Annotated in this window: 49 protein-coding genes (2 of these 49 only partly in view); 29 read left to right on the plus strand and 20 right to left on the minus strand. The window is 60.8% G+C overall.

Annotated elements, in window-relative coordinates:
- The 13 genes from thrS to AB5Y59_RS14155 all read left to right on the plus strand — a co-directional run.
- Positions 1-1,918: the 3' portion of a threonine--tRNA ligase gene (gene thrS, locus AB5Y59_RS14095; protein WP_151027421.1), read on the plus strand. 11 nt of this gene lie to the left of the window's left edge; 1,918 of the gene's 1,929 nt are visible here — the last part of the coding sequence; its start codon lies beyond the left edge, outside the window; its stop codon occupies positions 1,916-1,918.
- A 21-nt stretch (positions 1,919-1,939) separates the two neighbouring features.
- Entirely contained in the window at positions 1,940-2,470 is a 531-nt protein-coding gene (gene infC / locus AB5Y59_RS14100; RefSeq protein WP_185219337.1) for a translation initiation factor IF-3, read from the plus strand.
- Positions 2,471-2,556: 86 nt separating this feature from the next.
- Positions 2,557-2,754, plus strand: a complete 198-nt coding sequence (gene rpmI / locus AB5Y59_RS14105) for a 50S ribosomal protein L35 (RefSeq protein ID WP_005300673.1) — start codon at positions 2,557-2,559, stop codon at positions 2,752-2,754.
- Between the two features lie 15 nt (positions 2,755-2,769).
- Entirely contained in the window at positions 2,770-3,126 is a 357-nt protein-coding gene (gene rplT, locus AB5Y59_RS14110; protein ID WP_010674800.1) for a 50S ribosomal protein L20, read from the plus strand.
- 306 nt (positions 3,127-3,432) lie between these two features.
- Entirely contained in the window at positions 3,433-4,416 is a 984-nt protein-coding gene (pheS, locus tag AB5Y59_RS14115; protein ID WP_041215128.1) for a phenylalanine--tRNA ligase subunit alpha, read from the plus strand.
- Between the two features lie 12 nt (positions 4,417-4,428).
- A complete protein-coding gene (gene pheT, locus AB5Y59_RS14120) occupies positions 4,429-6,816 on the plus strand; it encodes a phenylalanine--tRNA ligase subunit beta (protein WP_368212192.1) in 2,388 nt (795 codons plus the stop codon).
- 3 nt (positions 6,817-6,819) lie between these two features.
- Entirely contained in the window at positions 6,820-7,116 is a 297-nt protein-coding gene (gene ihfA, locus AB5Y59_RS14125; protein ID WP_005300715.1) for an integration host factor subunit alpha, read from the plus strand.
- A gap of 54 nt (positions 7,117-7,170) precedes the next feature.
- Positions 7,171-11,094, plus strand: a complete 3,924-nt coding sequence (locus AB5Y59_RS14130; RefSeq protein WP_368212221.1) for a transporter substrate-binding domain-containing protein — start codon at positions 7,171-7,173, stop codon at positions 11,092-11,094.
- A gap of 1 nt (position 11,095) precedes the next feature.
- On the plus strand, positions 11,096-12,346 hold the full coding sequence (locus AB5Y59_RS14135) for a response regulator (protein WP_045524896.1): 1,251 nt from the start codon (positions 11,096-11,098) through the stop codon (positions 12,344-12,346).
- Positions 12,347-12,961: a GNAT family N-acetyltransferase gene (locus AB5Y59_RS14140; RefSeq protein WP_045524895.1), complete on the plus strand. Its 615-nt coding sequence runs from the start codon at positions 12,347-12,349 to the stop codon at positions 12,959-12,961. It abuts the gene before it with no gap.
- Positions 12,962-13,033: 72 nt separating this feature from the next.
- Positions 13,034-13,807, plus strand: a complete 774-nt coding sequence (cobB, locus tag AB5Y59_RS14145) for a Sir2 family NAD+-dependent deacetylase (protein ID WP_010674794.1) — start codon at positions 13,034-13,036, stop codon at positions 13,805-13,807.
- A 106-nt stretch (positions 13,808-13,913) separates the two neighbouring features.
- Positions 13,914-14,372 (plus strand): hypothetical protein, encoded by a 459-nt coding sequence (locus AB5Y59_RS14150; protein ID WP_010674793.1) that lies wholly within the window; start codon positions 13,914-13,916, stop codon positions 14,370-14,372.
- On the plus strand, positions 14,369-16,018 hold the full coding sequence (locus tag AB5Y59_RS14155) for a diguanylate cyclase (protein WP_368212194.1): 1,650 nt from the start codon (positions 14,369-14,371) through the stop codon (positions 16,016-16,018). The genes AB5Y59_RS14150 and AB5Y59_RS14155 overlap by 4 nt, the downstream gene beginning before the upstream one ends.
- An 89-nt stretch (positions 16,019-16,107) precedes the next feature.
- Here the strand turns inward: AB5Y59_RS14155 and AB5Y59_RS14160 are convergent, their stop codons facing one another.
- The 7 genes from AB5Y59_RS14160 to AB5Y59_RS14190 all read right to left on the minus strand — a co-directional run bounded on the left by AB5Y59_RS14160 (position 16,108) and on the right by AB5Y59_RS14190 (position 22,883).
- Positions 16,108-17,133, minus strand: coding sequence for a substrate-binding domain-containing protein (locus tag AB5Y59_RS14160; RefSeq protein ID WP_041211440.1), 1,026 nt, complete (start codon positions 17,131-17,133; stop codon positions 16,108-16,110).
- Positions 17,133-18,065 (minus strand): ribokinase, encoded by a 933-nt coding sequence (gene rbsK, locus AB5Y59_RS14165; RefSeq protein ID WP_201888755.1) that lies wholly within the window; start codon positions 18,063-18,065, stop codon positions 17,133-17,135. Before rbsK ends, AB5Y59_RS14160 begins: the two co-directional genes overlap by 1 nt.
- A gap of 98 nt (positions 18,066-18,163) precedes the next feature.
- Entirely contained in the window at positions 18,164-19,039 is an 876-nt protein-coding gene (rbsB, locus tag AB5Y59_RS14170; protein ID WP_010674790.1) for a ribose ABC transporter substrate-binding protein RbsB, read from the minus strand.
- Positions 19,040-19,069: 30 nt separating this feature from the next.
- Positions 19,070-20,038: a ribose ABC transporter permease gene (rbsC, locus tag AB5Y59_RS14175; RefSeq protein WP_039040774.1), complete on the minus strand. Its 969-nt coding sequence runs from the start codon at positions 20,036-20,038 to the stop codon at positions 19,070-19,072.
- Complete coding sequence (gene rbsA / locus AB5Y59_RS14180; protein ID WP_368212196.1) at positions 20,035-21,564, minus strand: ribose ABC transporter ATP-binding protein RbsA; 1,530 nt, start codon at positions 21,562-21,564, stop codon at positions 20,035-20,037. The genes rbsC and rbsA overlap by 4 nt, the downstream gene beginning before the upstream one ends.
- Before the next feature lie 36 nt (positions 21,565-21,600).
- Positions 21,601-22,020, minus strand: coding sequence for a D-ribose pyranase (gene rbsD / locus AB5Y59_RS14185; protein WP_139736350.1), 420 nt, complete (start codon positions 22,018-22,020; stop codon positions 21,601-21,603).
- A gap of 245 nt (positions 22,021-22,265) precedes the next feature.
- Complete coding sequence (locus AB5Y59_RS14190; protein WP_103260144.1) at positions 22,266-22,883, minus strand: glutathione S-transferase family protein; 618 nt, start codon at positions 22,881-22,883, stop codon at positions 22,266-22,268.
- A 257-nt stretch (positions 22,884-23,140) separates the two neighbouring features.
- Between AB5Y59_RS14190 and AB5Y59_RS14195 the strand changes: the two genes are divergently transcribed.
- Together AB5Y59_RS14195 and AB5Y59_RS14200 are read left to right on the plus strand one after the other, a co-directional pair.
- A complete protein-coding gene (locus AB5Y59_RS14195) occupies positions 23,141-23,896 on the plus strand; it encodes a hypothetical protein (protein WP_042017089.1) in 756 nt (251 codons plus the stop codon).
- A 60-nt stretch (positions 23,897-23,956) separates the two neighbouring features.
- The gene (locus tag AB5Y59_RS14200; protein ID WP_139736349.1) at positions 23,957-24,619 is read left to right on the plus strand and encodes a DUF2987 domain-containing protein; all 663 of its coding nucleotides are present in this window, start codon (positions 23,957-23,959) and stop codon (positions 24,617-24,619) included.
- 71 nt (positions 24,620-24,690) lie between these two features.
- Here the strand turns inward: AB5Y59_RS14200 and ttcA are convergent, their stop codons facing one another.
- From ttcA to ccoN, 11 genes are all read right to left on the minus strand, one after another.
- Positions 24,691-25,599 (minus strand): tRNA 2-thiocytidine(32) synthetase TtcA, encoded by a 909-nt coding sequence (gene ttcA / locus AB5Y59_RS14205; RefSeq protein WP_010674783.1) that lies wholly within the window; start codon positions 25,597-25,599, stop codon positions 24,691-24,693.
- 67 nt (positions 25,600-25,666) lie between these two features.
- Positions 25,667-26,614, minus strand: coding sequence for a universal stress protein UspE (gene uspE / locus AB5Y59_RS14210; RefSeq protein ID WP_039040780.1), 948 nt, complete (start codon positions 26,612-26,614; stop codon positions 25,667-25,669).
- A gap of 136 nt (positions 26,615-26,750) precedes the next feature.
- Complete coding sequence (locus AB5Y59_RS14215; RefSeq protein WP_041215139.1) at positions 26,751-27,506, minus strand: FNR family transcription factor; 756 nt, start codon at positions 27,504-27,506, stop codon at positions 26,751-26,753.
- A gap of 68 nt (positions 27,507-27,574) precedes the next feature.
- On the minus strand, positions 27,575-28,261 hold the full coding sequence (locus tag AB5Y59_RS14220; protein ID WP_139736347.1) for a sulfite exporter TauE/SafE family protein: 687 nt from the start codon (positions 28,259-28,261) through the stop codon (positions 27,575-27,577).
- Entirely contained in the window at positions 28,245-28,451 is a 207-nt protein-coding gene (ccoS, locus tag AB5Y59_RS14225) for a cbb3-type cytochrome oxidase assembly protein CcoS (RefSeq protein ID WP_045524885.1), read from the minus strand. Before ccoS ends, AB5Y59_RS14220 begins: the two co-directional genes overlap by 17 nt.
- Before the next feature lie 82 nt (positions 28,452-28,533).
- The gene (locus AB5Y59_RS14230; RefSeq protein WP_139736346.1) at positions 28,534-30,930 is read right to left on the minus strand and encodes a heavy metal translocating P-type ATPase; all 2,397 of its coding nucleotides are present in this window, start codon (positions 30,928-30,930) and stop codon (positions 28,534-28,536) included.
- An 88-nt stretch (positions 30,931-31,018) separates the two neighbouring features.
- Positions 31,019-31,507, minus strand: a complete 489-nt coding sequence (locus AB5Y59_RS14235; RefSeq protein WP_045524884.1) for a FixH family protein — start codon at positions 31,505-31,507, stop codon at positions 31,019-31,021.
- 113 nt (positions 31,508-31,620) lie between these two features.
- Positions 31,621-32,610 (minus strand): cytochrome-c oxidase, cbb3-type subunit III, encoded by a 990-nt coding sequence (gene ccoP, locus AB5Y59_RS14240; RefSeq protein ID WP_010674776.1) that lies wholly within the window; start codon positions 32,608-32,610, stop codon positions 31,621-31,623.
- Positions 32,610-32,789 (minus strand): CcoQ/FixQ family Cbb3-type cytochrome c oxidase assembly chaperone, encoded by a 180-nt coding sequence (locus AB5Y59_RS14245; protein ID WP_010674775.1) that lies wholly within the window; start codon positions 32,787-32,789, stop codon positions 32,610-32,612. Before AB5Y59_RS14245 ends, ccoP begins: the two co-directional genes overlap by 1 nt.
- 11 nt (positions 32,790-32,800) lie before the next feature.
- Entirely contained in the window at positions 32,801-33,415 is a 615-nt protein-coding gene (gene ccoO, locus AB5Y59_RS14250; RefSeq protein WP_010674774.1) for a cytochrome-c oxidase, cbb3-type subunit II, read from the minus strand.
- Positions 33,416-33,433: 18 nt separating this feature from the next.
- Positions 33,434-34,858, minus strand: coding sequence for a cytochrome-c oxidase, cbb3-type subunit I (ccoN, locus tag AB5Y59_RS14255; RefSeq protein ID WP_010674773.1), 1,425 nt, complete (start codon positions 34,856-34,858; stop codon positions 33,434-33,436).
- Positions 34,859-35,137: 279 nt separating this feature from the next.
- On the opposite strand from ccoN, the gene AB5Y59_RS14260 reads away from it, so the two are divergent.
- The 14 genes from AB5Y59_RS14260 (at position 35,138) to rmf (ending at position 55,477) form a co-directional block, all read left to right on the plus strand.
- Complete coding sequence (locus AB5Y59_RS14260; protein WP_124243803.1) at positions 35,138-35,596, plus strand: hypothetical protein; 459 nt, start codon at positions 35,138-35,140, stop codon at positions 35,594-35,596.
- A gap of 108 nt (positions 35,597-35,704) precedes the next feature.
- The gene (locus AB5Y59_RS14265) at positions 35,705-36,163 is read left to right on the plus strand and encodes a GAF domain-containing protein (RefSeq protein WP_139736345.1); all 459 of its coding nucleotides are present in this window, start codon (positions 35,705-35,707) and stop codon (positions 36,161-36,163) included.
- Between the two features lie 101 nt (positions 36,164-36,264).
- Positions 36,265-36,909, plus strand: coding sequence for an RNA chaperone ProQ (gene proQ, locus AB5Y59_RS14270; RefSeq protein WP_010674770.1), 645 nt, complete (start codon positions 36,265-36,267; stop codon positions 36,907-36,909).
- A gap of 8 nt (positions 36,910-36,917) precedes the next feature.
- On the plus strand, positions 36,918-38,933 hold the full coding sequence (gene prc / locus AB5Y59_RS14275; RefSeq protein WP_045524882.1) for a carboxy terminal-processing peptidase: 2,016 nt from the start codon (positions 36,918-36,920) through the stop codon (positions 38,931-38,933).
- Positions 38,934-39,062: 129 nt separating this feature from the next.
- The gene (gene pepN / locus AB5Y59_RS14280) at positions 39,063-41,687 is read left to right on the plus strand and encodes an aminopeptidase N (protein ID WP_368212199.1); all 2,625 of its coding nucleotides are present in this window, start codon (positions 39,063-39,065) and stop codon (positions 41,685-41,687) included.
- A gap of 67 nt (positions 41,688-41,754) precedes the next feature.
- On the plus strand, positions 41,755-41,976 hold the full coding sequence (locus tag AB5Y59_RS14285) for a DUF2835 family protein (RefSeq protein WP_010674767.1): 222 nt from the start codon (positions 41,755-41,757) through the stop codon (positions 41,974-41,976).
- Between the two features lie 274 nt (positions 41,977-42,250).
- The gene (locus AB5Y59_RS14290) at positions 42,251-47,113 is read left to right on the plus strand and encodes an NAD-glutamate dehydrogenase (RefSeq protein ID WP_368212200.1); all 4,863 of its coding nucleotides are present in this window, start codon (positions 42,251-42,253) and stop codon (positions 47,111-47,113) included.
- A gap of 47 nt (positions 47,114-47,160) precedes the next feature.
- Positions 47,161-48,171, plus strand: coding sequence for a quinone-dependent dihydroorotate dehydrogenase (gene pyrD, locus AB5Y59_RS14295; RefSeq protein ID WP_221365469.1), 1,011 nt, complete (start codon positions 47,161-47,163; stop codon positions 48,169-48,171).
- 85 nt (positions 48,172-48,256) lie between these two features.
- A complete protein-coding gene (locus AB5Y59_RS14300) occupies positions 48,257-48,793 on the plus strand; it encodes a cell division protein ZapC (protein ID WP_041215146.1) in 537 nt (178 codons plus the stop codon).
- A 307-nt stretch (positions 48,794-49,100) separates the two neighbouring features.
- Positions 49,101-51,272: a bifunctional 23S rRNA (guanine(2069)-N(7))-methyltransferase RlmK/23S rRNA (guanine(2445)-N(2))-methyltransferase RlmL gene (gene rlmKL, locus AB5Y59_RS14305; protein WP_191967217.1), complete on the plus strand. Its 2,172-nt coding sequence runs from the start codon at positions 49,101-49,103 to the stop codon at positions 51,270-51,272.
- A complete protein-coding gene (locus tag AB5Y59_RS14310) occupies positions 51,272-51,499 on the plus strand; it encodes a glutaredoxin family protein (protein ID WP_151027402.1) in 228 nt (75 codons plus the stop codon). Before rlmKL ends, AB5Y59_RS14310 begins: the two co-directional genes overlap by 1 nt.
- Before the next feature lie 72 nt (positions 51,500-51,571).
- Complete coding sequence (locus AB5Y59_RS14315; protein WP_041215149.1) at positions 51,572-53,482, plus strand: ABC transporter ATP-binding protein; 1,911 nt, start codon at positions 51,572-51,574, stop codon at positions 53,480-53,482.
- An 8-nt stretch (positions 53,483-53,490) separates the two neighbouring features.
- Entirely contained in the window at positions 53,491-55,140 is a 1,650-nt protein-coding gene (locus AB5Y59_RS14320) for a DUF3466 family protein (protein ID WP_045524876.1), read from the plus strand.
- A gap of 160 nt (positions 55,141-55,300) precedes the next feature.
- Positions 55,301-55,477, plus strand: coding sequence for a ribosome modulation factor (rmf, locus tag AB5Y59_RS14325; RefSeq protein ID WP_010674759.1), 177 nt, complete (start codon positions 55,301-55,303; stop codon positions 55,475-55,477).
- Positions 55,478-55,557: 80 nt separating this feature from the next.
- Here the strand turns inward: rmf and fabA are convergent, their stop codons facing one another.
- Together fabA and AB5Y59_RS14335 are read right to left on the minus strand one after the other, a co-directional pair.
- On the minus strand, positions 55,558-56,118 hold the full coding sequence (gene fabA, locus AB5Y59_RS14330; RefSeq protein ID WP_010674758.1) for a 3-hydroxyacyl-[acyl-carrier-protein] dehydratase FabA: 561 nt from the start codon (positions 56,116-56,118) through the stop codon (positions 55,558-55,560).
- Between the two features lie 78 nt (positions 56,119-56,196).
- Positions 56,197-57,671, minus strand: partial view of a Lon protease family protein gene (locus AB5Y59_RS14335; RefSeq protein WP_045524875.1) — the 3' portion only. The gene runs 505 nt beyond the window's last position; only the last 1,475 of its 1,980 coding nucleotides appear in the window; its start codon lies beyond the right edge, outside the window; it ends in the stop codon at positions 56,197-56,199.

Below are 57,671 nucleotides of genomic sequence, written 5' to 3' on the forward strand. Positions count from 1 at the left end.
TACTCTGCCTGACGGCAGCCAACGTCAATTTGCCCACGCCGTTTCCGTCATGGATGTGGCCGCGGACATCGGTCCCGGTCTCGCCAAGGCGTGCATTGCCGGTCGGGTAAACGGTGAACTGGTGGATGCCTGCGAGCTGATCGAAGCCGATTCCTCCCTGGCCATTATCACCGCCAAAGACGAAGAAGGTCTGGACATTCTGCGCCACTCCTGTGCTCACCTGCTGGGTCATGCCATCAAGCAACTCTGGCCCCAGACCAAGATGGCCATCGGTCCCGTCATCGACAACGGTTTCTACTATGACATCGATCTCGACCGCACCCTGACCGACGAAGATCTGGCTGCCCTGGAAGAGCGCATGCTGGCGCTGGCCGCCAAGGATTACGACGTCATCAAGAAGAAGGTCTCCTGGCAGGAAGCGCGCGACGTGTTCGAAGCCCGTGGCGAGACCTACAAGGTCGAGATCCTGGATCAGAACATTGCCCGTGATGACCAGCCCGGTCTGTATCATCACGAAGAGTACATCGACATGTGTCGCGGCCCGCACGTGCCCAACATGCGTCATTGCCACCACTTCAAGTTGCAGAAGATGTCCGGCGCCTACTGGCGCGGCGACTCCAACAACAAGATGCTGCAGCGCATCTACGGCACCGCCTGGGCCGACAAGAAGCAGCTCAAGGCCTATTTGCAGCGTCTGGAAGAGGCCGCCAAGCGCGACCACCGCAAGATAGGCAAGCAGCTCGACCTGTACCACATGCAGGAAGAAGCTCCGGGCATGGTGTTCTGGCACAACGATGGTTGGACCATTTTCCGCGAGTTGGAAACCTTCATCCGTGGCAAGCTCAAAGAGTACGACTATCAGGAAGTGAAAGGCCCCTTCATGATGGATCGCGTGCTGTGGGAGCGTTCAGGTCACTGGGAGAAATACGCCCAGGCCATGTTCACCACCCAGTCCGAAAACCGCGAGTACGCCATCAAGCCGATGAACTGCCCGGGTCACGTGCAGATTTTCAACCAGGGTCTGAAATCCTACCGCGATCTGCCGTTGCGCATGGCCGAGTTCGGCTCCTGCCACCGCAACGAGCCGTCAGGCTCCCTGCACGGCCTGATGCGGGTACGGGGTTTCACCCAGGATGACGCCCACATCTTCTGTACCGAAGAGCAGATCATGGAAGAGGTGTCTGCGTGCATCCGCATGGTCTATGACGTCTACGGCACCTTCGGTTTCGAAAACATCGTGGTCAAGCTCTCGACCCGTCCGGAGCAGCGTATCGGCTCTGATGAAGCCTGGGATCGTGCCGAGGCCGCGCTGGCCGAGGCGTTGGAACTCAACGGCCTGAAGTACGACCTGCAACCGGGCGAGGGGGCTTTCTACGGTCCCAAGATCGAGTTCACCCTGCACGATTGCCTTGATCGTGCCTGGCAGTGTGGTACCGTGCAGCTCGACTTTGCCCTGCCGGGCCGTCTTGGCGCCACCTATGTGGGCGAAGACAACGAGCGCCACATCCCCGTGATGATCCACCGCGCCATTCTGGGCTCGCTGGAGCGCTTCATCGGGATCCTGACGGAAGAGTACGCCGGTCTGTTCCCGACCTGGCTGGCTCCGACCCAGGCCGTGGTCATGAATATCACGGATAACCAGGCCGATTATGCTGTGAAAGTTGCCAAGGCATTGAATGATGCGGGCCTTCGCGCAAAAGCGGACTTGAGAAATGAGAAGATTGGCTTTAAAATCCGCGAGCATACTTTGAAGCGAGTACCCTTCATGCTGGTCTGCGGCGACAAAGAAGTAGAAGCCGGCAAGATTGCAGTGCGTACTCGTAAAGGGGCTGACCTGGGCTCTTATCCTGTTGAAGAGCTGATTGCTCTGTTGACCCAGGAAGTTCAGACCCGCGGACAAAAGAAAGTGGAGGAATAAGCTATAAAAGGCGGAAAAAAACTGGGCAAGCAACCGCAAGCCCGCGCTCACCGGATCAATGAAGAGATCCGTCTGAAAGAAGTTCGTCTGACTGGTCTGGATGGTGAAGCCATTGGCATCACCTCCATTCAGGATGCGCTGAACTTGGCCCTTGAGGCAGGAGTGGATCTGGTCGAGATCAGTCCGAACGCTGAGCCGCCCGTTTGCCGGATCATGGATTACGGCAAATTCCTCTACGAAAAGAGCAAGACCACCAAAGAACAGAAGAAAAAGCAGAAAGTCGTCCAGGTCAAGGAAATCAAATTCCGTCCTGGCACAGACGAAGGCGACTATCAGGTAAAACTACGCAACCTGGTTCGCTTTCTGGAAGACGGGGACAAGGCAAAGGTCACTCTGCGCTTCCGTGGTCGTGAAATGGCCCACCAGGATCTTGGTATCAAGGTTCTCGAGCGCGTCAAGAACGATCTGGAAGAGCTGGCCGTAGTCGAATCGTTCCCGAAAGTCGAAGGCCGTCAAGCTGTGATGGTCCTCGCACCCAAGAAGAAATCTTAAGGCCCACAAGAAATTGACTCATGGGGCTGGCCCCATGAGTCGGTTCGCCTTGCGATTTTGTTGTCACTCACAATGCGGAGTATGAAATGCCGAAGATGAAAACCAACCGGGGCGCCGCAAAGCGCTTCAAGAAGACTGGCTCAGGTCGCTTCAAGTGCAAGCACAACCACCTGCGTCACATCCTGACCAAGAAGAGCAGCAAGCGTAAGCGTCAGCTGGGACCGAAGTTCTTTGTTTCCGCTGCCGACCACAAACGTGTTGTCGCTTGTCTGCCGTACGCATAAGGGGGGATGTGAAAAATGCCAAGAGTTAAACGTGGTGTGACTGCTCGCGCTCGTCACAAGAAAGTAATGAAAGCCGCCAAGGGTTACTACGGCGCCCGTTCCCGTGTCTACCGCGTAGCGGTACAAGCGGTAACCAAAGCTGGTCAGTATGCCTACCGTGACCGTCGCCAGAAGAAGCGTCAGTTCCGTCAACTGTGGATTGCGCGTATCAACGCTGCAGCCCGTCAGAACGGCCTGTCCTACAGCCGTCTGATCGACGGTCTGAAGAAGGCTTCCATCGAGATCGATCGCAAGATCCTGTCCGATATCGCCGTTCACGACAAGCTGGCTTTCACCGCCCTGGTTGAAAAAGCTAAAGCAGCTCTGGTCTAATCCAGCTCTGTTATAAAAATAAAGGAGGCTCAGGCCTCCTTTTTTGTTGCTCATTTTTGAGCGTGGGCAGGCAGCATGCCGCGGTCATAAATGCTTTATCCTTCCATATGCCAACAAACTAGAACAAACAACGCTTGTCTCAATCCTGTTGCATCTGGCTTGTGGCTTTATCCATATAACAAAATGATTTGCAGGGAGAAAAGCCCGTCATAACTATGGTCAGCCAAGGGGCTTTTTTTGTATTATTCCCCTCTTGACCTTATTTAGCCTAAAGGCTCCTGTTCCGGGAGTGGTGACGAGGAAGACATGCAACAGCTTGAAGAAGTAGTCGGCCAGGCCAAGGCCGAAATTGAGGGCGTAAGCGACATCGCCGCCCTTGACGAAATCCGGGTCAAATATCTGGGTAAAAAGGGCTTTTTTACCGAGCAGATGAAGGGCCTGGGCGCCCTGTCCGCTGAAGAGCGTCCCGCCGCGGGCGCCGTGATCAACCAGGCCAAACAGCAGGTTCAGGATGCCCTGAACGCGCGTCGTGAAGCCCTCGAGGTCGCCGTGCTGAACCAGAAGCTGGCCGCCGAGACCATCGACGTCAGCCTGCCGGGCCGCCGCATCGAGAATGGCGGTCTGCACCCGGTGACCCGTACCATCGAGCGCATCGAGCGCCTGTTTGGCGAGATGGGCTTCAAGGTTGCCCGTGGTCCCGAGATTGAAGATGGCTTCCACAACTTCGATGCCCTGAATATCCCGGCTCACCACCCGGCGCGTACCGATCACGACACCTTCTACTTCAATCCTGATCTGATGCTGCGTACTCATACCTCCGGTGTGCAGATCCGCACCATGGAACATCAGCAGCCGCCGATCCGCATCATCGCGCCGGGCCGCGTCTATCGTAACGACTACGACATGACCCACACCCCGATGTTCCACCAGGTCGAAGGCCTGCTGGTTGACGAGCATGCCAGCTTTACCGAGCTGAAAGGCATCCTGCACGACTTCCTGCGCAACTACTTCGAGGAAGACTTGACGATTCGCTTCCGTCCTTCCTATTTCCCGTTCACCGAGCCGAGCGCCGAAGTGGACGTGATGGGCAAGAACGGCAAGTGGCTGGAAGTGCTGGGCTGCGGCATGGTGCACCCGAACGTGCTGCGTTCGGTCGGCATCGATCCGGAAAAATACTCCGGCTTTGCCTTCGGCATGGGCGTTGAGCGCCTGACCATGCTGCGTTACGGGGTCAATGACCTGCGTGCCTTCTTCGAAAACGACCTGCGCTTCCTCAAGCAGTTCAAGTAAGGGCGAGAGAACATGAAATTCAGTAAATCCTGGGTGATGGAGTGGGTCCGCACCGAGTTGAGTGACAATGTACTGGCCGAGCAGATCACCATGGCCGGTCTGGAAGTGGACGCCGTGGAAGCGGTGGCCGGCCAGTTCAACAATGTGGTGGTGGGTGAAGTGGTCGAGTGCGCCCAGCACCCGGACGCCGACAAGCTGCGGGTGACCAAGGTCAATGTGGGCGAGGCCGAGCTGCTGGACATCGTCTGCGGTGCGCCGAACTGCCGCGCCGGCCTCAAAGTGTGCGTGGCCAAGGTCGGGGCGACCCTGCCGGGTGATTTCACCATCAAGAAAGCCAAGCTGCGCGGCCAGCCGTCCCACGGCATGCTCTGCTCCTTCAGCGAGCTGGGCATCGACGTCGAGGCTGATGGCATCATCGAGCTGCCGCTGGATGCCCCCATCGGGACCGATATCCGTGAATACCTCGCGCTTAACGACGTCAGCATCGATGTGGATCTGACCCCAAACCGTGCCGACTGCCTAGGCATCGCGGGTCTGGCCCGTGAAATCGGCGTGCTCAACAGCGTGGACGTGGTCGAGCCGACCTGGGCGCCGGCTGTTGCCACTATCGATGCTACCTTCCCGATCCGGGTTGAAGCGCCGGCAGATTGCCCCCGTTATCTGGGCCGTGTCATCAAGGGGCTGAACCTGCACGCCCAGAGCCCGCTCTGGATGCAGGAGAAGCTGCGCCGTGGCGGTATTCGTTCCATCGACGCCATCGTTGACATCACCAACTACCTGCTGCTGGAATACGGTCAGCCGATGCACGCCTTCGATCTGGCGACGCTTGAAGGGGAACTGGTGGTGCGCCGCGCCAAGGCCGACGAGCCCATGACCCTGCTTGATGGCAACGAGGTGAAGCTCAAAGATACTACTCTGGTGATTGCCGATGCCAAAGGCCCTGCCTGCATGGCCGGCATCTTCGGCGGCGATCGCACCGGTGTCTCCGAGACCACCACCGACATCCTGCTGGAGTGCGCCTTCTTCGCGCCGCTCTCCATCACCGGCCGTGCCCGTGCCTACGGTCTGCATACCGATTCTTCCCACCGCTTCGAGCGCGGGGTGGATCCCGAGCTGCAGGCCAAGGTGATGGATCGTGCCACCCGTCTGCTGCTGGACATCTGCGGCGGTGAAGCGGGTCCGGTCATCGAAGTCAAATCCGATGCCCATCTGCCCAAGGCTGCCCCCATCAAGCTGCGCCGCACCAAGCTCGACAAGGTGATCGGCATCAGCGTGGCGGATGCGCAGGTGGTCGAAATTCTGACTCGTCTGGGCATGCAGGTAACCGTGGATACTGACGGCTGGACCGCGCTGGCTCCCTCCTGGCGTTTCGACATTGCCATCGAGGAAGACCTCATCGAGGAAGTGGCCCGCATCTACGGCTACAACAACATACCGAATCTCAAACCCGCCGCATCCCTCGCGATGGTGGAGCAGGCTGAAGGGCAGGTGACCCTGAAGCGGGTGCGCGACCTGCTGGTTGACCGCGGTTTCCAGGAAGCGATCACCTACAGCTTCGTGGATCCCAAGACCCAGCAGACCCTGTTCCCGCAGAGCGATGCCATCGTGTTGCCGAACCCGATCTCGGTCGAGATGTCCGCCATGCGCGTCTCTCTGTTCCCGGGTCTGGTGCAGGCGGTGGTCTACAACCAGAACCGTCAGCAGCCGCGCGTGCGCCTGTTCGAGCAGGGCCTGCGTTTCATCAAGGACGAGAATGCCGAGAACGGCATCCGTCAGGAGCCCATGCTGGCCGGCATCATCACCGGCAACCAGGGGGACGAGCACTGGGATGTCAAGGCCCGTCCCGTCGACTTCTTCGATCTGAAGGGTGACCTGGAAGCGGTACTGGATCTGACTGCAGAAGGGGCTACCTTCACCTTCGAGCGCACCGAGCACAGTGCCCTGCATCCGGGCCAGAGCGCAGCCATTCTGCGCAATGGCGTCGTGATCGGCCACATCGGCGTGATCCACCCGAGCCTCGAGAAGAAGCTGGGGCTCAAGAGCCGCGCTGTCATGTTCGAGCTGGAGCTGGACAAACTGACGCCGGCCAAGGTGCCGGTTGCTGCCGAAGTATCCAAGTTCCCGGCCAACCGTCGCGATATCGCCGTGGTGGTTGACAGACAGATCCTGGCAGGCGACGTTCTGGCAGTAATTAAAAAAGTTGGCGGAAATCAGTTAGTTGGAATAAACTTGTTCGACGTATACCAGGGCGCTGGTATGGCAGAGGACAAGAAGAGCCTGGCCATCAGCCTGGTGTTGCAAGACACCCAGCGCACCCTGGAGGAGAAAGAGATCGCCGAGACCGTGGACAATGTCGTGCGGGCCCTCGGTGAAGAGTTGAATGCATCCTTGAGGGATTGATCTATGGCGCTTACCAAAGCCGACATTGCAGAGCACCTGTTCACCCAGCTTGGGATGAGCAAGCGTGAAGCCAAAGATATGGTGGAAGCCTTCTTTGAGGAGATCAGACAGGCGCTCGAGCGTGGCGAACAGGTCAAGATTTCCGGCTTCGGTAACTTCGATCTTCGCGAGAAGAACCAGCGTCCCGGACGCAACCCCAAGACGGGGGAGGATATTCCCATCAGTGCCCGTCGCGTGGTGACCTTCCGGCCCGGCCAGAAGCTCAAGGCCAGGGTAGAAAATGTTGAACCCAACGAGTGACAAAAAGCCAGGCAATCGCCTGGCTTTTCCATTCCGATGATAAAAATCCTTCTGCTGTCCGGCGCGCTGCTGACCTTGCCACTGCGTGCCGCCATACTCCCGCTGTCACCGGATGCCCAGGCTTATGCCGATTCGCTCACCGGACTGACCTTCTGTTACCCGGCCCTGCAACGTCCTCCCTATCTGGAGGCGGAGGGGGGCTTGCTCATCGATCGCATGACGCGGTTGGCAGAGCTGTTGCCGGTACCGGTACATGTCGAGAAGCGGCCGAGCTGGGCAGCCATGACGCAGGATCTGCTGAACGGGCGCTGCGATCTCATTCCTCACGTCGGGCCTGCCCGGTCGAACTCGAGCGATACCGTCTTGAGCCGGGCCATGATGGAAGCGGAGTCCGCCATCCTCTATCGGGGTGAGCTCGATCAGGCGCAGTTTCTGGTGTCACCCATCTGGCAGGCCCAGGAGACCCTGAAGCGTCTCTATCCTGGTTCATCCCAGCAACTGCTGACCGATGCCGAGAACTGGTATGGTGCCCTGGTGGCCGGCAAGGGCAGCGCCTATCTCGGCGATTATCTGCAACTGCGCTACCTGATGCGGGAATTCCCGGATGAAGGGCTGCGCCTTCGCCGTCTTCGCAGCGATGATCTGGTCATCAGTTACCGGCTGATGATGCGCAACCAGCCCGAGTTGCTGGAGCTGGTGGATACGGCCATCCGCTATTTGCCGCCGGGCAGTCTCTACCGGGATCTGGGCAAGTATCTGCCTCAGGGTGAGCAGGATGTGAATCCTCTGCATTTTACCGACAAGGAGCAGGCCTGGCTGGTCGGCAAGGCCCACACCATCAAGATGGTGGCGGATCCCGGCTTCATGCCATACAGCGGTGTCAACCAGCAGGGAGAGCTCATTGGCTGGAGTGCGGATGTCTTGCGGGAAGTGAGTCGGCAGACAGGGCTGCGCTTCGAGCTGGTGCCCGCCGCCAGCCGGGAGGAGGCGTTGGCATTGCTGCGCAGTGGCGATGCCGCCATGATGGTCGGGCTGATGGAGTCCGCCGCCCTGAACAAGGAGTTCGACTTCACCCGGATGGTGGCGACCAGCCGCTATGCTCTGGTCAGTCGCAGCAAGAGGGGGCCTGCCTCCCTCGCGGACGTCAGTGGCAAGGTGGTGGTCCCGAGAATGCTCTATGATCCCGGCCTGCTTGCCCGGTTCGGCCAGCATGAGTGGGAGGTGACCGACAACCTGCTGCAGGGATTGGCGGCGGTGCGGCATGGGGATGCCCAGGCCATGCTAGCGGAGTTGTACCAGCTCCAATATCCCATTCGAAACAACCAGTTGAGCGAGCTGACCATCACCGAATTGCCGGAGCGTTTCGGCCTCGGTTTTGCCATCCGGCCGGAACAGACCAGCCTGGCAGGGGTGCTGGATCAGAGCCTGATGACCCTCAATGATCGGCAGGTAGACGAGCTGGTGCAACGCTGGCGCCGCCTGGTGGTCAACCAGCAGGAAGGGGTCAGCTACGGTTTCTGGCTTGGCTCCGTGTTGCTGGCACTGCTGATCAGCATGGCGGTGATCTGGTCAGTCTGGCGATCCCGCCAGCAACTGGCCCAGGAGGCCCGCGAGCGTCACAAGGTAGAGCAGGCGCTGGCGCTGGAAAGCAAGTTCAGGGAGTCTCTCTTCCAGGCGCTCCCCGTTCCCGTGTTCTTGCGCAATGACAAGGGGGAGGTGATCAAGCGCAACAAGCGGGCCAAGCGCATGGAGGCGCGCTACGCCGCCGATCTGGTGCTGCCCGCGCCCCAGTTGCAGGGCGCCGAAGGGGAGCTGGCGCTGCACGAGCAGGTCTACTCCTATGCCCAGATCCCTTTGCGACTGGGGCCCCAGGCACCGGCAGGGGATCTTATCGCCCTCTCTGACATCAGCGCTCTACGCGAACGTACCCGCCTGCTGCGTCAGGCGGAGCGGCGCCTGCGCGCCCTCACCAATACGGTGCCCGGTGTGGTGTTGCAATTCACCCTGCTGGGGGGAGCCATCACCCGGGTGGAGTTTGTGAGCCGGGGCAGTCACGAGCTGCTGGGGCTGGCGAGCCAGCAGATCCGGGTCAATCCCAACGAGACCCTGACTCGCATCTCCCACCAGGACAGGCGCGAGATGCGAGCCCCCATGCTGGCCATGCTGCAAGCCGGACGACCTTTCTCCCATCTGCTGCGCTATCAGCACCCCGCCAAGGGAACCCGCTGGCTGCAATTTTCCGGCAGGGGGCGCCGTCAGGGGGAGGGGTGGCGGATCTACGGGGTGGTGCAGGATGTGACGGCCAGGGTGGAGCAGGAGCACTCCCTGCAGCTTTCCCACGAGCAGGCCCAGCAGGCCGTGCTTGCCAAGGGGCGCTTCCTGGCCGCCGTGAGCCACGAGATCCGCACCCCCATGAACGCCATGCTCGGCCTGCTGGAGTGGCTCGAACAGACCGAACTCAATGCAGAGCAGGCCTCGGTTCTGGCCCATGTCAGACAGGCGGGCAATGAACTGCTCGGACTGCTCAATGACGTGCTTGACTTCAGCCGCAACGAGACGCGCCAGTTGCGCCTCTCCGTGCAGCCCACGGATCTGGTGGAGCTGTGCGAGCACGTGGCGGCGGTGCACTGGTCCAAGGCGCGATCCCGCCATCTGCAACTGCGCCTGGCGCTCGACCCGGCGCTGCCCGCCTTGATGGAACTCGATCCCCACCGGGTGCAACAGGTGTTGCACAACCTGCTCTCCAACGCCATCAAGTTCAGCGAGCGGGGAGAGGTGGTACTCTGGGCCAGGCGGCAAGGGGAGTGGATTTTGTGCGGGGTGGATGACGAGGGCCCCGGGATCAGTGCCGAGCTGTTGCCCCGGTTGTTCCAGCCCTTCGAGCAAGGGGAGGAGCCTGGCCAGCCCAGAGCCCAGGGGACCGGGCTTGGGCTGGCCATCTGTCGCCAGCTGATGGAACAGATGGGGGGCGAGATCCGGGTCGAACCTCTGGCTCGCGGGGGCAGCCGTTTCCTCTGTTCCTTGCCCCTCAGACATGCGCAGGAGAAGACGCCCTGGCAACCGCGCGTCAAGACGGTCTCCCTGCAACTGTTGCCCGGGGAGCTCGAATATATGCGGGCCTGGCTCGCAGCGTTTGGCGTGGCCGAGGATCCGGCGGCACCTTGCCTTGGGGCCATGCAGGACGATGGGGGCTTGCGCGCCTGGTACTGGCAGGGGGAACCCTGGATCCCGGGCTCCGTGGTCAGCCTGCTGCAACCCAGACTCGTCCGTGGCGCCGAGGAGATCACAGACCTGCCGGGGGCAGGCAGGCGGGTGTTGCTGGTGGAAGATCACGAAGTGAACAGAATGCTGATCAGCATGCAGCTGGGGCAGCTGGGTGCCCGGGTATTGAGTGCGGCCAATGGCCGTCTGGCACTGGACATCCTGCAATCGGAGTCGGTGGATCTGGTGCTGACGGACCTGCAGATGCCGGTGATGGACGGCGCCGAGCTCTGCAGGCAATTGCACGCCGATGAACGCTGGCAGCATCTACCCGTCTACGTGATCACCGCGGATCTCAGCGAGCAGGCGGCGCAGCGACTGGCGGAATGCGGCTGTCAGGGCTATCTGGACAAACCCGTCTTGCTCAGGGATCTGGCCGTACTGCTTCGTACCGTCTTTGGCCCCCATGACGGGGGGAAGGCACCGCAGCCAACGGCAGCCCTTTCCCTGCCAGTCTCCCTCAGCCCGGCCCTCGTTGACATCTATCTGGCATCGGTTCACCAGGATCTGGCCGACATTGAGCGGTGTGTCACACAAGGGGACGAGAAGGCCCTCAATACGGCTTTACACAAGATGAAGGGGGCCGCCAAAATGGTGGGGGCTACCCCCCTGGTAGAGGTGATCGACCGTTGGCAGGAGGCCCCCGGGCATCCCCTTGGAGCCGCCTTGAGGCAGTGCGTGGAAGAGGTCTGCCGACAACTGGGCGAGAGAGCATGACATGATCATCACAGATGAAGAGTTGATGGCCTTGCTGGAGTCTGATGACAGCCAGGAGCCAACGTTTTACCCGGTCAGCGTCTATGCCCTGGACGCCGTCTCCCATCAGGCGGTCAAGGGGGCGGGCCTGCCGGCCTATGCCAATCTGCACCGCACCCGACCCGATGCCGGCTGGCAATGGGAAGGGCTGTTTGCCGCCGGGGCCATCGCCCTGTTTGATCCTGCCTCTCATCAGGGGGCCGACTATCTGCCTCATCTGCTGGCTCCCGGGGCGGGGATCTATCGCCTCAGCGATCCCTGGCTCGAGGGGTTGCAGGCACGGGAGCAGGGGTGGCGTGCCTGGCTCGCCCAGTGCCAGATCCTGCTGCTCGAAGATCACCCCTTCCAGGGAGCCTGTATTCAGCAGGAGATCCAGGGACTGGGGTTGCCCTGCCATTGGGTTCAGGATGGCGAAGGGTGCCTCAAGGCGCTGGAAGAGGGGGGCGTGAGATTGCTTATCTGTGATCTCAGTCTGGCGGAGCAGGATGCCATCAGCCTGCTGATGAGCCATCCCCAGTATCGCCACAGCGGTCTACCCATCATCCTGCTCTCCGCTCATGATCAGACCCTGATAGACGGCGCCCGGCGTCTCCTGCACGATGCGGGTTTCAACGTGCTGGCCGCCCTGGCCAAGCCGCTGCAAAGCGACGATCTGCTGCGTCTGCTCAAGATGCTCTATCTTGGCCCCCAGCGTCAGCGCAGGCTGGGCGGGCTCAAGCGCACCGTGCGTAGCTGGCAGGGAGAGGCGAGAGGACAGCTTGGGCTGCTGGCAGATGCGGCCTCCTGCACGCTGCCTATCTGGCTGAGCCTGAGCGGCCTTTCCCCTCACTGGGAGCCGCTCAAGCTCTGGCTCGAGCAGCATGGACGAGAAGCAAGCGAGCTGACCCTGGTCATCCACCGACGGGATCACCTGCTGAGCCAGGCGGACCGTTTCGCCCTGGTACTGCAGGCGAGCCTCGCGGGGGCCAGACTCGCGCTGCTGCTCGATCATGCCCAGCACCTGCCGTTTGATCTCATCGAGCGTCTGCCGTTGCAATCCCTGCTGCTCGGGCAACACCTGCTGCCCGAGCTGGAGGCGATGGCAGCCGACTCCTTGCTGGCCCGCTTCATCCAGCGTTCCCGGGAGCTTGGCATCGCGCTCTACCTCGACGACCCCTTCAACCTGCAGGATGCCGCCCAGTGGCAGGATCGCGGCATGGCAGGGCGCTGGTAAATGGCTCGCTATCTTTGCTGGCCGCTCGATGAGCCGCGCTTGTGGCAGGGAATGTCGGGTTGGACGGCTCCCGCCTCACGGGCCGCCCTGCCGATGACGATGGTGGTGGGGGGGTTGACTTGCCGCTTGCAGGAGCTGGCGGGCAGCGACCCGAAGCGAATAAGCGCGGCTTATGACGCCCTGAGCGAGCAGAGCGTCTATTTGCGCTTCATGCGGGCCAAGCAGCCTGCGACGGCCGAGCAGCTCGCCTTCTTTCTCGACTACCCCAGAGAACCCCAGATAGGATTGCTGCTGACCGACGAGCAGGGGGCGCCGCTTGCCATGGCCCAGTCCGTTCGCCGGCGCCTGCACCCGGACAGGGCCGAGTTCTCCTGCATCGTCGCGGATCATTTTCAGCATCGCGGCGCCGGGCGTCGCATCCTGCTGGCGCTTGCGCGGCTGGCATACGGGGAGGGGATCCGGGAGTGGACGGCGGAAGTGCTCGGCCAGAATCGCCCCATGCTGGCTCTGCTCAAGGGGCTCGGGTTGCCACTTACCCTGGTGACAGGACGGGAGATGGTCTTTGCCAGGCTGGATCTCGCGCCCATGGCGAGCTTTGTGTTCCCATCGGCCTAAGACCAAGGGCGAATGGGCCGCTTCTTGCTCCTGTGCTAAGGTCAGCCTGTTACCCGTTGGAGGAGAACAACCATGGTGCAGTCAGCCAAACATATCGTGATCCTCACCGGTGCCGGCATCTCGGCCGAATCCGGTATCAAGACCTTCCGGGCCTGTGATGGCCTGTGGGAAGAGCACAGGGTGGAGGACGTGGCCACCCCTGAAGGCTATGCGCGGGATCCCGAACTGGTACAACGTTTCTACAATGCGCGGCGCCATCAGTTGCAGCGCGCCGAGATCCACCCCAATCCGGCCCACTATGCATTGGCCCGTCTGGAGCGCCTGCTGCCGGGGCGCGTCACCCTGGTCACCCAGAACATCGACAACCTGCACGAGAGTGCCGGCAGCAAGAACCTCATCCACATGCACGGCGAGTTGCTCAAGGCCCGCTGCCCGGGCTCGGGTCAGGTGATCGAGTGGCGCGGGGATCTCCATCAGGAAGAGCTGTGTTCCTGCTGCCAGTTTCCCCACCCGCTGCGCCCCCATGTGGTCTGGTTCGGGGAGATGCCCCTCGGGCTTGACCGCATCTACTCGGCCCTGGCCCAGTGCGATCTCTTCATCTCCATCGGGACCTCCGGGGCGGTCTACCCTGCCGCCGGATTCGTCCATGAGGCCGGCCTGAACGGTGCCCATACGGTGGAGCTCAATCTGGAGCCGAGCGAAGTGGGCAGCCAGTTTGATGAAAAACGTTATGGTCCGGCTTCCTTGCTGGTGCCCGCTTTTGTGGATGAACTCCTGCAAAGTTGCGGTGTGCATCAGCCTCTCTCCGTCGAGGGCCATAACTGGATGGAGATGCGCGGCCCATAATTATTGATTTTTCACACAGTTGCATTGACCCACTGAAATCGCCACACTGACACCTAACTTCAAGATGCAGCTGGCACAACATGTCATGAACTTTCCAACGCGCGGGATGGCCTCTCTCCTGCTGGTGCTTTTCTCGTTCGGTACCCAGGCTTCCTCCTCTTCGCTATTGCAACTGATCCTGCCGGACAAGCGGGAAATCACCCTGGATGAGGCGGCGTTGGCCGCCTTGCCACAAGTGGAGTTCGAGACGGCGACGCCCTGGACCCTCGGCACTCACCGCTATCGTGGCCCGACCCTGAAGAGCGTGCTGGCGGCGCAGCAGGTGGATAGTGCCAGCGCCATCGATGTCGCCGCACTCAATGGCTACCAGCAGCGGGTCGATCTCTCCCTGTTTGCCAAGGTGCCGCTGACCCTGGTGCGTTACCAGGATGACAAACCGCTCACCCGTCGCAATAAAGGGCCGCTCTGGCTGCTGGTCCCCCTCTCGGCCCATCCCGACATGGATGTGTCCGCCATCCACAACAACATGGTCTGGCAGGTGATCCGCATCGAGGTTGTCCCGTGACGCGACGACAGCGAGATAACCTGCTGCTTGCAGCCATTTCCCTGCTGTTTCTCTTCTCGTCCCTCTGGGGGCTGCTGCTGCAGAGTCGGCACGAGCAGCTCGTTGACATGTTCTACCGCAACACCCACTGGAACATCAGCCAGGTAATGCAGGAGTCCCAGCGATTTCTCTATGATGTGCGCCTCTACCGTGCCGGGGCGCTCGACATGGCGGCCCTGAGCCTGGATTACGACCTGCTGTGGAACCGGCTGGATGTGTTCCTGATCAGTACCGAGACCGCCGATGCGCGGGCGAGGCATGGGTTGGGGGAGGTGCTTGAACGGCTCTTTGACGAACTCAAGGGGCTGGATCCCCAGATGCAGTCCGGGGAGCTGAAGAGGGGGAAAGCCCTCGATCTTGCCCTCGTCCGGCTGACCGGCTTGACCCATCAGGTGGAGCAGATTGGGGATCAGATCCTCTCCGGCCAGGAGCGGGAAGCCTCCCTCAACCAGTTGCGCCAGAGCCTGTTCTGGATCCAGATCTGGCAGTTGATCCTGCTGGTGATGGGCTGTGTGCTGGTATTTGCCCTCATTCGGACCAATCTGCAGAATCGTCGCCTCTCCCTGCTCGATCCCATGACCCGGCTTGGCAACCGTCGGGCCTTGCAGGGGCAGCTCAGGCAATCCCTGCTGCAAGACCGGGTCCAGGCGCTGGCGGTGCTGGATCTGAAGCGGTTCAAGCAGGTCAATGATCTGCTCGGATACCAGGTTGGTGATCGCCTGCTGCAGGCGGTCTCGGCCCGGTTGCGTCAGGCATGCCCCGGCCGTGCGTACCGGTTGGGGGGCGATGAGTTCGCCGTGGTGCTGGACGACGAAGAGGGAGATCTCGATGCCCGCATGGCCGCCATGGTGAGTCTGTTGCAGTTTGAGTTTGTGACCCGGGAAAGCAGCTTTGATCTGGCGTGTCGCTTCGGAGTGGCCAGGCGCGAGGGTGGCGAGGATGCCGATGAGCTATTGGAGCATGCCATATTGGCATTGAACGAGGCCAAGCGTGAGGGGACCACCCTGGTGTGGTATCAGAGTGCGATGAAGGCTGATCTCCACATGGCCCAGCGGCAGCTGCACCAACTGCGGGAATGGCTGGCGGGGGCCGCCCCTTCACCCCTGGAGACCCTCTGCGAGCCGATGAGAGACGAGCAGGGCGTGCAGGTAACGGCGGTCAGCCTGCGCTGGCGGGTGAGCCAGCAGCCCTGTGACGTGGGCTGGATGCAGGAGCGTGGTGTCCTTGGGCCCGTGATGGCGCGATGGCTGACAGAAGAGCCATGCAGTGGCACCTTGCTGGTAAGGCTTCATCAGCCTGCCCAGCTGGCCCCTCTGCTGGCGAGCCTGCCCCCCTTGCCACAGGGGAGGCTGATCCTGGCATTGCCTGCGCTGATACAGGATGCCACCCTGCTTGAGAAGATGCGCGAGTGTGGCTGCATGCTGGCGCTGAGCGAGCTTGGCAGCAGCGCCCCCGAACTGCTGCAAGCGGGCTGGCCAATTCGCTACTGGCTGCCAGCACCCTCCGGGTACGAGGCGCTGCTCCAGCCGTTGGCAACGGCGCTGGGGCTGCTGCGCCTGGCTCCCCGGGGAGAGGCGCAGCAAGAGGATGATCTCAAGCTAAGTTGAGTGGTGGCTTATGCAGTCTCGGGGCCGATGCCAAGGAGACAATACACAGAAGGGCGGCTCATGGCCGCCCTTCTGCTGCTTGCTGGCACTTAAACTGGTTTGCTGTCCGGTGAGGAAAAGGGAGCGCAGGAGTGTCTGATCACCAGGTCCGGATCCACGGTGATCATGCGGTTTGCGATGGGCTCGCCGTTGATGCGCGCCAGCAGCCGGGTGACGGCGAGGCGGCCCAGCTCCTCTTTCGGTTGATTGACCGTGGTGAGCGGGGGGGACATGAACTGGGCCAGCGCCACGTTGTCATAGCCGACGATGGAGAGATCGCGAGGGATCACCAGCCCCGCCTGATGGGCGGCACTGATGACACCCATGGCCATCATGTCGTTGCAGACAAACAACGCGGTGGGACGCTCTGGCAGTGCCAGCAGGCGGGTCATGGCGGCGGCGCCGCTGGCGCAGTCAAAGTCTCCCTCCTGGATCCAGCCCGGATTGACGGTGAGCCCGGCCTCCTGCATCGCCTGCTCGAAACCCGCCTGGCGCTGGTTGGCCGGGGCGCGGCTGTGGGGGCCCGTGATGCAACCGATGGCAGTGTGACCCAGTCCCAGCAGATGGCGGGTTGCCAGGTAGCCGCCACGATGGGAGTTGTCGGCGATGAGATCCACCTCGCCGTTCTCCATGCCCCAGTCCATCACCACGACCGGCAGACTCTTGAGCCAGTCGAGCTGGTTGAACACCTCCTGCTGCCCTTCGCTGCACATGATGAGCAGGCCGTCGACCCGTTTCCTGAGCATCATCTTGAGGTAGGAGAGCGCCGTCTCGGCCTGTCCTTCGGTGTTGCCCAGCATCAGGTTGTAACCCTGCTCGAAGCAGTAGCGCTCCACCCCGCGCACCACCTCGGCGAAGAAGGGGTTGCTGGAGGTGGTGACCAGCATGCCGATACTGTTGGTCTCCTTTACCTTGAGGCTGCGGGCCACCAGGCTCGGGGCATAGTTGAGATCGCGCATGGCCGCGAAGACCCGCTCCCGGGTCTCTTCGGCGACGAAGCGGGTCTCGTTGATGACGTGGGAGACGGTGGTGGTCGACACCCCCGCCAGCGCAGCCACCTCCTTGATATTGGCCATCAGTGCCCCTGCGCAGTCTGTTCAAGGAGGAAGGTATCGACCTCCTGCTTGCTCGGAATGGAGCTCTGGGCACCAAACCGGGTGACGGAGAGTGCCGCCGCCCCGTGGGCAAAGCGTACGGCAGCGTCAAAGTCGGCGCCCGCGAGCTCGGCCGCCAGGAAGGCGCCGTTGAAGGTATCCCCGGCCGCCGTGGTATCCACCGCCTTGACCCGAAAACCCGGCATGAGCGCCTGTTGCTTCCCCTTGCTGCAATAGACCCCTTGAGACCCCAGGGTGATCATCACCTCATCGATGCCCATCTGGTGGAAGCGGGCGGCAGCCTCACGGGCGCTCGCTTCGTCCGTCACCTTGATGCTAGTCAGCAGCTCGGCCTCGGTCTGGTTGGGAGTGATGAGGTCCACCAGCGCCAGCAGATCCCTTGAGAGCGGGCGCGCGGGGGCGGGGTTGAGCACCACCCGGGTGCCGTGGGCACGAGCCAGACGGGCCGCTTCTTGCACGCTCTCGAGCGGCACTTCCAGTTGCAGCAGCAGGGTGTGGGCGGCGGCGATCATTGCCTCGTGACCTTGCACTACGGCCGGGGTGAGGGCGCCATTGGCTTCGGCGGAGATGCCGATGCTGTTTTCCCCCTCGTCGCTCACATAGATGATGGCGATGCCGGTCGGGAGCCTGGGGTCGAGTTCGACGGCGCTGACATCGATGCCGTCGTTGGCAAACCCGGTTTTCATCTGGTGGCCGATGGCATCATCACCGATGCGGGCGATGAAGGAGACAGGGGCGCCGAGGCGGGCGGCGGCCACCGCCTGATTGGCACCCTTGCCGCCGGGAACGACCTGATAGCTGTGGCCGGTCAGGGTTTCACCGGGGCGGGGAAAGTGGGGGACGCGCAGCACATGATCCGCATTCACGCTGCCGAGGACTACGAGACGATTCATTCCTATCACCCTTGGTTGAGTACATCCTGGTCTGGGTGGACCCAGACCAGGCGGCACTGGCGGAAAAAGAGAGGGGAGGCGAACCTCCCCCCAACAACTTACTTGTTGACGATTTGCAGCGGTACCGGGATGGATTTTTCCACCGGTTGACCCTTGAGCACCTTGTCGGCGGTTTCCACGCCGATGGCGCCGATGAGGGCGGGCTGCTGGGCCACGGTGGCGGCCAGTTTACCCTTGGCCACGGCGGCTTTGCCATCGTCGGTGCCGTCAAAGCCCACGATCATCACCTCTTTGCCGGCGGCCTGCACGGCGCGGATGGCACCCAGCGCCATCTCGTCGTTCTGGGCGAACACTGCCTGCACGGTCGGATGGGCGGCCAGCAGGTTCTCCATGACGTTCAGCCCCTTGGTGCGATCAAAGTCGGCGGGCTGGGAGGCCAGCACCTGCAGCTTGTTGGCGGTGACCGCCAGGGCGAAGCCTTCGCCGCGATCACGGGCGGCGGAGGTACCTGCGATCCCTTCCAGCTGGATCACCTTGGCGCCGCTGCCCAGCTTCTCAGCGATGAAGTCGCCAGCCAGCTTGCCACCGGCCACGTTGTCGGAGGCGATGTGGGCCTTGACGTCACCCTGGGCTGCGCCGCGGTCCAGGGTCAGCACCGGGATGTTCGCCTTGTTGGCCAGGCGAATGGCGTTGCCCACCGCTTCGGAGTCGGTCGGGTTGATCAGGATGGCGTTGACCTTGCGCACGGTGAGATCTTCCACGTTGGAGAGCTCCTTGGCCGGGTCGTTCTGGGAGTCCAGCACCACCAGCTCGTAGCCAAGCTCCTTGGCCTTGGCTTCGGCACCCTCCTTCATGGTGACGAAGAAGGGGTTGTTGAGGGTGGAGACCACCATCGCCAGGGTGTGATCCGCGGCCTGGGCGGTGCCCAGCACGGACATGATGGCGGCAGCGAGCAGGGTATTGAGCTTTTTCATCATTTCATTCCTTGTGTGTGGCGTGGCTTGTTAACGGTTGCTTTTGTTATCGATCATCACGGCAAGCAAAATCACGCTGGCCTTGGCGATCATCTGGTAATAGGAACTGACGTCGAGCAGGTTGAGGGCATTGTTGAGGAAGCCGATGATGAGGGCACCGATCAGGGTACCCATGATACGGCCCTTGCCCCCCATCAGGCTGGTGCCCCCCAGCACCACGGCGGCGATGGCATCCAGCTCGTACCCCATGCCGGCGGTGGGCTGGGCGGAGGAGAGGCGGGATGTGACGATGAGCCCGGCCAGTGCCGACAGCATGCCGCACAGACCATACACCGCGAGCTTGACCCGATCCACATTGATACCGGAGAGGCGGGTGGCCGATTCGTTGCCGCCGAGGGCATAGATGTAGCGGCCCAGGCGAGTGTGGTTGAGCAGGTACCAGGCCAGCAGGAAGACGATGGCCATCAGCCAGATGGGCACCGGCAGACCCAGCAGGTAGCCGGTCCCGAGCCAGGCGAAGTGATCGGCGCCGTCACTGAAGCCGGTGGAAATGGGGCGCCCCTCGGTGTAGACCATGGTGACGCCGCGCAGGGCGGTCATGGTGACCAGGGTGGCGATGAACGCCTGTACCTTGCCCTTGGCGATGATGAGGCCGCTGATGCTGCCAAGCAGGGCGCCGGCCCCCAGGGTGAGGGGGATCACCAGGCCGATGGGCAGCTCCATGGCCACCATGGTGGCGGCCAGGGCGCCGCACAGGGCCAGTACCGAGCCGACCGACAGATCGATGCCGGCGGTGAGGATGACCAGCGTCATGCCGACCGCCATGATGGCGTTGACCGATGTCTGGCGCAGGATGTTGAGCAGGTTGTCGGCGGTGAAGAAGTTGGGGCTCAGGAAGGAGACCACGCCGATCAGCACCAGCAGCGCGACCAGGGACTTGTTCTCGATCCACCAGGCCTTGCTCATGACGCCGCGGCGGGAAAGGGTTTGGGTTGTCATTGTGCTGCCTCTTGCTCTGCTTGCCACTGTTTACCGACTGCCGCTGCCATCAGCTTCTCCTGATTGGCATCGCGGGTGTTGAATTCTGCGCTGATGCGTCCTTCGTGCATCACCATGATGCGATCACTCATGCCGAGCACTTCCGGCATTTCGGAGGAGACCAGGATGATGCTCATCCCCTCCTTCTTGAACTGGTTGATGAGCTGATAGATCTCCTTCTTGGCGCCGACATCGACGCCGCGGGTCGGCTCATCCAGGATCAGCACCTTGGGCCGGGTCAGCAGCCCCTTGGCGATGGCCACCTTCTGCTGGTTGCCGCCGGAGAGCAGTTTTATCAGCTGATCCTGACTCGGGGTCTTGATGTTGAACAGACGCACATAGTCCCCTACCGCCTGGCGCTCGGCCTGGCCGTCAATCTTGCCGCCACGAATGAACTCGTCGAGGGCACACAGACTCATGTTTTCGCGCACCGACAGCTCCAGCACCAGCCCATCGCCCTTGCGATCTTCAGAGATATAGGCGATGCCGGCGGCCAACCCATCCGCCGGGCTTCTGGGTACCAGGGCGTGGCCATCCACCGTCACCTGGCCAGCGCTGATGGGGCTGGCACCGTAGATAAGCTTCATCAGCTCGGTGCGGCCGGAGCCCATCAGGCCGCTGAAGCCCAGAATTTCACCCTGACACAGGGAGAAGCTCACCCCGCGCACGCCGGGGCCGGCCAGATCGTTCACCTGCAGGCTGACCGGGCCGAGCTCGCGCACCAGGCGCGGGTACTGCTCTTTCAGCCGGCGGCCCACCATCATCTCGATGATCCTGTCTTCATCCAGATCGCTCACCGCCTGCTCGCCGATCCACTTGCCATCCCGCAGTACGGTGACCCGATCGCAGATCTCGAAGATCTCTTTCAGGCGGTGGGAGATATAGACGATGCCGCAGCCCTGCTCGCGCAGTTCGCGAATGACGGTGAAGAGCTGCTCGGTCTCGGTGTCGGTGAGGGCATCGGTGGGCTCGTCCATGATGATGACGCTGGCATCGAACGACAGCGCCTTAGCGATCTCCACCATCTGCTGTTCACCGATGGAGAGACTTCCGAGTCGTGTATCAGGGCCATGTTTGACGCCAAGCCGTGCCAGCAGACCGCTGGCACGCTCACGCAACTGCTTGTGGTCGATGCTGCCAAAACGGGTGCGGGGCTCGCGGCCGAGGAAGATGTTTGCGGCAATCGACAATTCCGGCAGCAGGTTCAGCTCCTGGTGGATGATGCTGATCCCCTGATCCTGAGAGTCACGGGGGCCCTTGAAGTGAACCGGCTGGCCGCGATAGCTGATGCTGCCCGCATCGGCCTGGTAGATGCCGGTCAGCACCTTCATCAGGGTCGACTTGCCAGCGCCATTTTCGCCGAGCAGGGCCATCACCTGGCCCGGATAGACCCGAAGACCCGCTTCGTCGAGGGCGCGCACACCGGGGAAGGTCTTGACGATCCCGGTCAGCTCCAGAATGGGTGAGAGGGGGGAGGTTGTGCTCATTTGCAGCTTCCTTGAAGAGGCCTTCTTTGAAGAATGTCAGAACGCCACACCGGCGCAGAGGATCAGGTTGGCGTAGGGAGTCACCTCGCCGCTGCGCACGATAGCCTTGCTCTGGCGGGAGCGAGCCTTGAACGCTTCGTGCAGGCAGTATTCGATGGCGATGGGCTTGCCTTGAGCCGCGGCGTGCGCCTCCAGCTGATCCACCAGCGCCTGATGGGCGGCGGGGCTGATCGCCTTGATCTCGCTTGCCATGATCACCTTCTCCACCACCAGGTCGGTGAGCAAGGCGGTCAGTACGGTTTCAAGGCTGGGGGTGCCCGCCATCAGCGCCAGATCGATGCGCTCCGGCCCCGTCGGAATGGGCAGGCCAGCGTCGCAGACGGTGATCTCGTCGGTGTGGCCCATCTGCGCGACCAGCGCGCTTAAGGGAGCATTGAGCAGCTTGCCTCGTTTCATACAGCACCTCGGCGGCCTGGGACCGCATATGGATATTGAGTTGGGCAATCGGTTACGCAACCGGTTGCGTCATTAGGGCGAAAGATAGGTGTTAACCGTTAACGGGTCTAGGCAGTGATGACGAAAATGTGAAAACGATCTCAGTGACAGGGCAATTTCAGAAGAAACGGGTGCCAGAAGAGCACCCGTCTGAGAGGCGTCGCCGGATGTTGCCCGTACAAAAAGGCGTAACCGGCGCGCGGAGATCAGAGGGCGAGCGCCGCCTGCACTGCGGGGCGGGCCAGCATGCGCTGATAGTGATCCGCCACCTTGGGAAACTCGCTGATGGCTACCCCGTCGCTCTCGAGCCAGCCTGCAATCACGAAGAGGTAGATGTCGGCCAGGCTGAAGCGCTCCCCCAGTACCCAGGGGCCGGCCAGATAGTGGCGCTCAATCTGGTCAAAGCCATCACGCATGTTCTGGGGCATCTTGGCCTGCATGGCAGCCATGGCCTGTTGATCGTCGGCCCAGCGGCCGGGACGGCGTCCATGGGCATGGGCAACATGGACGGTGGAGACGAGGAAACTGTGTACTTCCTGCATCCTGGCCAGGAGGAAGGGGTCATCCAATGGGGCCAGCCCGGCGTTAGGAAAACGCTGGGCCACGTAGAGCAGCAGGGCCGGTGTTTCGGTCAGCACGCCATGCTCCGTCACCAGTGCCGGGACTCGCCCCTTGGGATTGATGGCGAGGTAGTCGGGGCTGCGCTGTTCACCAGCGGCCAGATCCAGGCGCTTGACAAGGTGAGGGGCACCGGCCTCCACCAGAGCGATGCGTACCGCCATGGCACAGGTACCGGGGGCAAGATAGAGCGTCAGTTCGGACATGACCGTTTTCCTTGTGTGAAAGAGAAGAGCCAGTGGACATCTCGTCCGCCAGCGTGCGCCATCATCCTACTCCCGTTGGACAGAGGGGCCAAGGGTGAGGGGAATCTCGTCAAGAAGGGCTGCAAGGCCTTTGGTATCAATGGCTTTCTGAACGGAAGATAACAGGAAAAACGGCTACGCATGCCGGTTCAAACCGCTATAATGTGCCACCTTGGATCAGTCGTCAGTGAATGTTGGACAGTCAATTGAGTAATAGAATGCGGATCGGTGGAACCCTCGAACAGTCCCTCAGCCAGGGATATCGTCTGGACCTGCAAGGGGTGTTGAAAGAGGGGTGGCAACAGACTCGTCGTACCGGTTTCGGATTGGCGCTGGCCATCGCCGGGGTCATGGCAATCTGGATCCTGCTGAGCAATACCTTGCTGACGCCCTATGTCGCCCGTGAAGGAGGGGATATGGATATGGCCCTGATCCTGAGCCTGCTGGTCACGGTGATCATGTCACCCATGACCTCCTCCCTCGACATGCTGGGGTTGCAGCAGTCGGTGGGGGTGCGCGCCCGGCCGAGCCAGGTATTCGACTTCTTCCGCCACTTCCTGCGCCTGGGCAGCCTGAGTCTGCTCGGCAGCCTCATCACCAGCCTGTTTGGCCCCCTGTTCGAGCTGCTGGGCGTGCCGGTGATGCTGGCCTTCATCCCTTCCGCCCTGGTGGGCATGGGGCTGGTGTTTACCGTACCTCTGGTGCTGGAGCGCGGTCTTTCCCCGGCTCAGGCCATTCTGGTCTCCCTCAAGCTCTTTGCCCGGGGCTGGCCCAGCATAGTGCTGCTGCACGGGGTCATGCTGGCACTCTTCTTCCTGGCGCTCATCCCCATGGGGCTGGGACTTATCTGGGTGGCGCCGCTCTACTTCAACTGCAAGGGCATTCTCTACCGGGATCTGTGTGGGGTGGCAGTCGAAGTGACCGAGGTTGCCAGTGGCAACGACGGGCAGGGCCCGGATCATTTCAACGCATAACGGGATACCAGGGGTCAGCCGGTGTCGACCCGCCCGGAGCATGATGCAAAAGGATGGCATATGAACAAGCGATACGGGATGGCGGCGCTCCTGCTGGTACCCATGCTGGGACAGGCTGAGCTGTCCCTTGAACTCGACTACGGCACCTTCTACAGCCAGATGAAGACCTTCGCCAAGGGGGAATTTGGCCACGCCAGACTGGGCTTTTATCTGGCCAGTCAACAGAACGGTCGGCGATGCGGGCTCACCTCGGCCCGAGTCTCGACCCCGGACAGGGATGTGCCCGCCGAGGTCACGGTGGATGGCGAACTGCGTCTGCCCTATGACGATGATCTCAACCTCGACAAGGCGATCGTGGTGGTGGGGCTCACCGAGGCCCACGCTGCCTGCGATCTGTCGGTACAGGTGATGGCCGACGCCCCCGCCACACCCGAGGTGCCGCTGGCCGAGCTCGTCTCGCGCCAGCAGCAGATGCAGCGATTGCTCGACAAGATGGCCGGCATGGTCGGCCAGTATTTCCTGCCCAAGATGGAAGGGGTGCGGATCTCCATGGTGGCGCCCGCAGGCACAGCCTACCTTGTGGAGGGTGCCTGTCAGGAGGCCGTCTCCTGGCAGCAGGGGCAACTGCTGATCAGCAATGCGCAGTTGAAGGGGTTTGCCCAGGGCAAGCTGCAACTGCAAGGGGAGATCCTGCGCCTGACCCCCTGGCTGCACAAGGGGTAGCGACCCGAGTCCGCAGATTGCCAGAATGAGAAAAGGAGCGCCTGGCGCTCCTTTTCTGTGGGTGACGGGGCTTAGCGCACCTCAATCACGTCCAGCATGTCCATCTCGTCGATGTCCAGCAGCGGCGCCTTGGGCAGCTCTGGCGGATCAAATGCCTTGTCGCCACCGTCGATGATGCCGGAGTCGCGGTTGATGCTCTTGAAGTCAAACAGCTGGTGATCAAGCAGGTGGCTCGGGATCACGTCCTGAATGGCGGTGAACATGGTCTCAAGACGGCCCGGGAAGCGGCGATCCCACTCCTGCATCATCTGCTTGATGGCCTGGCGCTGCAGGTTCTCCTGGGAGCCGCACAGGTTGCAGGGGATGATGGGGAAGGCCTTGACCTCTGCATAGCGCACCAGGTCTTTCTCCTTGCAGTAAGCAAGGGGGCGGATCACCACGTTCTTGCCATCGTCGCTCACCAGCTTGGGGGGCATGGATTTGAGCTTGCCACCGTAGAACATGTTGAGGAACAGAGTCTCGAGGATGTCGTCACGGTGATGGCCAAGGGCGATCTTGGTGCAACCCAGCTCCTGGGCGGTGCGATACAGAATGCCGCGGCGCAGGCGGGAGCAGAGCGCGCAGGTGGTCTTGCCCTCCGGTACCTTCTCCTTGACGATGGAGTAGGTATCTTCTTCCACGATCTTGAAGTCGATGCCGAGGGTGCTCAGGTATTCAGGCAGCACGTGCTCGGGGAAGCCGGGTTGTTTCTGATCCAGGTTGACGGCCACCAGATCGAAATGGATGGGGGCGCTGGCCTTCAGGCTCATCAGGATGTCGAGCATGGCAAAGCTGTCCTTGCCGCCAGACAGGCACACCATGATCTTGTCACCCTCTTCAATCATGTTGAAGTCGGCGATGGCCTGGCCCACGTTGCGCCGCAGGCGTTTCTGCAGCTTGTTGAAACTGTATTTCTCTTTGGCGTTAAGCTCTTCTAGCATGGCCTCAAACCCGGGACAAAAATAAGCGGCTTATTATAGCCATGTCCCGGGGGAGGGCAAGAAACGCTTATGCAGGATGACGCCTGTCATCCACAGGGCAGCTGTAATCGTCGGGTTTGAGGATGAGAATGTCGCAGTTGAGCCTGTCCACCACGTGCTCGGCGGTGTTGCCAAGCAGGGCGGCAGAGAGGCCGGTACGGCCGACGCATCCCATGATCATCAGGGTGGCATTCAGATCGTCCGCCATGTCCGGCAGCACCTCCTCCGGCAAGCCTTCCGCCACCTTGGTCCACATGTGGTTGATGCCGAACTGATCGGCATGTTCCCGCAGCAGATCTTCATGGTGTTTGCGAATAGCATCGTTGTAGGCGTTGGGATCGAACTCTGGCAGTTCGATGGCGACATTGACCGGGGTGCCCGGGTAGGTGTTGACCAGATAGAGACTGGCACCAAGCAGCTCGGCGATGGCGATCCCCTCGCGAGTGATCCGCTCGTTGAGCACCTTCTGCTCCTTGTCATCGCTCGAGCAGTTGATGGCGGCAATCAGGTTGCCCCCCCGTTGCCAGTGTCCTTCTTTTACCAGCAGAACCGGACAGGGGCATTTGCGCAGCAGGTGCCAGTCGGTGGGGGTGAAGATGAAGGTTTGCAGGAAGGAGTGTTTGTGAGTCGCCTTGACGACCAGATCGTGACGCTGTTCCAGCACTTCCTGAATGACGCACTCGAAGGGACGGTTGTGCCAGAGCACTTTCACCTCGCATTCCAGCCCTCTGGCCCGATAGGGAGTGAGGATCTCGTCGAGCCACTCCCGACGTTGGGCGATGACACCATGGCGCATCTCTTCCCGCTCGTCTGCCGAGAGCATGGCGGTCATCTCGTAAGAGAAGTCGTAAATCGTCAGGAGCAGGGTCAGCTGGGCGCCCTCATCCAGCTCGGCGACCTTGACCGCGCGCTCGAGCGCAATCTGGCGCTCCTCCTCGGGATTGATCACCACCAGAATGTTTCGGTACTTGACCATGTTCTCCTCCTTGGCAAAAAGGCCAATGATGGCAACTCTTTAGCTATTACAGCTTAGTCCAAGGGGGGAGGCGGGAAGGTGTGCCGGATCAAATTTCAGGGTGCTCCGATCCGGCAAAAGAGGAAATAAACGGGGATTAACCGCAGGGAGGACGAGTGGCTCCGGCCATGACGCCCAAGGCAACGTTGTCCAGTACAGTAATGTATTTGCCTTTGACGCTGATAAGACCGGATTTCTGGAAACGGCCCAGCAGGCGGCTGATGGTCTCGACGGTGAGACCGAGGTAGTTGCCGATGTCCCCACGGGTCATGGAGAGGCGGAACTCCTTGGCGGAGAAACCGCGCTCGGAGAAACGAACCGAGAGATTGTGCAGGAAGGCAGCGAGGCGCTCTTCGGCGTTCTTTTTGGAGAGCAGCAGTATCATCTCCTGGTCGCCCATGATCTCGTTGCTCATCAGCCGCATGATCTGCTGGCGCAGTTTGGGCATCTTGCCAGAGAGGTCGTCGAGCACATCGAACGGTATTTCGCACACCATGGCGGTTTCCAGCGCCTGGGCGAAGGAGGGGTGGGCCTGCTTGTGGATGGCGTCGAAACCGACCAGATCACCGGCGAGGTGGAAGGCAGTGATCTGTTCGTCACCCTGTTCGGTGATGGTGTATGACTTGATGGTCCCGGAACGTATGGCATAGAGCGACTTGAGCTCATCGCCGGCCTTGAACAACTCTTCACCCTTCTGGATCGGCTTTTTGCGCTCGATGATGCTGTCGAGCTGATCGAGCTCGTTGTCGTTCAGGGTGAAGGGGATGCAGAGCTGGCTGATGCTGCAATCCTGGCAATGAATTGCACAGCCACCGCTCTGAATACGTCTGCCAGGTTTCTTGTCCGGGATCATAGGCTCAAATGAATAATTGATTTATATCAAACAAGTTTACCACCATCTCATCCGTTTTGGATAGGGTTTCAAAAGGACGCCATCCCGATCCAGAGGGTGTGGATCCCGTAGGCAACAAGCAGCAAGGCGCCCCCAAGGCGCAGGCTGCGCAGGGTGAGCCAGTAGCGCAATCGGTCTGCCAGCCCCCCCAGCGCAAACAGGGTCGGCAGCGTGCCGAGGCCGAAAAAGAGCATGATGAGCGCCCCGCCACTTGCGGAGCCTGCGGCAGCGCTCCAGGTCAGCATGGAGTAGACGAGGCCGCAAGGGAGCCAGCCCCATATCATGCCAAAGGGGAGGGCCTGCCAGGCTGATGTAAACGGGAGAAACCTGCCTGCCAGCGGCTTGATGAGAGGCCAGAACTTCGCACCGATGCGCTCGAGCAGCAAGACGCCATGCCACCAGCCAGCCAAGTAGAGGCCGAGCGCTATCATCAGCAGGGCGGCGATGAGGCGAAGCCCTGCCAGGGCGTGTTTGCCAGCGCCTATCTCCGTGGTGGTGGCGAGCAAACCACCCACCAGCGCGCCCGCCAGCACATAGCTCAGGATGCGCCCCAGGTTGTAGTTGAGCAGATAACCGAGTCGGCCCCAAAAATGCTGCTTCTCGGCAGGTATGGCCATGGAGAGCGCGGCGGACACGCCGCCGCACATGCCGATACAGTGGCCGGCACCGGCAAGCCCGACCAGCAGGGCGCCCATGAGGTCAAGGCTGCTGGTCATGAGGCCTGCTTTCCTGTTCTGCTTGTTGTTCAGGGGGGGGCAAGGGGCGCTGCTCCTCGTCAAACAGGATGTTGGAGCCCTGCCTGTCGAGATCCTCGAACTGCTCGGAGCGGATGGCCCAGAAGAAGACGGCTCCTGCAATGACAACGAACAGGATGGCGATGGGGATGAGGACGAAGATGATGTTCATGGCGCGGACCCTGTGGTGAAAGGGGGATGATAACCCGGCGAGGCAAGAGGTGCCGCCACCCGGGAGGATGCCAGATGGCTGCTCACCGGTTGAGCCGCATGGAGTTGGTGACCACGATGAGGGAGCTCAGGGACATGCCAGCAGCCGCCAGATAAGGGGGGAGCCAGCCACTTGCCGCCAGCGGCAGCACAAGCAGGTTGTAGCCGATGGACCAGGCAAAGTTCTCCTTGATGATCTTGCGAGTGCGCAGGGCCAGGGCCCGGGCGGCCAGCAGACGAGAGAGATCGTCGGCAAGCAGGATGGCGTCGGCGCTGTTCTTGGCCAGATCCGTGCCCCCCGCCATGGCAAAAGACGCGTGAGCGCCAGCCAGCACAGGGGCGTCGTTGATGCCATCTCCTACCATGATGCTGATATCCCCGGCCGCTTCCCGGGCCTTGAGATAGGCCAGTTTGCCGTCCGGGGTGACCCCTTTTACCAGCTCATCGACCCCCAGTTCGCGGGCCAACATGTCCGCTTGGTCCGAACCGTCGCCGGTGAGGATGGTGGTCTTGAGGCCTGCCTCCTTGAAGGCCTGGATCAGCGCACCGGCATCGGGGCGCAGCGTGTCGGCCAGGATGAAACGGGCCAGCAGACCGTGTTCATCGGCCAGATAGATGGCCAGCCCTTGAGCGGCATTCTCTTCTTGCGCCAGTTCGAGCCAGCGTGCACTGCCGATGCGGTAATGCTTGCCCTCAATCACTCCCTGCACGCCGTGGCCGATGACGGGGGTGACGTCGCTGGCGGCGAGCGGCACCCCGTCCGCCAGTGGTTTGCTTCGAAACGCACGGGCGATGGGATGCTCGGAGTAGGTCTCCAGGGCCTGGGCGAGGGCGAGGCAGCGGGCTGCGTCGAGCTCGCCGAGGGGCTGGGTGTTCACCAGGCTGATGTTGCCCGTGGTCAGAGTTCCCGTCTTGTCCATCACGATGCGGTTGGCTCGGGTCAGAATGTCCAGCACGTGGCCGCGGCGCAGCAGGATGCCTCTGCGGGTCAGGTTGGCAGTGGCCGTGGTCAGTGCGGTCGGGGTGGCCAGCGAGAGGGCGCAGGGACAGGTCGCCACCAGCACCGCCAGGGTGACCCAGAAGGCCCGCTCGGGCTGATGAAAATGCCAGAAGGTCCAGACCGCTGCCGCAATGATCAGGAGCACCAGGATAAAGTGGCGCGACAGCACGTCCGCCAGTTGGGCGATGGCGGGCTTGTCGTCCAGAGCATGATCCTGCAGGCGCATGATCTGGGCGAGACGCGACTCTTCAATGGGATGGCTGACCCGGATCTCCAGGGGGGCATCGGTATTGATGGTGCCTACATAGACGGGATCCCCGGCCTGCTTGAGCAGAGGCAACTGTTCGCCAGTCAGCATGGATTCGTTGAGGCTGGCCTGGCCCAAGGTGACGATGCCGTCTGCCGGCAGGGTGGCCCCCGCGAGTACCCGCACCCTGTCTCCGACTCGCAGCGTCTTGGCGGCCACCTCGTGTTCGCCGTCATCATCGATGCGGGTCGCCATGATGGGCACCAGACGCGCCAGGTTGGAGCTCGACTCCGACGCCTTGCGCCTCGCTCGCAGTTCCAGCAGACGGCCCAACAGCAGGAAAAAGACGAACATGGTGATGGAGTCGTAATAGACCTCACCCGTGTTGAAGACCGTGGCCCAGATGGAGGCGACGAAGGCGCCGATCAGTGCCAGCGACACCGAAACATCCATGGAGAGGTGCCCCTGCTTCAGGCTGCGCCATGCCCCCACGTAAAAAGGCTGGGCCGAGTAGATCATGATGGGGGTGGAGAGCAGAAGGCTTATCCACTTGAAGTAGATCATGAACTCCTCTTCCACGCTGATGAAGAGGTCCATGTAGAGTGCTACGGCGCACATCATCACCTGCATGGAGCCAAGGCCGGCCAGCGCCATGCGGAACATGTAGCTGCGCACCTCTTTGGCGTAGAGCGCTTCCTGCTGATGAGTCTGGAAGGGATAGGCGCGATAGCCGACCCTGGCAAAGCCCTTGAGAATGTCGCTCAAAGAGAGCTGGGCCGGATCCCACTTGATGCGGGCGCGATGGGTGGTGGTATTGACGTTGATGTAACGCAGACCGCGCAGGGTCATCAGGTGCCGCTCGATGAGCCAGGCACAGGCGGCGCAGGTCAAACCTTCCACCGTCAGTTGGATCTCGCGCGTAGTTTCGCGACCCGTACCGGTGTCGGTGACGAACTCCTGCTGCACCTCCGCCAGATCGTAGTGGGTGAGGGCGGCGAGCTCTTCGGGCACCAGTTCCCCCTTGATGCCGGGAGCGGTGCGGTGTTCGTAATAACTGGCGAGGCCGCATTCGAGAATGGTCTGTGCCACGGCCTGACAGCCAGGGCAACACATCGGCTGAACGATGCCTTTGATCTCGAGAGTAAAGTTACTGCCAGTGGGAACCGGTTCACCACAGTGAAAACAGCCGGTCATGGTGATCATCCCTCTTTGATGCAGCCCTGCAGGCCGGGTCGGGGAGAAGGGCGGCTGACCGGCGTGCCGATCACCCTGCCTTCGTGATTCAACGTCCCTTGGGATCGAGCTCAATCGCTGCCTGAGTCGGCAGTTGTGCCGTCTCCTGGAGGCGCCATTCATGGTTGAAGGCATCGACCCGCACGTGCCACTTGCCGGTGAGGGGCTTGTCCAGCATCAGGCGATAGACTCCCTTGCCATCGGCCGTCAGCAGATGTTCGCTGTCCAGGCCCGCCAACGTGGGATGAAACAGGGAGAGGTGCAGTGCCTGCCCGGGGGGGAAATCCCCGGACAGTGGATTTAACGTCAGCTCCTTGTCGCTGACATTGAGGGCGATACGGATGCCGAGCGCCTCGGCGCGATCGAACTTGCTGAGATCCTGGTTAATCTCCTTGCCCTGCTTGTAGTAGTCCTCCGCTACCAGGTTGACCCCATCCTTGCTGGCAATGATGGCGGTGGCGATGCTGCCTACCACGGCGGCGCAGGGGAGGGCGATGATGAACCAGGGCCAGAATTGGCGATACCAGGGTTGAGTCATGATGCTACCGAAACAAATGGTTAACGAAATGGCGGTAATTCAGCCAACACAAGATAACAAAAAGCCTCGAAGAGTCGAGGCTTTTTGCTGATTAATCACGTGCTTATCACATGTTACTGCTGATTTTGCCGATCGTTGTGGGACAAGCTGTAAACGTAGGAAGCGAGCAGATGTACCTTGTCTTCCCCCAGAATGTCCTTCCAGGCCGGCATCACGCCGTGGCGCCCGTGGGTGATGGTCTGTTCGACCACCTGACGGGAGCCGCCATAGAGCCAGATGTTGTTGGTGAGATCCGGTGCGCCGAAGGCGATGCCGCCCTTGGCATCCGGACCGTGGCAGGCGGCGCACATGGCAAAGCGTGCTTCCCCTTTCTTGGCTTCCACCAGATCAACCTTGCGACCGGAGAGGCTCAGCACATAGGAGGCAACCTCCTTCACCCCGTCCTGACCCAGGATCTCGCCCCAGGCGGCCATGATCCCCTGACGACCGCCCATGATGGTGGTCTTGATCTGGTCGGGGGCGCCGCCCCACTGCCATTCGCTGTCGGTCAGGTTCGGGAAACCGCGGCCACCGCGGGCATCGGAGCCATGACACTGGGAACAGTTTTGCAGGAACAGGCGCTGACCCACCTTCAAGGCTTCCGGATCCTTGGCGATCTCGGTGATCTCCTTGTAGCTCTTGCCGTCAGCCTGATAGGTCAGCTCGCGGAACTTGGCGCCGTAGATCTCGTCGGCCTTGGCGAGTTCCCGGTCGTATTCCACCGCGCGTCCTTCGGCCTTGGCGGAAGCCGCCGCTGCCTTGGACTCGGCCAGGGAACGCACATCCTGGTTGGAGCTCTGCCAGCCCAGCAGACCCTTGAAGTTGCCAAGGCCCGGGAAGGCGAGCAGGTAGATGAGCCCGGTGACGATGAAGAAGAGGAACATATAGGACCACCACTTCGGCAGGGGATTGTTGATCTCCTCGATGCCGTCGAAGGTGTGACCCATGGGTTTGCCCTCTTCGGCCCCCATCTTGTCCTTCATGCACCAGGCCAGCAGCAGGAAGCAGCCGAGAATGGTGCCAAGGCTTATGACGGTCACAAAAATGCTAAACAGAGTGCTCATTATTGCTTCGCTCCTGCGTTCTTGTTATCAGCACTGGGTTGCTCGTCATCGGCAAAAACCAGGTTGGCGGCCTCGTCGAAAGAAGCCTTGCGGCGCTTGCTGTAGGCCCAGACGATGATGCCAATCATGATGACCATCAGCAGCAGGGTATACAGGCCGCGAAATGTGCCGTAATCCATATCCCGACTCCTTATTTCAGGGCATGGCCCAGTGATTGCAGATAGGCGATCAGCGCATCCAGCTCGGTCTTGCCCTTGACGGCCTCACCGGCACCGGCGATGTCGGCATCGGTATAGGGCACGCCGAAGTGATCCCGGAACAGAGCCAGCTTCTTGCCGGTCAGCTCGCCGCTCAGCACATTGGTCTCGAGCCAGGGGAAGGCCGGCATGTTGGACTCGGGCACCACGTCGCGCGGGTTGATGAGGTGGGCGCGATGCCAGTCATCGGAGTAGCGGCCGCCGACCCGGGCCAGATCCGGGCCGGTACGCTTGGAGCCCCACAGGAAGGGGTGCTCCCACACGCTCTCGCCGGCAACCGAGTAGTGGCCGTAGCGTTCGGTCTCGGCGCGGAATGGGCGGATCATCTGGCTGTGGCAGACGGTGCAGCCTTCGCGGATGTAGATGTCGCGTCCTTCCATCTGCAGGGCGGTGTAGGGCTTGAGGCCCTCCACCGGCTCGTTGGTCTGCTTCTGGAAGAACAGGGGGGTGATTTCCACCAGGCCCCCCAGGCTGATGGCGAAGATGATGCCAATGACCAGCATGGGGACGCTTTTTTCAAAAATCTCGTGACGGTTGTTGTTGCTCATGCTTTAAACCCCTTCAAATCAGGCTGGCTGTGCGACGGGTTCCAGAGAACCCTTGGGCGCAGTGACGGTGCGATAGGCGTTGTAGGCCATCAGCAGCATGCCGGTGACGAAGAAGCAGCCACCCAGGAAGCGCACGAAGTAGAAGGGATAGGAAGCTTGCAGCGCCTCCACGAAGCTGTAGGTCAGGGTGCCGTCGTCGTTGACCGCACGCCACATCAGGCCCTGCATCACACCGGAAATCCACATGGCGACGATATAGAGCACGGTGCCCACGGTGGCCAGCCAGAAGTGGACGTTGATGAGCTTGATGCTGTACATGCGCCCCTGCCCGAACAGGTTCGGGATCAGGTGGTAGACGGCACCGATGGACACCATGGCAACCCAGCCCAGGGCACCGGAGTGAACGTGACCGATAGTCCAGTCGGTGTAGTGGGAGAGGGCGTTGACGGTCTTGATCGCCATCATGGGGCCTTCGAAGGTCGACATACCGTAGAACGACAGGGAGACGATCAGGAAGCGCAGGATGGGGTCATAACGCAGCTTGTGCCAGGCACCCGAGAGGGTCATGATGCCGTTGATCATGCCGCCCCAGGAGGGCACGAACAGGATGAGGGACATCACCATGCCCAGCGACTGGGCCCAGTCAGGCAGGGCGGTATAGTGCAGGTGGTGCGGACCGGCCCAGATATAGAGGGAGATCAGCGCCCAGAAGTGCACGATGGAGAGGCGGTAGGAGTAGACGGGGCGACCCGCCTGCTTGGGCACGAAATAGTACATCATGCCAAGGAAGCCCGCCGTCAGCAGGAAGCCCACCGCGTTGTGGCCATACCACCACTGCACCATGGCATCCATGGCACCGGAGTACATGGAGTAGGACTTCATGCCGGAGAGCGGCACTTCCATGTTGTTGACGATGTGCAGTACGGCCACCGTGATGATGAAGGCACCGAAGAACCAGTTCGCCACATAGATGTGGGAGGTGGTGCGCTTGACCAGGGTGCCGAAGAAGACGATGGCATAGCTCACCCAGACCACGGCGATGGCGATGTCGATGGGCCACTCCAGCTCGGCGTACTCTTTGGAGGTGGTGTACCCCAGCGGCAGCGAGATGGCTGCAGACAGAATGATCGCCTGCCAGCCCCAGAACACGAAGGAGGCGAGGGGACCACCAAACAGTCGGACCTGACAGGTGCGCTGCACCACGTAGAAGGAGGTGGCCATCAGGGCGCTGCAACCAAATGCGAAGATGACCGCATTGGTATGCAGGGGACGCAGACGGCTGTACGTCAGCCAGGGGGTGTCGAAGTTGAGGGCAGGCCAGATCAGCTGGGCTGCAATCAATACACCCACCGACATGCCGACGATACCCCAGACAATCGTCATGACGGTGAACTGGCGCACAACGGTGTAGTTGTACTCAGGGTGGTTTGTTGTATGGCTCATCGTTGTATTCCGCTTCCGATGCTGTTGTTTGTGTTGCCCGGTGTCCTGGGCCATTTTCACCCCGGTTTTGCAAAATCCTCTCGTTAACGTCTGTTAATAAAAGGAAAAGCAAAAGGTGGTTAAATGAAAATCCATTGAGAATGATACTGAAATGACCGGTAAAATAACAGTACAAACAGTGATATATTTGGCTCCAGCGGGTCTCATGTCCGCCAGTTTTTACCTTGCGCCAGATCACGAAAATTACATTTTCAAAGTACCTTACAGAGCTGTTTTTTCATGAAAGAGAGACTCACTTCACGCAAAATCGTCCACCTGTCCATGGTGCTGGTCATTTTGCTCTCCCTGATGGCCTATCGAACCTGGTTTTCAGGCACTGGAAGCGACCATGCAGAGGGCACCAATGTTCAGATTTGTGATCTGTCCCACAGCCCCTGCCGCCTCATCGTCGGGGATCGCCCGCTGACGGTCAGCATCGATGGCTTGCCGATCCGCCCTGAACATGACTTTGTCCTGCGCCTTCAAGGGGGTGTGCCGGCCATCACGCCGGTCAAGGCCTGGCTCGAGGGCAAGGATATGTTCATGGGGCTCATCCCCGTGCTGTTTGAACCCAGCCAAACGGGGTGGCGAGGGGTGACCCAGGTGGGAAGTTGTACGACCGAGGCGATGGACTGGCTCCTGACCATCGAGTGGAGCAATGGCCAGCGCCATCAACTGACGTTGGGCGCGGCACGTTGAACGGACTCTCATCGGGCCCCAGGAGGGGGGATAATTGAAAATTGATTTGAAATTTTCAGGCAGGACGGTACCTTGCATTGATTATCAAGGAGTGAAGTTCATTTAATCATGATTGAAAAACAAGCATTTTATCGCACGCTCAACCAGCAGGCCCAGGCATTGCTGGAGGGCGAACCCGACATGATCGCCACCCTGGCAAACCTGTCTGCCCTGCTCAATCAGGAACTGGCTGACATCAACTGGGTTGGTTTCTACCTGCTGCAGGGCGAGACCCTGGTGCTCGGCCCGTTCCAGGGCAAGCCAGCCTGTGTGCGCATCCCGGTCGGGCGCGGCGTCTGTGGCACTGCGGTTGCCGAGGGCAAGACCCAACTGGTGGACGACGTGCACCAGTTCGCGGGGCACATTGCGTGCGATGGTGCCAGCAACTCGGAAATCGTGATCCCGCTGCACCGTGGCGGGGAGATCATCGGGGTGCTGGACATCGACAGTCCAATTTTTAACCGCTTTGACGAGCAGGACCGGATTGGCCTCGAAGAAACGGTGCAAATTTTGGAAAGCATGCTCTAAGTCATTGCTAGATGGTTCGCAAAAGGTCCCAAGCTCTCTATAATGGGGCCTTTGTTGTGTTCGGGCATGCCCGTGCGTCTATATGAAAGCCAAGGTTATACATGGAAAACACTGAAAAGCTGAAGAACAGTAAAGAGATCGTCGCCTACCTGGTCGAGAAATTCCCGGCCTGCTTCATCGCTGAAGGAGAGGCCAAGCCACTCAAGATTGGCATCTTCCAGGATCTGGCCGCGCGTCTTGCTGATGACGAGAGAGTCTCCAAGACCATGCTGCGCTCTGCTCTGCGTCAATACACCTCCAGCTGGCGTTACCTGCATGGCCTCAAGGCTGGCCAGGCCCGTGTCGATCTGGACGGCAACCCGGGCGAGCTGCTCACCGAAGAGCACATCGAGCATGCCAAACAGGCGCTCAAGGAGAGCAAGGAACGTGTCTTTGCCAGCCGCCGCACCAACACCAAGGAGAAGGAAGACAAGCCCAAGCAGCCGCGTCGCAACGCGCCGCGCAAGGCTGACGCTCCCCGCTCCGACAAGCCCAAGTCCGCCCCTGCTCCCAAGGCTGCACCGGTCGCCGATGCGCCGCTGGTGAAAGTGGATGCCGCTACCCTGAAAGTCGAGCAGGGCGTGCGCGTCGTGCTGGGCAAGTCCCCTGTGCCTGCGACCATCAAGGAAGTGACCAAGGATGACGTACAGGTTCAATTGCAGACCGGCATGATGTTGCGGGTCAAGTTCGAGCATCTGGTTCTCTAAGGAGACGAATGTTGAAGCATGGCGTGATTCGTTTTTCACTCGTTGCCTGTAGCCTGGCGCTTGCCGGGCTCGCACAGGCCATCGAGCCGGTGCTCAAGGAAAGTGATTTGCCTGTGTTGGCTCAAGAGAGCCAACATGCTACGGCCAGCAAGCGAATTGCCAATCTGTTTACCCGCTCCCACTACAAACAGTTCAAGCTGGACGACGCCTTTTCCTCCGTGATCTTTGACAAGTATCTGGAGAATCTGGACTACAGCCGCAACCTGTTTCTGGCCTCTGACATCAGCCGTTTTGAGAAATATCGTACCGGTTTTGACACCGACCTCGAGCGAGGACGACTGGCTCCGGCCTACGAGATGTTCAACCTGAGTCAGCAGCGGCGGTACGAGCGGTTCGAATACGCCCTCAAACTGCTCGACACTCCCTTCGATTTTACCCAGAAAGACAATTACGTCTTCGATCGGGAAGGGGCTCCCTGGCCCAAGGATGAAGCCGAGCTCAACGAGCTGTGGCGTCAGCGGGTCAAGTTCGATGCCCTGAGCCTGAAGCTCAGCGGCAAGGAGTGGCCCGAGATCAAGGAGCTGCTTGGCAAGCGTTACAACAACGCCATCAAGCGGATGTCCCAGACCGAGAGCGAGGACGTGTTCCAGCTCTTCATGAACTCCTTCGCCCGCGCCATTGAACCGCACACCAGCTATCTGTCTCCGCGCAGCGCCGATCGGTTCAACACCGAGATGAACCTCTCGCTGGAGGGGATTGGTGCCGTGCTGCAGGCGGAAGATGACTTCACCGTCATCCGCTCCCTGGTGCCCGGCGGCCCGGCGGCCAAGTCCAATCACCTGAAACCCGATGACAAGATCACCGGGGTGGGGCAGGACGACGGCAAGATTGTGGATGTCATAGGCTGGCGTCTTGACGACGTGGTCGAGCTCATCAAGGGGCCCAAGGGCAGCAAGGTGAAGTTGGAGATCCAGCGCGGCAAGGGCGCGACCGCCAAGACCGAGCTGGTGGAGCTGGTGCGTGACAAGGTGCGTCTGGAAGACAGAGCCGCCAAGTCCAAGGTGATCACCGCCGAGGGCAAGAAGATCGGTGTGCTCGAGATCCCGAGCTTCTACGTCAACCTGCACGACGACGTGATCAAGGAGATCTCCAGCCTCAACAAGCAGAAGATCGACGGCCTCATCGTCGATCTGCGCGGCAACGGCGGCGGTGCCCTGACGGAAGCTTCCGCCCTGAGCGGTCTCTTCTTTGCCAGCGGCCCCGTGGTGCAGATCCGTGATCACATGGGTCGCATCACCGTCAATGGCGACGACGACGGCAATGTCTACTACGGTGGCCCCATGTCGGTGATGATCGACCGCTACAGCGCCTCGGCCTCCGAGATCTTCGCCGCCGCCATGCAGGACTATGGTCGTGCGCTGATCCTCGGCGAAAACTCGTTCGGCAAGGGGACGGTGCAGCAGCATCGCAGCCTCGCCAAGGTCTATGACTTCTACGAGCAGCCGCTGGGTCACGTGCAGTACACCATCGCCAAGTTCTACCGTATCGATGGCGGCAGCACCCAGAACAAGGGGGTTGCTCCCGATATCGCCTTCCCGACCGCAGTGGCGCCGGGTGAGACGGGGGAGAGCCGCGAGTTCAACGCCTTGCCCTGGGACAAGATTGCCTCGGCCAGCTACGAGCGACTGGGGGACTTCTCCAGCCTGCTGCCCAAGCTGAAATCGGCCCACGAGGCGCGGATCACCAAGGATCCGGAATTTGCCTATGTGCTGCAGGACATCAAGGAGTATCAGGCGGACAAGGACAAGAAGTCGGTCTCCCTGAACGAAGCCGAGCGGCTGGCTGAACAGGCCAAACAGGACGAGAAGGCGCTGGCGCGAGCCAACGAGCGGCTGACCCGACTTGGCAAGCCGACGGTGAAGAGCCTGGATGAACTGCCGACCGATTTCGAGGCACCTGACGAATACCAGGTGGAAGCCGCCAACATCACGGCGGATCTGGCCACCCTCAGCAAGAAGAGCTGATGCTGGCAACGAAATGACAAGGGCGACTCGGGTCGCCCTTTCTTTTGCCTGAATGCAAACTATTTGACCCTGTCCGAGCCTTGTGACAGCCTCTGACACGTCAATAACAAAGCGTGGAAGCACACAATAATGACTGAACAACCTCAGGCCATGACGGCTAAATATCGCCAGGATTACCAGGCTCCCCTCTATTGGTGTGACAGCCTGGATCTCGATTTTCAGCTGCAAGAGCCCCTGACCCGGGTCACCGCCATCTCCCGTTTGCGTCGCAGCGGCGATCACAACGAACCCCTGGTGCTGGACGGCGAGGGGCTTGACCTTGTCAGTGTCAGTGTGGATGGCGTGCCCTATCAGCAATACGAGCAGGGAGAGAGCTGTCTGACCCTGTTCAACCTGCCGGCCGAGTGCGTGCTGACCGTGGTTACCGACATCGATCCCGCCGCCAACACGGCGCTGGAGGGGCTCTACAAATCCGGCGATGCCTATTGCACCCAGTGCGAGGCCGAGGGCTTTCGTCGTATCACCTATTACATGGACAGGCCGGACATCCTGGCCCGTTACAGTACTCGCATCACCGCCGACAAGGCCAAGTACCCCTATCTGCTCTCCAACGGCAACAAGGTCGCGAGCGGCGATCTGGACGACGGTCGCCACTTCGTGCAGTGGCAGGATCCCTTCCCCAAACCGAGTTACCTGTTCGCCCTGGTGGCCGGTGACTTCGATGTGGAGCGCAACCACTTCATTACCAAAAGCGGCCGCCAGGTGGCGCTCGAGATCTTCGTGGACAAGGGCAACCTGGACCGCGCCGGTTTCGCCATGGAGAGCCTTATCAACTCCATGCGCTGGGACGAGCAGCGTTTCGGCCTCGAGTATGACCTCGACATCTACATGATCGTGGCGGTGGACTTCTTCAACATGGGGGCCATGGAGAACAAGGGGCTCAACATCTTCAACTCCAAGTTCGTGCTGGCCAACCCGGCCACTGCCACCGATGCGGACTACCACGGCATCGAGCGGGTGATCGGTCACGAATATTTCCACAACTGGACCGGCAACCGCGTCACCTGCCGCGACTGGTTCCAGTTAAGCCTCAAAGAGGGGCTGACGGTGTTCCGGGATCAGGAGTTCTCCTCCGATCTGGGGTCGCGCGGCGTCAACCGCATCAACAACGTGCGCACCGTGCGCGGTCCGCAGTTTGCCGAAGATGCCGGCCCCATGGCCCACCCCATCCGCCCGGATGTGGTGATCGAGATGAACAACTTCTACACCCTGACCGTCTACGAGAAGGGCTCTGAAGTGATCCGCATGATGCACACCCTGCTGGGGGAGGACGCCTTCCAGGCGGGCATGCGCCTCTACTTCGAGCGTCACGACGGCTCTGCCGCCACCTGCGACGACTTCGTGCAGGCGATGGAGGATGCCTCCGGGGTGGATCTCGTTCGCTTCCGCCGCTGGTACAGCCAGTCCGGCACCCCCGAGCTCACCGTGACCGACGAGTACGATGCCACGAGTGGTGTTTATCGTCTGCACGTGAGCCAGCACACCCCGCCGACCCAGGATCAGCCACAAAAGCTGCCGCTGCATATCCCCCTCGACATCGAGCTCTACGATGCGCAGGGTGCCGTCATCCCGCTGCAATATCAGGGCAAGGCCATCGGCAATGTGCTGGACGTGCTGGAAGCACAGCAGACTTTCGAATTCGATCGGGTGCCGGTCAGACCGGTACCCTCCCTGCTACGGGACTTCTCCGCCCCGGTCAAGTTGCACTATGACTACAGCGACGAGGCCCTTGCCTTCCTGATGCGCCATGCCCGCAACGAGTTTGCCCGCTGGGATGCGGCGCAGATGCTGATCAACAAGGCGGTGATCGACGGGGTGGCGCGGGTCCAGCACGGGCAGGGGGTTGAACTCTCCCACACCCTGCTGGCGGCCTTTGTCGCCATTCTGGACGAGGCTGCGCTGGATCCCGCCCTCAAGGCAGAGATCCTGGCCCTGCCGGGAGAGGCGACCCTGGCCGAGCTGTTCGAGGTGGCCGACATCGACGCCATCCACCAGGTGCGCAACGGGATCCAGGCCGCACTGGCCCACGCCTTCGGCGACCGCCTGCTGGCGTGCTACGAGAGCCTGCGCCTGCCGGCTTATCAGGTGGTCCATGCCGACATGGCCAAGCGGGCCCTCAAGGGCGTGGTGCTGGGTTATCTGGCGGCGCTGGATGCCGCGAAGGCCGATACCCTGGTGCGCGAGCAGTACGGGGCCGCCGACAACATGACCGACACCCTGACGGCACTCCAGGTGGCCAACAGCCATCTGCTGCCGTGCCGCGCAGCGCTTTTGGCCGACTTCGAAGGCAAGTGGGCCAAGGATGGTCTGGTGTTGGACAACTGGTTGCGACTGGTGGGCTCCAAGCCGGCGGAAGACGTGCTGGAGGAGGTGAAGCTGGCGATGGCGCATCCCACTTTCAGCATCCGCAACCCGAACCGGTTGCGGGCGCTGGTGGCCAGTTTTGCCATGAACAACCAGGTGCAGTTCCACGCCGCCGATGGCAGCGGCTATCGCTTCCTGACCGATCTCTTGATCGAGCTCAACGAGGTCAATCCTCAGGTGGCGTCCCGCCTCATCACCCCGCTTATCCAGTTCAAGCGGCTCGATGAGGGGCGCAAGGCGCTGGTTCGCGCCGAGCTGACCCGCCTGGCCAACCTGGACGGGCTGGCGCGGGATCTGTTCGAGAAGGTGAGCAAGGCGCTGGCACAGTAAGCGTCACGACGGCGGGCAGGGGAGTCTGGCTCTCCTGCCCGTTTTTCATGGATGACCAGGAGGTGACATGAGGCAATACACTTTTCGGCTCTCCCTTGGCCGCGACGAGATCATGTTGATGTACCAGGGGCAGGTGAACCGCCTGGTGGTACGTACCGAGCAGGGTCTGACCCTGGAGCTGGGATTGGAGAAAATCCGGCGTTTTGTGTCGGAGAGCGGCGTTCACGGCTACTTTCGACTGAAAACCCAGGACGATCATCGCTTCATTTCCCTGGAACGCATAAATTAACAAAACTTGAACATCAATCCGGGTAAATATCTGCTTTAAGTCACTATCTATCCGGTAAATGGCGCGGCATCCAGTGCGATTTTCTGAATTTTGCCAACTTGGCAAAATTTATCACAACCCAAGCCGTGATCTGTCCCTTGTTTTTAACATCCCGTTATCACCTTTGCTCGCCTTCCTTGATCCAAGCCATTACACTTCGCTGCAACTCTGTACCGGTGGGCATCCTGGGTGGATGTCGCCGTGTCTGTGATGTCGTCCGATAAGGAAACTAGCAATGGCATTGAAAGACGCCCCTACCTCCGTTCTGCTCGAAAACGTTCTCAGTCTGATCCACCAGAAATTGCCGAAAAACAGTGCCTCCCTGGTCGAATGTTTCGTTGCCAAGTTCTACGGCAACATGGCCAGCACTGATCTGCATGACCGCAATGACAGCGATCTCTATGGCGCCGCCCTCAGTCTGTGGAATGCCCTCAACCACCGTACCGGCATCGAGCCCTATATCCGGGTCTACAACCCCGAGCTGACCCGCCACGGATGGCAGTCTCCCCATACCATCGTCGAGATCATCCTGCAGGATTCCCCCTTCCTGGTGGACTCCATCCGCATGGCCCTCAAGCGTCTCAATATCACCGCCCACATGATGCTGCACCAGCCGCTGCACCTGATCCGCGGCGAAGGCGGCAAGATTGGCGCCATCCTGGATCTGGACAACACCGCAGAGCAGACCTCGGTGGAAACCGCCTTCCTCATCGAAATCGATCACCTGACCGGTGAAGAGGAGATGGACGCCCTGACTGCCGAGCTCAACTCGGTGGCGCGGGAAGTGGCCCTGGCGGTGGGAGACTGGCAGCCCATGCTGGCGCGCCTGAACGAGATCATCGAGGAGCTGCCCAAACGCAAGAACCCGGTCAGCCAGGCTGAGGTGGACTCCTGCGTCGCCTTTCTCAAATGGGTGGCCGCCCACAACTTCACCCTGATGGGTTATCGTCGCTACGACGTCAAGGCGGTGGAGGGGGATCACGAGATCCTGCCGCAGCCCGAGTCCAGCCTGGGGCTGATGAAGAACTCCATCAAGGACGAAGGCCAGCGCCTCGGCACCATGCCCGCCAGCGCCCGTCACGCGGCCCTCAGTTCCGACTTGCTGATCCTCACCAAGTCCAACAGCAAGTCCCGGGTGCATCGTCCGGCCTATGTGGACTACATCGGCATCAAGCGTTTCGACGAGCACGGCAAGGTGGTGGGAGAGGATCGCTTCATCGGCTTGTATGCCTCCTCCATCTACAACACCAGTGCGACCCAGATCCCCCTCATCAGCCACCGCCTCGAGCGCATCATGGCCGCCTCCGGCTTTGAATCGGGCTCCCATGCCTACAAGGCGCTGCTGAACGTGCTGGAAACCTACCCGCGCGACGAGCTGATCCAGGCCCGTGAAGAGGAGCTGCTGGCCACCGGTCTCGGGGTACTGGAGATGCAGGAGCGGGACATGCTGCGCCTGTTCGTGCGCCGCGACGTCTACGGCCGCTTCTTCTCCTGCATGGTCTATGTCACCAAGGAGCGCTACAACACGGCGCTGCGGGTCAAGACCCAGCAGATTTTGCAGAAATATTTTGGCAGCAGCATCGATGTGGAGTTCAACGTCTACTTCACCGAGGGTGTGCTGGCACGGACCCACTACATAGTGCGGGTCAACAACAACAACGTGGATGTGGATGTGAACGAAGTACAGAACAACCTGATTGAAGCGGCCCGCAGCTGGGATGACCGCCTGGATTCCGTGCTGCTTTCCCACTATGGCGAGGCCCGCGGCAACGAGCTGCGCCGCCGTTTCAGCACCGCCTTCCCCCGCGCCTACAAGGAAGATGTGCTGCCGGGCTCTGCCGTGGCGGACATCATGGCCCTGGATGGATTGAGCGAGGCCGAGCCGCTTGGCATGCTGTTCTACCGCGCCCAGGAGGAGGAGAACGATCGCCGGGTACGCCTCAAGCTGTTCCACCGAAGCGAACCCATCCACCTCTCCGACGTCCTGCCCATGCTCGAAAACATGGGGCTGCGCGTCATCGGCGAGACCCCGTATCAGGTACGGACCCCCACCGGCGAGGTGTTCTGGATCCTCGATTTCTCCATGCTGCTGCGGGGCGAGCAACCGTTCGATCTGGAGCAGAGCCAGCAGCGCTTCCAGCAGGCCTTCGCCGCCATCTGGAACAAGACCCTGGAAGATGACGGCTTCAACCGTCTGGTGCTGGGGGCCGGCCTCACCGGTCGTCAGGTATCCGTGCTGCGGGCCTATGCCAAATACATGCGCCAGACCGGCGTCTCCTTCAGCCAGTCCTATATCGAGGAGACCCTGACCCGTTATCCGGACATCGCCCAGCTGCTGTTCACCCTGTTCGAACAGCGCCTGGATCCGGCCATCAAGCAGGATGCCAAGGTGCCATCGCAAGATGCCAAGGCATCCGCCAAGCTGCACGAGCAGCTCGCCGCCAAGCTGGATCAGGTCGCCAACCTGGATGACGATCGCATCATTCGCCGCTATGTGGAGATGATCGACGCCACCCTGCGCACCAACTACTACCAGCTGGACAAGGCGGGCAACATCAAGCCCTACATCTCCTTCAAGCTGGCCCCCTCCTGCATCACCGACATGCCGCTGCCGCTGCCGAAGTTCGAGATCTTCGTCTACTCCCCGCGAGTGGAAGGAGTACACCTGCGCTGGGGCAAGGTGGCCCGTGGCGGCCTGCGCTGGTCCGATCGCAAAGAGGACTTCCGCACCGAAGTGCTGGGTCTGGTGAAAGCTCAGCAGGTGAAGAACACCGTCATCGTGCCGGTGGGCGCCAAGGGCGGCTTCTATTGCAAGCAGATGCCGGCGGGGGCGCCCCGTGCCGTCATCCAGGAGGAGGGCAAGGCCTGCTACCGTCTGTTCATCCGCGGCCTGCTCGATGTGACCGACAACATCATCGGCGGCGAGGTGATCCCGCCAAAATCAGTGGTGCGTCACGACGAGGATGACTACTACCTGGTCGTGGCGGCCGACAAGGGCACCGCCACCTTCTCCGACATCGCCAACGAAATCAGCCTCGAATACGGCCACTGGCTCGGCGATGCGTTCGCCTCCGGCGGCTCGGTGGGCTATGACCACAAGAAGATGGGCATCACCGCCCGCGGCGCCTGGGAATCGGTCAAGCGCCACTTCCGTGAGATTGGCATCAACTGCCAGACCACCGACTTCACCTGCGTGGGGATCGGTGACATGGCCGGCGACGTGTTCGGCAACGGCATGCTGCTCTCCGAGCACATCCAGCTGGTGGGCGCCTTCAACCACATGCACATCTTCGTCGACCCGACCCCGGATGCGGCCAGGAGCTTCGTCGAGCGCAAGCGCCTGTTCGAGCTGCCCGGCTCCAGCTGGGATGACTACAACCGTGAGCTCATCTCCAAGGGGGGCGGCATCTTCCTGCGCTCTGCCAAGTCCATCAAGCTGAGCCCGGAAATGCAGACCCTGCTCGGCACCGACAAGAGCGGCATGGCCCCGAACGAGTTGATCAAGGCGCTGCTCTGCCTGAACGTCGACCTGCTCTGGAACGGCGGCATCGGCACCTATGTGAAGAGTGCCCGCGAGAGCGACGCCGACGTCGGGGATCGCAGCAACGACGTGCTGCGGGTCAATGGGCGTGATCTGCGTGCCCGCATCGTGGGCGAGGGTGGCAACCTGGGCTTCACCCAGCTTGGCCGGGTGGAGTACGCGAGCCAGGGTGGTCGCATCAACACCGACTTCACCGACAACGTGGGCGGGGTGGATTGCTCCGACAACGAGGTCAACATCAAGATCCTGCTCAACCAACTGGTGGCCGCCGGGGATCTGACCCTCAAGCAGCGCAACCAGATGCTCTACGAGATGACGGATGCGGTGGCCCAGGTGGTCATCACCAACGCCTACCGCCAGTCACAATCCATCTCGGTGACCGCTTTCCGTGGTGCCGAGCAGCTGAAAGAGCAGCAGCGCTTCATCCAGGGGCTGGAGCGGGAAGGCAAGCTTGACCGGGCGCTCGAGTTCCTCCCCTCCGACGAGGAGCTCTCCGAGCGGATGGCGGCAGGGCAGGGGTTGACCCGACCCGAGCTCGCCGTGCTGGTGGCTTACGGCAAGATGGTGCTCAAAGAGCAGCTCAACTGCCCGGAAGTGACCGAGGAGCCCTTCCTCGCCAACATGCTGGTCACCAGCTTCCCGACCCAGTTGCAGCAGCAATTTGGCGCGGCCCTGGCCCAGCATCCGCTGCGAGGCGAGATCATCGCGACCCGGGTGGCCAACATGCTGGTCAACGACATGGGGCTCAACTTCGCCAGCCGGATGAAGGACGAGACCGGTGCCTCGGTGGCGGAAGTGGCCTGCTGCTTCGCCATGGCCCGGGAAGTGTTCGGCCTCGGCGCCCTGTGGCGTGACATCGAAGGGTGTGACAACGGGGTGGATGCCCAGACCCAGCTCGAGCTGATGTTCTACAGCCGCCGCATCGTACGCCGCGCCACCCGCTGGTTCCTGCGCGCCCGCAACCGCAGCTGGAGCATCGGCGAGAACATCGCCTTCTTCCGCCCGGCCTTCGAGACCCTGAGTCAGCACCTTTATGAGGTAATGGACGAAAGCGAAGTGGCCGAACACAGCCAGGCGGTCGCCGCCCTGATGGAGAAACAGGTGCCGGAGGCCATCGCCCGTCGCGTGGCACACATGAGCAGCCTCTTCTCCTGCCTGGATCTGGCGCAGATTGCCGCGGAGCACAAGACCGACATCCTGCGGGTTGCCAACGTCTACTATCGCCTGGGCGCCAAGCTGGATCTGCACTGGTTCCTCGAGCAGATCAACCATCAGCCGGTGGGCAACCACTGGCAGGCGATGGCGCGGGCTTCCTTCCGCGAAGATCTGGACTGGCAGCAACGCAGCCTCACCTCCGTGGTACTGGAAGGGTGCAAAGAGCAGGGGGAATGCGCTACCATACTGGCCGACTGGATTTCGGAGCATGAGCAACTCTTGTCCCGTTGGACCCACATGTTGGCCGACTTCAAGACCACGAGCACGCACGAGTTCGCCAAGTTCTCGGTGGCCTTGCGAGAGTTGAACCTGCTCCAGTTGAATTGCCGAACCTCGGCATAACCCAAAAAGCCCCGGCCAGTTGCCGGGGCTTTTTTTAAGGAGCAAGCATGCTGTACCCACTCGCCAGGCATTTCCTGTTCAAACTCAATCCGGAGCAGGCTCACGATCTCTCCATCAAATATTTGCCCCGCCTTCTCGGTACCCCGCTTGATTGTTTCTTCCGCCATTCTCTGCCCAAACGCCCCGTCACCGTCATGGGGCTTAATTTTGCCAATCCGGTGGGGTTGGCCGCCGGTCTGGATAAAGACGGGGAGTGCATTGATGCCTTCGGCGCCATGGGGTTCGGTTTCATCGAGGTCGGTACCGTGACCCCCAGACCCCAGAGCGGCAATGACAAGCCTCGTCTCTTCCGGGTGATCCCGGCCGAGGGGATCATTAATCGCATGGGATTCAACAACAAGGGAGTCGATCACCTGGTAGCGCGGGTGAAAGAGGCCAAATATCAGGGGGTGATCGGCATCAATATCGGCAAGAACAAGGACACCCCCATCGAGCAGGGCAAGGATGATTACCTTCTCTGCATGGACAAGGTGTATGACCACGCCGGTTATATTGCGGTCAATATTTCCTCGCCAAACACCCCGGGTCTGCGTCAATTGCAATATGGCGATGCACTGGATGAACTGCTGGCCGCATTGAAACAGCGCCAACAGGAGCTGGCCGAGAAATATAAAAAGTATGTGCCGCTGGCCGTGAAAATTGCCCCGGATCTGTCACTCGATGAAATAGATCAGGTAGCCGCCTCTTTGATCAAGAACCGTATTGACGGTGTCATCGCCACCAATACCACTCTGGAGCGGGAGATGATATATGACATGCCCCATGCCGCAGAGGCCGGCGGGCTTAGCGGTCGTCCGCTCCAGCACAAGAGCACCGAGGTGATCCGCCACCTGGCCAAGGCCCTCGACGGCGCCCTGCCCATTATCGGTGTGGGTGGTATCGACAGCGCCATGGCGGCTCGGGAAAAACTGGCAGCGGGTGCCAGTCTTGTCCAGATTTACAGCGGCTTTATTTATAAAGGGCCGAGTCTGGTCAAAGAGATCGTTACCCATATTTAAAAAATAACCGGTTGCCCTTATTTAACGTTGCTCAAATTCTCGACATGGAATAAAGTCGAGGGACGGCTTAGATAAGGGCACCACCATGTGTATTCAACCCAATGACAATTGGCAGTGGCATTATGACGCTCAGGATGATCGCCTGATGCTGGATTTGTCCGATCGCATGATATTTGCCACTGAATATAAAGGTCGACAACTTGTTCCCTGTTCTTTCACCACCCAGCCTTTTTGTGTGGATGATGCCGCCCTCTATTACCAGTTGATGGACAAGGCCGCTGAACTCGACTGGAGTACGCCCCACCAGGTCCAGCTGGTCCTCAATGCCATCGCCGTCAGCCGTTTTTATAAACCCCTGATGCCGCAAAGCTGGTTCTTTCATGAACAGCAGGCTCATGTTTTTCCGGATATGGGATCCCTGGTGTGGATGGATACGCCCCACGGTCGGGGGGAATTCATGGTCATCGAAGCCGGCGATCAGGCGAGCGTTTGCCTGAACCTGACCGACGAGCTGGTGCTGACCAACAGCAAGACGCTGCCGCGCTTTGCCGTGATCAAGGTGATGAATAACCGGATGCAAGCCAGAGTCCGGGCACAGACACAATATCGGGAAGTGGGCTGACGACGGGGCTGTTATATGGCGACGAATAAGTCCGTTATAGGCCTGCTATATTGGTCTGATATTTAAGCGCTCAGTCTCTCTCTTGTTCCATTATTTGTCTTTTTCCTTCGTCTGGTCGTCACGACCATTTTCTGCCTGGTCCGGGCAAGATTTTCGAATTCTTTACGAATGTGATGGTAGACAACTGCCAGCCAGGAGCGGGATCCTGTCGCCCGCAAGGGGGAGGGGAGCGTTTGCCGCGCCTCTTGCCGTTTATATGGCGCCTTTGTCCAAGGTTCGAGTGCCGAGCGCGGGCCGATAAGGTATAATGCGGCACTATTTTTATGGCATCCCCGTGAGCGTGATGAAAGAATTTTTTGCAACCTGCCCCAAAGGGCTGGAAAACCTGCTGGCCGTCGAGCTGACCAATCTGGGTGCGGAGCAGGTCCGTGAGACCGTGGCCGGCGTCCACTTCAAGGGCGAACTGGCCATCGGTTACAAGGCCTGTCTGTGGAGCCGCTTTGCCTCCCGAATCGTGCTGGTGCTCTCCGAGTTCCAGATGAACGATGATCTGGACCTCTACCTCGGGGCCCATACCATTCCCTGGGAAGAGCACTTCTCCGGTACCGCCACCATCGCGGTGGACTTTACCGGTACCAACGCCTCCATTCGCAATACCCAGTACGGCGCCCTGAAGATCAAGGACGCCATCGTCGATCGCTTCACCAAGCGCGGTCACGTGCGCCCGGATGTGGACAAGAAGTCCCCGGACATTCGCATCATGGCGCACCTTGGCAAAGGCAAGGCCAATATCACGCTGGACTTGTCAGGCCCGGCGCTGCACCAGCGCTTCTATCGCCAGGGCACCGGCGAGGCGCCCCTCAAAGAGAACCTGGCTGCGGCCATGATTGCCCGCAGCGGCTGGGCCGGCGAGCCCATGATGGACCCCATGTGCGGCTCCGGTACCCTGCTGATTGAAGCGGCCTTCATCGCTGCCGACATGGCGCCTGCGCTGCGCCGTGAGCGCTTCGGTTTCGATCGCTGGCTGCAACACGATGGTGAACTGTGGCAGAGTCTGATGATGGAAGCCCAGGTGCGTGCCAAGCGCGGCATGCAGCGCTGCGAGGTGAAACTGTTCGGTTGCGATGCGGATACCCGGGTCCTGATGAAGGCCCGTGACAATGCCAAGGCCGCCGGCGTGGCCCATCTCATTACCTTCAAGCAGGCCGATGTCACCAAGCTGGAAAATCCGCTGCCGATGCCGGCTGTGGAAGGAGAGAGCCGTCAGGTCGGCATGCTTATCTCCAACCCGCCCTATGGCGAGCGTCTCGGTGAATTCCCGGCGTTGCTGGAAGTGCATCAGGCCCTTGGCGATGCCCTGCGCCGCGGCTTCCAGGGGTGGAAGATCACCATTCTCTCCGCCTCTCCCGAACTCCTGAGCTGCCTGCGCTTGCGTGCCGACAAGCAGTATCGCCTGTTCAACGGCGCCCTCGAGTGCCAGCTGCGCAACTATCAGATCGCCCTCGATGCCGTTGCTTCCCAGAAAGAGGTGGCCCAGGACTTTGCCAACCGTCTGCGCAAGAATCTGAAGACCCTCGAGAAATGGGCGAGCAAGGAGAACCTCGATTGCTACCGCCTCTATGACGCGGACTTGCCGGAGTACAACGCTGCCATCGACCGCTATCAGGATTATCTGGTGGTGCAGGAGTACGCGGCGCCCAAGGACATTCCCGCCCAGAAGACCCGCCAGCGTCTGCTGGACATGGTGCAGGCCGCCATCAAGGTGACCGGCATGGACGGCGAGAAGGTGATCCTGAAGGTGCGCGAGCGCCAGGAAGGCAAACAGCAGTACCAGAAGCTCTCCGAAGAGCAGCACCGGATGGAAGTGCAGGAGTATGGTGCTCGCCTCTGGGTCAACCTCTACGACTATCTGGACACCGGCCTCTTCCTCGACCACCGCCAGACCCGCCGCATGCTGGGCCAGATGGCAAAGGGCAAGCGCTTCCTGAACCTCTTCGCCTATACCGGCAGTGCCACCGTGCACGCGGGGCTCGGCGGCGCCCGCGAAACCACCACGGTGGACATGTCGCGCACCTACCTCAACTGGGCCCAGGACAACATGCGCCTCAACTCGCTGGTGGGCCGTGAGCACAAGTTCGTGCAGGCGGATTGTCTGAAGTGGTTGTCGGAAGCCGACGAGCAGTACGACCTCATCTTCATCGATCCGCCCACCTTCTCCAACTCCAAGCGGATGGACGAGAGTTTCGACGTGCAGCGGGATCACCTGCTGTTGATGCAGCACCTCAAGCGCCTGCTCGCGGCGGACGGCACCCTGGTCTTCTCCAACAACAAGCGCCACTTCAAGATGGACTTGGCCGGCCTTGACGCCATCGGTCTCAAGGCGCAGAACATCACGAACAAGACCCGGCCCAAGGACTTCGAGCGCAACCAGCATATCCACAACTGCTGGATCATCACTCACGCCGAGGCACAAGGCTGATGCTGACCCTGTTTCACACCGACGGCTGCCACCTGTGCGAACAGGCGTGGACGCTGGTGGAACAGGCCGGGGTGGCCGCGCAGACCCGCCGCTGCGACATCCTAGAGGAGGAGATCTGGCTCGAGGCTTACCGGGTGCGCATCCCGGTGCTGCAAGACAGTGCCGGCCGGGAGCTGGGCTGGCCTTTCACCCTGGGAGAGCTGCAAGGCTGGCTGGCACAGGGGTGAGCAGGATTTGACGACAAAACGGGGGCAGACTCACGCTGCCGCCCGTTTTTTCATAAGCAACAAGGAACAAACATGGCTCTTTTGACATTGCACGGCGCGTCCCTGTCGTTCAGTGATTTTCCGCTGCTCGACCATGCCGAGCTCACCATAGAGCGGGGCGAGCGCCTCTGTCTGGTGGGTCGCAACGGGGCGGGCAAGTCTACCCTGATGAAGGTGATTGCCAGCGAACTGCCGCTGGACGACGGCCGTCTGGTGTTGCAACAAGATTTGAAAGTGACCCGCCTCGAGCAGGATCCGCCCGCCTCGAGCGAGATCACCGTGTTCGATTACGCCGCAGAAGGGCTGGCCGGGGTAGGGGAGCTGCTCAAGCAGTACCATCATGTCTCCCACGCCCTGGCGCACGACCCTTCCGATGCCAACATTCGCACCATGAGCCAGTTGCAGGAGCAGCTCGACTATCAGAACGGCTGGCAGTACGAGACCCGCATCAATCAGGTGCTGACCCTGCTTGATCTCGACCCTGATGTGACGCTCGACAGTCTGTCTGGCGGCTGGCTGCGCAAGGTGGCTCTGGCCCGCGCCCTGGCGTGTGACCCGGATCTGTTGCTGCTGGACGAGCCGACCAACCACCTGGACATCGATGCCATCAACTGGCTGGAAGAGTTCCTCAAGGACTTTCGCGGCGCCATCGTCTTCATCTCCCACGACCGGGAGTTCATCCACAAGCTGGCGACCCGGATCATCGATCTCGATCGCGGCGTGATCACCTCCTGGCCCGGCAACTATGACGAATATCTGCAAGGCAAGGAGGAGTGGCTGCGGGTCGAGGAGCTGAAAAACGCCGAGTTCGACCGCAAGCTGGCCCAGGAAGAGGTATGGGTGCGCCAGGGTATCAAGGCGCGTCGTACCCGCAACGAGGGACGGGTGCGGGCCCTCAAGGCGATGCGCATGGAGCGCACCCAGCGCCGGGAACTGCAGGGCAAGGCCAAGCTGCAACTGGACGAGGCGGGCCGCTCCGGCAAGCTGGTGTTCGAGACCGAGGGGCTGGGGCTGGACTTTGGTGATCGCACCCTGTTCCAGGGACTGGATCTGCAGGTGCTGCGCGGGGACAAGATTGCCCTGGTGGGCCCCAACGGCTGCGGCAAGTCGACCCTGATCAAGCTGCTGATGGGCCAGCTCGAGGCGAGCCGTGGCTCGGTGCGCCAGGGGACCAACCTGGAAGTGGCCTACTTCGATCAATATCGTGAGCAGCTCGACCCCGAGAAGACGGTGGTGGACAACGTGGGGGAGGGCAAGCAGGAGGTGATGGTTCGCGGCCGCTCCCGCCACATCCTTGGCTACCTGCAGGACTTCCTGTTCGAGCCCAAGCGGGCGCGCACCCCGGTCAAGGCCTTGTCAGGGGGCGAGAAAAACCGTCTACTGTTGGCCAAACTCTTCCTCAAGCCCAGTAACTTGTTGATTCTGGATGAACCAACCAACGACCTGGATGTCGAAACGCTGGAATTGCTGGAAGAGCTGCTCACCGATTACCCGGGCACCCTGCTGCTGGTCAGCCACGATCGCCGTTTCATCGACAATACCGTGACCGGCTGCTGGCTGTTTGAAGGGGATGGACGGATCAGCGATTATGTCGGGGGCTACGCCGACATGATGGCCACACGAGCCCTGCAGGCCGCCCAACAGACGGCCAAGGCGACCCAGATCAAGGTGGCAGAGCCTGTCGCGTCGGCAGCGGAGCCTGCGAAAAAAACACGAAAACTCTCTTACAAGTTGCAACTGGAGCTGGATAATCTGCCAGCCCGGCTGGAACAGTTGGAAATGGAACTCGATGCCCTGCAGGCCGAGATTAACCACCCCGGTTTCTTCTCTCTGCCAGCAGAGCAGACCCAGCCCAAACTGGATGCATTGAATGCGGCAGAGGCCGCATTGGAACACGCCTTCTCCCGTTGGGAGGAGTTGGAAGCGTTGAAACATCAAGACTAAGGAAGTAGATGAAAAAGCAATTATCCATGCTGGCCATCCTGGTCGGCGCCAGCCTCAACGCGCAGGCGGCACAAAGCTCCTTTTTCACCATCGTCGATGACGAAGTCAAAGGCTATGCCAGCGGGATCAGCGGCGATGCCAACGGCCTCATCGGGCTCAACACCAAGAACAACATGGCGGAATACTTCTCCACCGTGCGGTTTGCCGACTTCCTGGTCGATCGTTTCCGTTTCGAGCAGGGTTGCATGCTCTCCAACTCGGTCTGCAACTCCTTCTGGAGCGACAACTCGGGCTTTGCCTACCAGTGGCGTCGCGACTTCCTGGACAAGGTGGATCAACGCAGCAACCTGGGCTACGTGACCAGCTCCGAGGTCGATGGCCTGGTGACGGCCCTCGGGGATGTCCCGGAGGATCGGGTCGGTTACAAGATGAATGGCAAGCTGCGCACCGCCTTTGCCGTGGTCAATGACGGCAACCCGGTCGAGCTCAAGGATGCGGCCAGCACCCACGGCCTGAGCGTACCCACCTCCATCAAGAAGCTGGACAACGGTCAGTATCTGGTGACCGGTACCGCGGCCAGCGACAAGTATCGCCACAAGGTGGGCGGTGACTTCTACAAGTGGTGTTTCGAGACGGGCAATGACAGCCAGTACGGTGACTTCCGCTACTGCCCCGGGGTCGATACCCAGGCGAGCTTCTGGCTGCTCAACAGCTCGGGCGGGTTCAACAAGCTGATGCAGGCCGGCACCTATGGCCATCAGCGTGACGAGGTGCTGCAAACCGCCTCTGCACTGGGCGTGGCCAAGTACAACGGCACCCTCTACGGCGTGGGCTACAGCTCTACCGGCGAGGTGGGCACCGGTGATCTGGATGGTCGTAACCTCGCCAGCTACTGGACCCTGGATACGGCTGCCGGCACCGTGGGCACCACCAAGATCATCCCGCTGCCGGATGGCGAGCCTGGCAAGGACGATGCCAAGCTGCAACACAGCTGGGCCGTGGCCGTCAACGACAACGGCTACGTGATCGGCAACCAGCGCTATCGCATCAACAAGGGACAGAACCGCCCGGTGGAGATGTTCCTGTTCAACCTGAGCAAGCCGGGTACGGCGGCCAGCCTTCCTCTCCAGGACAAGCCGGTCTCGGGGGCAGGCTCGGAAGCGGCCGCCATCAACGATCACAACATGGTGGTTGGCTGGCGCGACTCCCGTCACCAGACCCAACCGGTGGTCAATGGCACCAACCGCATGCAGGAAGCCTTCCTGCTGAACGCGGCCGCCCCGGCCAACAGCTGGTATCTGAACGATCTCATCTGTGGCAAGGATGACGCCGGCAACAAGCAGTGTGCCCAGAACGGCAAGTACTATCACATCGCTTACGCGAGCGGCATCAGCAGCGACGGCACCATTGCCGCGACGGCGTATCGCTATGACAGCGAGAGCGACCTCAACAAACGCGCCAACGCCACCGTGGTCGCCGTCAAACTGACGCCGGCCGTGGCGGATTATCAGGGCAATGCCCCGGCCAGCTATGTGGTCAGCAATGCGCCGGTCAACAACCAGACCGGTCAGGATGGTGGCGAGGGCGGTGGCGGCAGCCTGTTCTGGTTGACTCTGCTGGCGCTGCCCTTTGCCTGGCTGCGTCGCTATCAGCGATAAATAAGTGTCATCAAAAATTAATGCAGTTCAGTATCTTGTGTCACAACCCCTGAATAGCATGGAATTTTTTGTTTGACCCTGCCTCCCCCCTGGGGTAAAGATGAAGGCGACCGGTGAAAAACTGGTCGCTTTTTTTGTTCCACGAAGAGGGTCGTAGATGATGAAGAGACAGAAACGGGACCGTCTGGAGAGAGCTCGCGCTCGTGGTTATCAGGCTGGCGTAGTCGGCAAACAGAAAGAAGCGTGTCCGTACCAGTGCCTGGATGCCAGGGGCCATTGGCTTGGTGGTTGGCGCGATGCCATGGAAGGGCGAGGCTCAGGCCTCTTCATGAAGTAACCGATACTTCATCACTCAGTACAAAAGGAAAGGGGCCATCGTGGCCCCTTTACGTTGTCTCTGCTCACCCAGGAGCAGGATCAGAATGCGGTGGTGTCTTTGAACAGGCCCACTTTCAGATCGGTGGCGCTGTAGATGGGGCGACCATCCACTTCGACGACGCCATCGGCAATGCCCATGACCAGTTTGCGGTTGATGACGCGCTTGAAGGTGATTTTGTAGGTGACCTTCTTGGCTGTCGGCAGGATCTGGCCGGTGAACTTGACTTCACCGACACCCAGCGCACGTCCCTTGCCAGGACCCCCTTTCCAGCCCAGGAAGAAGCCGACCAGTTGCCACATGGCATCCAGGCCCAGGCAGCCAGGCATGACGGGATCGCCGGGGAAGTGGCAGTCGAAGAACCAGAGATCCGGCGTGATATCGAGTTCAGCCAGGATTTCACCCTTGCCGTGCTCGCCGCCATGGTCGTTAATCTTGACGATGCGATCCATCATCAGCATGTTGGGGGCGGGCAGCTGGCTGTTACCTTCACCAAATAATTCGCCACGGCTGCAGGCAAGCAGCTCTTCACGGGTAAAGGACTCTTTGCCTTGTTCGCACAGGGAGAGGCGGGGATCAGTGGTGTCGTTATCTAGGGTCACGCTGTTTATCCTTCATATGGGTCAAAGCCGGGCCAATTTAGCTTACAGATGTTCGCTAAACAACTCCGATCACTTCATTTAACGGCCAAGCAGCCGGTCCAGCAGGCTGCGCAGCAGGCCGCCACTCTTGGTTGCCGTGCCATTGAGTTCGTCCAGTCTCTCCTGGATGCGGCCAAACAGGGTATCCGGCATGTCCGGTTCGCCAGCGACGCAGCCGGTGAGCAGCTCGATAGCCTCTTCCACGTGATCCACCGGGTGGATGTGGAACTGGCCGGCCTCTACTGCCGCGATCACTTCATCAGAAAGGTTGAGCTGCTGGGCGTTGGTGCCTGGCAGCAGAATGCCTTGCTTGCCGGTGAGACCGTGGATCTTGCACACCCGGAAGAAGCCCTCAATCTTCTCGTTCACGCCGCCAACGGCCTGCACATTGCCGAACTGGTCGACCGCACCGGTCACGGCGAAGTGCTGATAGATGGGCTGGCGGGCGAGGGCGGAGAGCAGGGCACACAGGCCGGTCAGGGAGGCGCTGTCACCATCGATCTCGTGGTATGACTGCTCGAACACCAGGTTGGCCGAGAGCGGCGAGGGGTTCTCTGCGCCGAACTTGTTGGAGAGGTAGCCGTGGATGATCATCATGGCCTTGGCGTGAATGTGCCCGGCGAGCTCCGCCTTGCGCTCGATGTCAGCCACATCGCCATCCCCGAGGTGGACGGTCGCGGTGAGGCGTACCGGCTCCCCGAAGTCATAGGGATGGCCGGCCACCTGGATGACGGAAAGGCCGTTGATCTGGCCAACCTCTTCACCGTCGGTCTGCAGCAGGATCTGGCCGTCGATGACACCCTGATCCGATTGCTCCACCAGATAGTTGAGGCGGTAATCCTGCTCTTCCAGGGCGAGCAGGATATGTTCGTCAGTGACGCAGGTCGCTTCCAGCTCGCGGGCCAGGCTGTCGGCCATGCGCATGATGGCGCCGAGCTGTACCTCGGAGAGGGATAGCCACTCCTGGTGGTCACACAGGCGGCTGGCATGGCGACAGAGGGCGAGGAGGGCACTTGGCGTGAAATCCAGCAGCGCCCAGCGCGCTCGCAGCCAGGCGAGATATTGCAGGAAGGCGGGGAGATCTTCCTCGATGTTCACTTCGGAGACCAGATCGGCACGCAGGAAGATGCGCTCCGCCATGTCCCTGTCCAGCATCTGGAATTCCGCCACGTCCAGCCTGTCACCGACCAGGATCAACTTGAACCGGATGGGGGTCGCTTCCGGGGTGAAGAACGGCGTCAGCGTCTTGCCTTCCTGATAGGCATTCCAGTCCAGCTCGCCTTTTTGCATGGCGTTCTTGAGCTTGAACCAGAGATGAGGCTGATCCAGCAGCTCATCAAGCTGAAGTATCAGGTAACCACCGTTGGCTTCCCGCAGCAGACCAGGTTCCAAAAGATGCTGGTTGGCGTAGACGGAGCCTTGTTCCGTCTGATAGTTGATGGAACCGAACAAGGTATCCCAGTTCAGGTCGCGGCCGTAGACGACAGGGGCTTGCTGATCCTCATGATGGATCA

The sequence above is a fragment of the Aeromonas sp. s10 genome (assembly GCF_040907975.1).
GTDB classification, from domain to species: Bacteria; Pseudomonadota; Gammaproteobacteria; order Enterobacterales; family Aeromonadaceae; genus Aeromonas; species Aeromonas caviae.

Coding starts and splice junctions, on each gene's coding strand:
- rpmI (WP_005300673.1), top strand. CDS start 2,557: ATGCCGAAGATGAAAACCAACCGGGGCGCCGCAAAGCGCTTCAAGAAG.
- rplT (WP_010674800.1), top strand. CDS start 2,770: ATGCCAAGAGTTAAACGTGGTGTGACTGCTCGCGCTCGTCACAAGAAA.
- pheS (WP_041215128.1), top strand. CDS start 3,433: ATGCAACAGCTTGAAGAAGTAGTCGGCCAGGCCAAGGCCGAAATTGAG.
- pheT (WP_368212192.1), top strand. CDS start 4,429: ATGAAATTCAGTAAATCCTGGGTGATGGAGTGGGTCCGCACCGAGTTG.
- ihfA (WP_005300715.1), top strand. CDS start 6,820: ATGGCGCTTACCAAAGCCGACATTGCAGAGCACCTGTTCACCCAGCTT.
- AB5Y59_RS14135 (WP_045524896.1), top strand. CDS start 11,096: ATGATCATCACAGATGAAGAGTTGATGGCCTTGCTGGAGTCTGATGAC.
- AB5Y59_RS14140 (WP_045524895.1), top strand. CDS start 12,347: ATGGCTCGCTATCTTTGCTGGCCGCTCGATGAGCCGCGCTTGTGGCAG.
- cobB (WP_010674794.1), top strand. CDS start 13,034: ATGGTGCAGTCAGCCAAACATATCGTGATCCTCACCGGTGCCGGCATC.
- AB5Y59_RS14150 (WP_010674793.1), top strand. CDS start 13,914: ATGGCCTCTCTCCTGCTGGTGCTTTTCTCGTTCGGTACCCAGGCTTCC.
- AB5Y59_RS14160 (WP_041211440.1), bottom strand. CDS start 17,133: ATGGCCAATATCAAGGAGGTGGCTGCGCTGGCGGGGGTGTCGACCACC.
- rbsK (WP_201888755.1), bottom strand. CDS start 18,065: ATGAATCGTCTCGTAGTCCTCGGCAGCGTGAATGCGGATCATGTGCTG.
- rbsB (WP_010674790.1), bottom strand. CDS start 19,039: ATGAAAAAGCTCAATACCCTGCTCGCTGCCGCCATCATGTCCGTGCTG.
- rbsC (WP_039040774.1), bottom strand. CDS start 20,038: ATGACAACCCAAACCCTTTCCCGCCGCGGCGTCATGAGCAAGGCCTGG.
- rbsA (WP_368212196.1), bottom strand. CDS start 21,564: ATGAGCACAACCTCCCCCCTCTCACCCATTCTGGAGCTGACCGGGATC.
- rbsD (WP_139736350.1), bottom strand. CDS start 22,020: ATGAAACGAGGCAAGCTGCTCAATGCTCCCTTAAGCGCGCTGGTCGCG.
- AB5Y59_RS14190 (WP_103260144.1), bottom strand. CDS start 22,883: ATGTCCGAACTGACGCTCTATCTTGCCCCCGGTACCTGTGCCATGGCG.
- AB5Y59_RS14195 (WP_042017089.1), top strand. CDS start 23,141: ATGCGGATCGGTGGAACCCTCGAACAGTCCCTCAGCCAGGGATATCGT.
- AB5Y59_RS14200 (WP_139736349.1), top strand. CDS start 23,957: ATGAACAAGCGATACGGGATGGCGGCGCTCCTGCTGGTACCCATGCTG.
- ttcA (WP_010674783.1), bottom strand. CDS start 25,599: ATGCTAGAAGAGCTTAACGCCAAAGAGAAATACAGTTTCAACAAGCTG.
- uspE (WP_039040780.1), bottom strand. CDS start 26,614: ATGGTCAAGTACCGAAACATTCTGGTGGTGATCAATCCCGAGGAGGAG.
- AB5Y59_RS14215 (WP_041215139.1), bottom strand. CDS start 27,506: ATGATCCCGGACAAGAAACCTGGCAGACGTATTCAGAGCGGTGGCTGT.
- AB5Y59_RS14220 (WP_139736347.1), bottom strand. CDS start 28,261: ATGACCAGCAGCCTTGACCTCATGGGCGCCCTGCTGGTCGGGCTTGCC.
- ccoS (WP_045524885.1), bottom strand. CDS start 28,451: ATGAACATCATCTTCGTCCTCATCCCCATCGCCATCCTGTTCGTTGTC.
- AB5Y59_RS14230 (WP_139736346.1), bottom strand. CDS start 30,930: ATGACCGGCTGTTTTCACTGTGGTGAACCGGTTCCCACTGGCAGTAAC.
- AB5Y59_RS14235 (WP_045524884.1), bottom strand. CDS start 31,507: ATGACTCAACCCTGGTATCGCCAATTCTGGCCCTGGTTCATCATCGCC.
- ccoP (WP_010674776.1), bottom strand. CDS start 32,610: ATGAGCACTCTGTTTAGCATTTTTGTGACCGTCATAAGCCTTGGCACC.
- AB5Y59_RS14245 (WP_010674775.1), bottom strand. CDS start 32,789: ATGGATTACGGCACATTTCGCGGCCTGTATACCCTGCTGCTGATGGTC.
- ccoO (WP_010674774.1), bottom strand. CDS start 33,415: ATGAGCAACAACAACCGTCACGAGATTTTTGAAAAAAGCGTCCCCATG.
- ccoN (WP_010674773.1), bottom strand. CDS start 34,858: ATGAGCCATACAACAAACCACCCTGAGTACAACTACACCGTTGTGCGC.
- AB5Y59_RS14260 (WP_124243803.1), top strand. CDS start 35,138: ATGAAAGAGAGACTCACTTCACGCAAAATCGTCCACCTGTCCATGGTG.
- AB5Y59_RS14265 (WP_139736345.1), top strand. CDS start 35,705: ATGATTGAAAAACAAGCATTTTATCGCACGCTCAACCAGCAGGCCCAG.
- proQ (WP_010674770.1), top strand. CDS start 36,265: ATGGAAAACACTGAAAAGCTGAAGAACAGTAAAGAGATCGTCGCCTAC.
- prc (WP_045524882.1), top strand. CDS start 36,918: ATGTTGAAGCATGGCGTGATTCGTTTTTCACTCGTTGCCTGTAGCCTG.
- pepN (WP_368212199.1), top strand. CDS start 39,063: ATGACTGAACAACCTCAGGCCATGACGGCTAAATATCGCCAGGATTAC.
- AB5Y59_RS14285 (WP_010674767.1), top strand. CDS start 41,755: ATGAGGCAATACACTTTTCGGCTCTCCCTTGGCCGCGACGAGATCATG.
- AB5Y59_RS14290 (WP_368212200.1), top strand. CDS start 42,251: ATGGCATTGAAAGACGCCCCTACCTCCGTTCTGCTCGAAAACGTTCTC.
- pyrD (WP_221365469.1), top strand. CDS start 47,161: ATGCTGTACCCACTCGCCAGGCATTTCCTGTTCAAACTCAATCCGGAG.
- AB5Y59_RS14300 (WP_041215146.1), top strand. CDS start 48,257: ATGTGTATTCAACCCAATGACAATTGGCAGTGGCATTATGACGCTCAG.
- rlmKL (WP_191967217.1), top strand. CDS start 49,101: ATGCGGCACTATTTTTATGGCATCCCCGTGAGCGTGATGAAAGAATTT.
- AB5Y59_RS14310 (WP_151027402.1), top strand. CDS start 51,272: ATGCTGACCCTGTTTCACACCGACGGCTGCCACCTGTGCGAACAGGCG.
- AB5Y59_RS14315 (WP_041215149.1), top strand. CDS start 51,572: ATGGCTCTTTTGACATTGCACGGCGCGTCCCTGTCGTTCAGTGATTTT.
- AB5Y59_RS14320 (WP_045524876.1), top strand. CDS start 53,491: ATGAAAAAGCAATTATCCATGCTGGCCATCCTGGTCGGCGCCAGCCTC.
- rmf (WP_010674759.1), top strand. CDS start 55,301: ATGAAGAGACAGAAACGGGACCGTCTGGAGAGAGCTCGCGCTCGTGGT.